Below are 57,671 nucleotides of genomic sequence, written 5' to 3' on the forward strand. Positions count from 1 at the left end.
CTAAGCTATGAGTTTCTTAGCATCAAAACTAATAAAGCAATAAATCCAATTAACCCCATGGCCAATATACCCATGGTTAAAAAACTCTTGCTTAAATTTTCTTTACTGAATTGATCGGGTCTACCTTTTATCGCGCGATATAATACAAATACAATCATGATTGCGCCCAAAACACCCAAAATTTGATAGAAAGTATTCACTTGATTCCCCTTTTACTTGACTTGGTTTTTCTACTTGGATTCAAAGCTAAACGCATCTGAAAATAAATGGTTAGGTAACACCCCGTTAGCTACTAATATATCTCGCGTACTGTACACCATATCGAAAGGACCGCTGATTACCATTTGCCATTCAGTAAGATCTTCAGCATGATTTTTTAAGATATGAGATGCCAGTGTTTCTTTACTTTCATCAGCGAGAAGAGAAAAATAGTTAAACCGACTGACATGGGCTTCCCAGCTGCTTACCTTTTCATCCATGTACAGATCACTTTGGGATCTTGCTCCCCAATATAACTCAAAAGGTCTCCGATCCGCATTAGCCAATAATTGTTCTATCATTGCTTTAACCGGAGCAAATCCAGTTCCTCCGGCAATAAACATGATTGGTCTTTCTTCCGCTAAATGATTGATGCTGCACTCACCAAACGGTAAACGTAAAGTAACGGAACCTTGTTTTTTAATATGGGCAAATAAACGTTGATTATAGGGGTTATCAAGACTGTGTCTGATATGTAATTCATATTTATGAGATCCCAGGGGGGCGTTGGCAATTGAGTAACTAAACGCTTCTCCATCAAATAAAATTTGCAGGTACTGTCCCGCTTGATAATCAACAAACTCGTCCGGGGTTAAAATCAACTGAACGATACTATCAGTCAGTGGAGAAATTACCTCTACTTGAGCCTGAATTATTTGCCCGCTCATTCCTCTAACCCTAAAGAAGGCCAATAGCCATTCACTTTATCTAATATTTCTTTATCCATAACAATCGGCTTACCCCATTCTCTTTGCGTCTCTCCTGGCCATTTAGTGGTTGCATCCATACCCATTTTTGAGCCCAAACCGGAAACAGGTGATGCAAAGTCAAGATAATCTATAGGTGTATTTTCTATCATTACTGTATCACGGCAAGGATCCATACGTGTAGTCATTGCCCAGACAACATCGTGCCAATTACGCGCATCGACATCATCATCACAGACAATAACAAATTTTGTGTACATAAACTGACGCAGAAATGACCATACAGCCATCATGATTCGTTTTGCATGTCCGGGATATTGTTTTTTTATCGTCACTATTGCCAAACGATAAGAACATCCCTCTGGGGGTAAATAAAAATCAACAATCTCGGGGAATTGCTTTTGTAATAGGGGGATAAAGACTTCATTCAAGGCCACACCTAAAATAGCAGGTTCATCAGGTGGCCTTCCGGTATATGTACTATGATAAATTGGTTTTTCTCTATGAGTTACACGTTCCACAGTAAAGATTGGGAATGATTGTACTTCATTATAATAGCCAGTGTGATCTCCATACGGACCTTCCGGGGCTTCCACACCCGGTTCAAGATACCCTTCCAAAATAATTTCTCCACTGGCTGGCACATGTAATTCACTGCCGATGCACCGCGTCAACCGGGTACGTTGGCCTCGTAATAAACCAGCAAATGCATATTCAGATAGACTATCAGGCACGGGAGTCACTGCTGCCAGGATGGTTGCCGGGTCAGCTCCTAAAGTTACGGCAACGGGAAAACGCTCATCAGGATAAGCCTGTTGCCAGGCTTGATAATCCAAAGCACCTCCTCTATGGGATAACCAACGCATAATTAATTTATTTTTACTTAATAATTGCTGTCGATAAATTCCCATATTCTCACGAGTTTGCTGCGGTCCTTTAGTGGTCACCAGACCCCAGGTAATTAATGGAGCAACATCACCAGGCCAACAGGTTTGAATAGGCAAACGAGTTAAATCCACTTCATCATGTTCCCAAACATGGGTTTGACATTCTGCACCGTTAACATACTTTGGTGCCATGTTCAGCGCTTGTTTTAGAAGGGGCAGTTTGCCAAACGCATCTTTAAATCCTTTAGGAGGATCGGGTTCTTTTAAAGCGGCTAATAATTTACCCACCTCTCGTAATGCAGCGATGGTTTCTTCACCCATGCCCATGGCAACACGCTCAACTGTACCAAATAAATTAGTTAATACAGGCATATCGTGGTTTGGGGTGTTAGTAAAAAGAAGCGCAGGTCCACCGGCACGTAGAACACGTTCACTTACTGCTGTCATTTCAAGGTAAGGTGATACCGGGAAATTGATACGTTTTAATAATCCACGTAATTCCAGTTGAGCGATAAAGTCTCTAAGATCAGAGTATTTCATTGATGATGTATCTCTACAATTATGGGGATTTAAAGCAGTAACGCCGTCCTTTTTTCCTGAATCAAATGCTTATAAAGAAAAGACCATTCACATGTTCCGTATTATGCTTTGCTAATAAGGAACATGTGAATATAAACCACAAGACGAGACTTCTAAGCAGTCACTCCTACTCTTGTCGTTTCATTGCATCAAAGAATTCAGCGTTAGTCTTATGATTCTTCATTCGTTCTAACAAGAACTCAATTGCATCACATTCATCCATAGACTGGAGAATCTTGCGCAATATCCAGGTTCGTTGCAAATCTTCCGGGCTTAGCAACAGATCTTCTCGGCGGGTACCTGAACGATTGATATTAATTGCTGGGAAAACACGACGTTCAGCTATATTACGGCTCAAGTGAATTTCCATATTACCAGTTCCCTTGAATTCTTCGTAAATCACTTCATCCATTTTAGAACCAGTATCTACCAAAGCGGTAGCAATAATAGTCAAGCTACCTCCCTCTTCTATGTTTCGCGCAGCACCATATAAACGCTTAGGTCTTTGTAATGCGTTTGCATCAACCCCACCAGTAAGTACCTTACCTGATGAAGGAACTACAGTGTTATAAGCACGTGCTAAACGAGTGATGGAATCAAGCAAGATAACGACATCACGTTTATGCTCAACCAACCGTTTTGCTTTTTCAATCACCATTTCAGCGACTTGAACGTGACGGTTAGCAGGCTCATCAAACGTGCTGGCAACAACTTCCCCCTTAACAGAGCGTTGCATTTCAGTTACTTCCTCAGGACGTTCGTCAATCAATAAAACGATGAGGTAACATTCTGGATAATTTTTCTCTATCGAACGAGCAATGTTTTGCAGCATTAATGTTTTACCCGCTTTTGGTGGGGAAACAATCAAGCCACGTTGACCACGACCAAAGGGAGCGCATAAATCAACAACCCTGGCGGTCAAATCCTCAGTACTGCCATTACCTTGTTCCATAACCAAACGTTTTGAAGCAAACAATGGAGTTAAATTTTCAAATAAAATTTTACGCTTCGCACTGTCTGGAGTATCGTAGTTGATCTCATCCACTTTCAACAACGCAAAATAACGCTCACTGTCCTTGGGAGGACGAATTTTACCAGAGATGGTATCGCCAGACCGAAGACCAAAACGTCTGATCTGGCTAGGTGAGACATAAATGTCATCAGGACCGGCCAAATAAGAACCGTCTGCAGAACGCAAGAAACCAAAGCCATCCGTCAAAACTTCTAAAACGCCATCACCGTGGATGTCTTCACCCTTTAAAGCATGAGCCTTCAAAATGGCAAAAATAATGTCTTGCTTGCGCATACGGGAGGTATTTTCCACCCCCATTTCTTGTGCGATGTTAACGAGATCGGCAATAGGTAATTGCTTAAGTTCACTAAGATTCATACTTCTCACTTGATTTATTGTTTAAACGAATTGAATATCCGAGAAAATTTTTTTGTTAGGGAATAGCAGCTAAGGATTCTGCTGCCTATGAATCATACTTGCATTAAAGTATATTTCATATTTCACATAGGCTACCACAGCTTTACAACAAAATCTAATATTTTTGCAGTAAAAATAAAAAGTAATTTTCAAACGCTCATGCTTGATATTATTTTATTTCAATATCAATAGGTTAATAAATTATTGGAGCCACTTCTCAATAAGTCTTGATAACAGCTTGAACCGTGTATTCCACAAATCAGACATTCATATAATCACTTAGAAATCAATTGGCACTTAATGCTTAAGTACCGCGCCTAAAGCACGGTACCCAAGCAACAAGACAAATAATGATTCAATTGTATTTTATACGTGACTTTCGACAAAAGCACTTAATTGAGATTTAGATAGCAACCCCATTTTAACTGCTTCAACCTCGCCATTTTTAAACAAAATTAAAGTAGGAATACTCATTACACCAAACTTTGCTGGAGCTTGAGGATTCTCATCTATATTTATTTTAGCAAAAGTTACATCTTTACCATGTGTTGCAGCCACTTCTTCCAAAATTGGCGTCAACGCCCTGCAAGGACCACACCACTCAGCCCAAAAATCAACCAATACTGGTTTATTGGCATTTATAACGTCCTGGTCAAAGCTCGCATCTGTTACCGTTTTAATATGTTCACTCATGTCTAAACCCCAGTTATTTACCACTTTAAAAGTCTATTATAGATCACCACCCACAGCTTGCAACACACTTAATGCAGTAATTGCTGCAGTTTCTGTACGTAATATTCTTGGCCCTAAAGATAAAGGTAAAAATTCGTGGTGGCAAGCCAGATTAATCTCATCGTCAGTTAACCCCCCTTCGGGACCAATGATCAGGGCAATATCACAATATCCAACAGAGTAATCACGCCAGGTACTACTGCAATCAGGATTTAGAATGAACTTTAATTTGGCTTTAGCTGTTTTTAGATAATTATCCAGACTTATCGGTTGATGAACAGTTGGTACCTTATTACGACCAGACTGCTCACATGCCGCAATAACAATAGCCTGCCATTGATGAAGTTTTTTGGCCCATCGTTCTTTATCGAGTTTAACGGCACAACGCTCAGTGATTAATGGTGTGATGCTGGATACACCCAGCTCAACTGATTTTTGCATCACCAGCTCCATACGATCTCCTTTTGAAACGGCTTGAGCCAAATGAATATTCAGCGGTGACTCTCTGCTTTTTTCTTTTACCAAATCAATACGAACAATAACTTGCTTCTTTTTAACCGTCTCGATGGAAGTTGTAAATTCTTGGTTATCACCACAGAACAAAGTTAGTTTCTCGCCCGGTTGCATTCGTAACACCACAGCCACATGTTGTCCAGCTTCAGGAGATAGCTCTAGTAACTGACCACTATGATATTCTCCTGGCTGGTAAATGCGTATTTCTCTCACTTTTTTCACCATTATTTAGGGTAGAACTGGGTGCTGTTTTTTCGGTCTCCTCCATGGATTATTGAGAAGTTTAGCTTGCCTGTCCAGATTCCAAGAAAACAATTATAACCGCGCACAGTATCACAAAAATTACTTATTTTCGTCTGCTATGCTAAAATTTTCAATTTTACCATTTGAACGGAATATTTATGACCAAAACACGTACAGAATCGGACAGCATGGGTGAAATCAACGTCCCCGCTGATAAATATTGGGGGGCACAAACTGAACGCTCCTTACATCACTTTAATATCGGCAAGGATATCATGCCGCTTGAAGTGACCCATGCTTTTGGAATTTTAAAAAAAGCAGCGGCACTGACCAATCTGGATCTGGGAAAATTGCCTCAAGACAAAGCGGAGCTAATTGTCAAAGCGGCAGAAGAAGTAAGTAATGGCCTGCTAGATAATCATTTTCCCTTACATGTCTGGCAAACTGGAAGTGGTACTCAATCAAACATGAATGCCAACGAAGTCATTTCCAACCGTGCCATCGAACTTGCGGGGGGTACAATGGGTAGTAAATCCCCCATTCATCCCAATGATCATGTCAACATGTCTCAATCATCAAATGATACGTTCCCAACAGCCATGCATGTTGCAGCAGCCATGGCTTTTCATGAGAAACTACTACCTGCCGTACGCAATTTACGCAATGCTTTTGCAACTAAAATGACTGCCTTTAAAGATATAGTAAAAATTGGCCGTACTCATCTTCAAGATGCTGTTCCTATTACCCTGGGCCAGGAGTTTTCAGGCTATGTAGCCCAATTGGATGCATGTATTCACAGACTTGAGGAAGTATTACCTGAGTTATACGAGCTTGCCGCAGGAGGAACTGCAGTAGGAACCGGGTTAAATACCCATCCCCAATTTGCCAGTAAAGTTGCAGAACACATTGCCAAGATTACACAACTACCCTTTGTTACAGCGCCTAATAAATTTGCAGCTTTAGCCTCACATGAGCCGCTGGTTTTTGCCCACAGTGCCATGAAAACCCTGGCCTGTGCCTTAATGAAAATAGCTAATGACATTCGCTGGTTAGCCTCGGGACCTCGTTGTGGAATAGGAGAGTTACACATTCCGGAAAATGAACCAGGATCTTCTATTATGCCTGGTAAAGTAAACCCGACCCAGTGTGAGGCCATGACCATGGTTTGTGCCCAGGTTTTAGGCAATGATTCTACGGTAGGGATTGCAGATAGCCAGGGCAATTTCGAATTAAACGTTTTCAAACCAGTTATTATCTTTAATGTGCTTCACTCCCTGAATTTGCTAACGGATACCTGTCATTCATTTCAGGAGTTTTGTGCTGAAGGAATAGAGGCCAATCATACTGTAATTGATTACTACTTACATCACTCCTTAATGCTTGTAACCGCTCTTAATCAACACATAGGCTATGATAAAGCAGCAAAAATCGCAAAAACGGCTCATCATGACAACTCTTCGTTACAAGAAGCCGCTGTAAAATTGGGTTTTTTAACTGCTGAGCAATTTGCAGAATATGTTAAGCCGGAAGAAATGACTGCACCAAAGTAAATTGACATCTTTTATAAAAAAGGATAAAAGCTTCCGATTCTAAGGCGATTACCCCGGGTAATCGCCTTAGAATTTTGACACGATCAATAGCGACCATCAATTTTTGACCAAATGGAAAAATGAAAACCCTTATCGGAAACCAGGAAAATCAAGATGCAAAATCGCAGTTTCTCAATGCTAAAAAATCGAATAACTAATCCTCTTAAAACCTGCCTTATTAGAGTCCAGCAAGACCCCCTGGCCACAAAATATCTTTTCATTCTTATAGGTATCTCCTTATTAATCCATATGATATTTATCACATCGACCGTCTTGCTGGTGGAAGAGGCCTATTATTGGAATTATGCCCAACACCTTGATTTTAGCTATTTGGATCACCCGCCCATGGTGGCATTACTAATCAAAATATCTACATCAATCTTCGGCACTCATGAATTAGGTGTGCGCATGGTAAGCCTATTCTGCTGGATTTTTATGGCTTTTTTTAGCTATAAACTGGCTGAGTTAATCCATAATGGCTCCGGGCCATATGTTCTTATGTTGTTGGTCACATTACCCTTCTTTTTTATCCATTCGCTCTTTATTACACCTGATGTACCTCTTATTGTCTGCTGGTCAGCATCTCTTTACTGTCTTTATCGGGCACTTATTTTAAAGGAACCAAATTACTGGTACTTCGCCGGAATTGGGCTTGGTTTGGGAATGCTTTCAAAATACACCATTGCTCTATTAGGTATGACTACTCTTTTTTATATAATCATGGTACCAACAGCCAGGCAATGGTTCAGGCGGAAGGAACCTTATTTCTGTGCTCTGATTGCTGGGCTTATATTTACTCCTGTTATTTATTGGAATGCGACTCATCAATGGGTTTCTTTTCTATTTCAAAGCAGCCGTCGCTTTGCATCCACTTCATCCTTCCATCTACCTCAATTGATCGGACTATCCCTGTTTTTTCTAATGCCCATTGGTATTTACGGATTGGGCAAGCTGATGCAAAAAAACACCTTGGCGGTAGCGGATATAAGCGACCGAACTAAATATTTCATGCGTGTTTATACCCTAATTCCCTTAGGATTTTTTGCTCTGTTTAGCATCAACCACTCTGTTAAATTTAATTGGATAGGCCCTATTTTTTTAGCTCTCCTTCCCTGGCTGGCGGCCCTTATCGCAAACGCTCGTCAAAAGCGCCTTTGGCTAAAATCCTTTGTTTTTTTATTAGCATGTTATGGCACTGTTATATTGATTGGCTACTTTAATAAATCCGAAATGATGCAACAAAAGCTCCTCAGAGACGTCATTGCCTGGGATACACTAACCAAACAGTTTCTTGAGATTGCCAAACAAGTAGAAGCAACCACAAAGACAATACCAACCTTTGTTCCACTGGATAATTATCAAATTGGTAGTGAACTGTCTTTTTATCAAGCCAAGTTTCAGGCGCAAGAAGCAGTGGGCACTATTTACCCCATCGCGGGAGCACATTTTTTAGGCGGTGAAAGTTTAATGTATCGTTACTGGTCAAAAAAAGAGGATTATATAGGTAAGCCCTTAATTCTTATTGCTACCGATCTGCAGTCTTTTAACAACGCAGCACTTCGAAAACAACTTATTCAAATGTCAGAGACAAAAAAAATAGAAGCAATCAGCCAGGGGCAGGGTATAACAAGTAACCCTTACTACTACAAGGTGGTACAATTAAAGAAATAATCAATATCGTGGCTGGGTGTCCCTACCCGTTACACAGGGCTTTCTCATTGCGCGGGTTTCATACTATAATACCCACCTTTAGCCTGAGTTGAAATCTTTAATTTCTCTAAACCCTAAGCATCAAATCAATAAGATAATATGAGAAAATGCACTTGTTTAATACCAAATTCAAATGACTGAGTTATCTGAACCTTCTTCGGATCACATCCACATAGCCCCTCATACCCAGAGGTATCTCCTGGTTATTATTGGTATTTCTTTACTTATACATCTAGTGTGCATGACATCAGCTGATTTACTTGTTGAGGAAGCCTACTACTGGAATTATGCCCAACATCTTGATTTTAGCTACCTGGATCATCCCCCTATGGTTGCTCTGCTTATTAAATTCTCGACTTCAGTTTTTGGTACCAACGAATTCAGTGTGCGTATAACCAGCTTGATGTGTTGGTTGCTAACGGCTTTTTTTAGCTATAAATTAACCCACCTAATCAATCGTAAGGCTGCGATATACGCGTTGATGTTATTAGCTATATTACCCTTTTTTTTCATTCAGTCGCTGGTGATTACTCCCGACCTTCCCCTTCTCGTTTGTTGGTCTGCATCGCTTTATTGCCTTTATCGCTCCCTGATTTTAAATGAAGCATACTATTGGTATCTTACTGGTATTTGGCTTGGCTTAGGGATGCTGTCCAAATATACAATTGTGTTATTGGGCCTGGCAACTCTATATTACGTGATCACCGTGCCTACAGCTCGCCTCTGGCTCAAGCGGAAGGAGCCCTATGTATGCGCTCTTATTGCAGGAATACTGTTCACTCCTGTTATTTATTGGAATGCCACTCACCAATGGGCTTCTTTTTTATTTCAAAGCAAACGTCGATTCGCTTCAACATCGTCTATCGATCTACATTATCTTCTTGCCTTAATTTTTATCTTTATTACGCCGCTAGGCGTTTTGGGCTTATGGAGACTTTTGAAAAAAAATACCCTGGACACAAGTTGCAACATGATCAATGCGAAACGTTATCTACGTATTTTTATCTTGGTACCCTTGGGATTTTTTGCCTTATTTAGCTTGAATCATGAAATCAATTTAAACTGGATAGGTCCTCTGTTTTTAGCTCTTATCCCTTGGCTTGCTTTGCTTATTGCCAACAATTCCCGAAATCACTCCATATGGTTAGGAGCCGCGTTCTCCTTATTGCTATGTTATAGCTGTGCTTTTATGCTAGCCACTTTCAATAGCTCAAGGTTAGTGCAAGAAAAATTATTTATAAAAGTTGTTGCCTGGGAGTCTTTAATTAGAAAATTTCATCATATTGCCGAGCAAGTTGAAGTCCAAACCAAGAAAACACCCATTTTTATTCCTTTAGATAACTTCCCTATAAGTAGTGAGCTGGCATTTTATCAGAGTAAGTTTCTGGCTAAAGGCAGTGTACTAAAAAGTTACCCCATAGCCAGTTCCCATATTTTTGGGATAGAGAGCTTAATGTACCGTTACTGGTCAAAAGATATAGAGCTTGCAGGAAAACCAGTGATTTTAATTTCAAAAGAACTATGGCGTTTTGCTCTTCCGGAGATTAAAAAACAAGCCATTGAACAATCAACATTAAAGAAAATATGGTCAAAGGGCCAAGGACAGGGAGTAAGAAATATCCCTTTTTATTATCAAGTAATGCAGATGAAAGAATAACGCTACTGTAAAATAGCCTGCTGCCTTTTTTCTCGCCAAACCAGACGCGAATAAAAAAGATAATTTAATACAGAACCCAAGATTACGCCTGAAACCATGACTAGATTTTCTTTTAGATACCCTGTACCGAAGTAATTGATACCCAACTTCACCCAATTACCTTGAAAACCCACCATCAAAACAGAATACCCAACAAAAAAAGCAAAAGATTTAAACCGCTGACTTAAACTTCTTTTTTTAAACGTAAATTTATTGTTTAAAATAAAATTATTTACCATTGCGGCTACAACAGCTAATTGCACAGCAAAAAAAGGGGGGAAGTTTAAGCGCAGAACATTATAAACCAGACACTGGATGACTAAGCCTATGAGACCTACAGCACACATGCTGAAATAAGGTTTTAATTCATTTAAACGTAACGTGGCGAGAACCCGAAGGGAATCAAAAATACTGTTTGCAGGGAGCTTGCTTTGCCCTTTTTCTCTATCCACGAATTCAATAGGATATTCAGCAATTTTTGCTTTAGTTTTATGTAAGGCCCATAACAATTCTAATTTATATGCATAATTATTAGAAATAAAACGTTTGGGTAACGCTTTATTCAAAGCAAGGTAGTGAGTTGCTCTAAAGCCACTGGTAAAATCTTTATATTTGGGAGTAAGAGCGATACGTGCCACTATATTACCCAGTTTAGATAAAAGCTTACGATGCCAACCCCAATTGCGTGGGATGCTTCCCCCTTTAATATAGCGACTGCCCACAACAACGTCGTGATCATGCATTTTTTCAATCATCGGTAAAAGATAACACGGTTGATGCGATAAATCCGCATCAAACTCGACAATAATATCCGCACCTAAATGAGCTAATGCGTAATGCATCGCTTGTAAATAGGCTGAACCCAAGCCTGTTTTTTGTGGTTCTGTTATTACATGTAACTGGGGATACTGTTTTTGAAGGTGGGACACTATGTTCTGGGTATTATCTGTAGAGCTGCTGTCAAAGACCAACACATGAAAACTCATCGCAGCAGAAGATGTGGCTTTAAAAACCTGATGGATCGTTTCTTCAATTACAAGAGACTCATTATAAGTTGGAATGATAATTACAACATTTTTCATATTCATAAATAAAGCGAACTCCATTTTTCCCAAGGCACAACTGATACATCTAGAACAGACATATAAACTTTCTGAGTATAATGTAATTTGAACCCATATAGAAGAAGTGAACGCCAGAAATGAATCGCATCAAGCTCATTAGTATATTTTATAGTCATATTTTTAAATTAGAAACAATTAGTTAAGCGTTACGATCAACTTGCATTTCTTTTATTGTTATCACAAAATAAATTTTTAGTGTTTATTGAACATGACGATCACTAGCTTAGCACTAGCCGGGTACAAACAATGTATTCCCTCCCATCTGTTTATGGAGAGGGAATAAAGTGAAGGATAAGATTATTGAATCACTGGAAGTTGAGGCGCAGCTGTTTGTTTAGGTCCTGGTGTGGATCTTTGAGCTGGCTCTTTAGACGAAGAGCTTTTGACAGCCTCTTTGGTAGCACTGTTGGTGTTGGTTTTAGTAGCACCGGTATTTTGTTTCATCGTCTGGCGTGGTGTATATTCATCGGCTTGGGGATTGCGCCCGTCCATATAGCAACCGGATACGCCAAAAACCAGAGAAACAACTATCCCATAACCCCATTTTTTTAAATTCATCATAATTCGCTTCCTGCAAAAGTTAATAAAATAATTCTGATAATTTTTGAAAAATAATTTATCAATAACCCGAGAAAATTCATCATCCTACACATAGTGAAGGAAATCTCCCACCATATCGTATCCATGACGCTTCTCGAACTTATTGAGAAGTGACTTCAAAAGTCTTTAACTCGTTAATTAATATAAATTAAAAGACATCAAATAACCATAAATATTTTGCACGCTAAATATTTATTCTCCATTAGCCCATTCCACTAAGCTGAAAATTAATAGCTACCAGGTTATCATGATAGGTACTGCCACGAACAGAATGCGCATAAGATGGTATAATACGCAGCTGTTTGTAATGATAATCTATCCCGATACCATAACCATAGCCATATCGTCCCAAAAGAACTTCTGGGGTGGCAGAAAGAGCACCGAAATTAGCGGCCGTTATGGATCTGCTGAAATCTCGACTTACTATCTGGATAAATCCCCCGCTTACAAAGGGTGAAACGCGTTCATTTAGCTGATAATACAGGCGCGCATACTCCATTGTGGTCCCTATTTTTGTTTTCAGGGAGGGCACAAAAACATTTTGATTTGGGTAAATAACCGTGTAATTCTGTTGGCGAAAATTACTATAAAAATACGTTAAGTCACCCCGGAGATAAAAGGATCTATAGCTTTGACCAAAAAAAGTACGTGCACCTACCGTGCTGTCATTACCGTTATAGTTCGCAAAACCAGTTAATGGATTAGCCGTATCGCCATTTATAGTATTACTCAGGGTAAAATTATCCCGACCAAAACTTGCAAATATATCAATAAAAACAGGGGAAAACACGTGTTTCATCACATGCAGATACACTCCATTATCTACAAATGATTGACGGGCTTGGTTAAGGATGCTCGTCATTCGGGTAAGAGCGCTCGTGTTGGTAGTTATATTGTAAAAATTAAGCCCCCAATAGAAATTATATGTTTTAAAATTGTCGCCACCCACAGAAACAAAATTAGTGTGGCCGGAATATTGATTAAAAAATGCTCCCTGATTCGATGAAAATTTAAAGTCATCATAAAACGTAGTAACAATAGCTTTAGGTTGCAGATACTGTTGAATTAATTGCTCTACTTCTTGCTCACTCTTCATTTTGTTTTCGACAGAAAGAGACTGATTTTGAGCATCCACAGCGTTGGAGAGCAAAAGCAACAAAGAGAAAAAAATATTAGTTCTCATTATATTCCTTTATAAATGGTGCAATAAGTTAATACAGGCCATAAATTCAGCCCATTCCGTTTCCTAATGTGGAAGCAGCGATGGTGTTATTGTTTGTCCACACTCAGCTACTTGCAGGGTAGCCTGTGGCGGCATTATTAACGCCCCATTCGTGATAGTAGTTTGAGCTGTGTTTGTTTGGTTTTGCGTGTTCGCGGCCAGTCCAGCACTCTCAGGCATGTTTGCCGTTGAAGTATCAGTGCAACCAACAACCCAAACCAGTACAAATAACATAATCCAATGATACCATTTACCTGGCATAGCGCACATCCTGTATTTTTTTGATAGAAATCAAAATATAAATTAATCCCCATGATGAATCAATGGTTATTGATTCATTTACCATGGCTCAATCACTTATTGTCATTCAAGCTTTGTTCAACCCCCGACCTGAGCAGCTTTCCTACCAGTTTGTCATGAGTGTTACTCCCGAAGGCAACAAGTGTAATACTGTTGACCAGAGGGCCACAAAGTGCAATAATCACACAAAAATTTCCAGGGAAATACCTTTATGGGTTTCAAAAGAATCACGACTGTATTAATGCAAATCCTTGCTTTAATTTTGGTGTTAAAAGGAGCTTCTGCTGAAGATGTCACTGTTATTGGTTCAATAAAACATATCTTAAAGCAAGAAAAAGTGGATTCATCCCAAAAACTTATAGAATCCAGCAAGTTACCAAATAAAAAAATAATTCAATTATTGCAGATTCAGCTTTCTGATGAAGCAAACGATCTTCTTGCGAAGCGTGCACAAGATGCATTCACACACACCCATCAGTTTTCTCTAACATCTCAAAACGATGAAAGCACCTCCATAGCCCAGAAAGTACAGCTTGGAATGAATAATGTACCCGTCCTGGATCAAGGGATACATGGGACCTGTGTTACCTTTGCAGTTACCGGTGCCCTCGATGCAGTAATGGGTCAAAGTGATTATATTAGCCAGCTTTGTAACCTGCAATTAGGCAGCTATCTAGAAAAGCATGGTTATGGTATGAGTGGCTGGAATGGCAGCCATGCTATATCCGTGATAAATCAAATTGAACAGTTTGGCATTGTTACTAAGAAAAAACAAAAAAGTGTAGGCTGTGGGGGGATGACTCAATACCCAACCAATAAGTCTCACAGTCGAAACTCTTTTATGGAGCCCGAACAATATCGCGCAATAAGTGAACTGATTTTCGGTAAATTTGTCAGTTGGGCTGATGTATTTCAAAAATACGAGCCGGCTAAAACATTAAACGAAGTAAAACAAGCCCTCCATTCTGGAGATAGGCTGATATTTGCGGTCTTACTCCCTCGTACCGACCTGGGGTTTGTTGGAGCATTAGGTAAACACAAGACATGGATATACAAAGATAGCTGGGTGTTAACGCCTAAGATATTAGAAGGCATTGACAGTATCGAGGCGGCCCATGAAATGATCATTACAGGGTATGATGATAATGCCACTGCTACTGATGATAAGTGAACGAAACACAAGGGGCTGTTAACCTTGCGTAACTCATGGGGAAGCTCTGTTGGCGATTATGGCGACTTCTATATGTCTTATGATTATTTTAAATTACTGGCCTATGACGTCAAGCGATTCTCTTCTTATCCGATGTAGTTCCCAGCATCGGCCAAGCCCGAATTATATAGTGCCTCCTCCCTGCTTGCTGTCAGATGGAAAACATTTAATAATTCGCAGTACTGTTGTGTTACATAAGCAGGAAATGTAGGATAATTCGTATCCTGTCAGAATCGCCGGGTAAGTGTCTGCCACTGAGTCCGGATTAATCCGAGCCGCGCGCGTCAGCAAGCGGAATTCTTTAAAAATATTCAAAATACCTATTGACACGGTTTTTCTGTAAAACTGATGTTTTTCCATATCAAACGTAAGTCATGCAATATGCATGCCCTAAGATCCCCAAGATCACAATGTAGCCCCTTTCACTAATAAAACATCTCCCTCCTGAGGTCAGATTTTTTCTTAGCCCTTAGTGGCGTTAAAACTCGAAAAATGCGTTCAAAAAAAGTCATGTTATGATTGCCGTATCAGCATTAGTAACGCAGTGGTAGATGATGAAACGCCAAGAAATCAAACAAGTTTTAGATGAGTTAACAAAAGATATCGATAGTCTTGCCGACAAAAAGGCCGTGACTATCATTAAGGTATTGGTTAATTTGGTCGAAATGCTTGCCGAAGAAAATGCTTTGCTCAGAGAGGAAAACCAAGTATTACGTGATGAGATAAACCGCCTTAAGGGTGAACAGGGCAAACCTAATATTCGCGGTCAATCCAAAGGTAGCAATGGCGATAATACAGGCAATTCCAATCATTCATCTGAAGGAGATCGCAATAAACGTGGTAAAGGGAACAATAAAAACACAGGCAAAGACAAAAAAAACGTACGTATTGATAGACGTGTTACGATTGCTCTGGACAAAGCAACGCTGCCAGATGACGCCAAGTTCAAGGGTTTTGAGATTCGAATCATCCAGGATCTAAAAATCATCACGGATAATGTTGAATTCAAGCTGGAAACGTATTACTCACCATCTTTGAAAAAAACCTTTATTGCGCCGATTCCTGGCGAATATAAGGGCAGTGAATTTGGTCCTGGGGTTAAAGCGCTGGTCATCACATTATACCGTGATGCAGGGATGACGGAGAGCGCCATTGAGCGCTTTTTAAAAACATGTGGTATTCAAATATCACATGGTAAAATTGCTTCCATGCTGACAGAAGGCAATGATATTTTTCATCAGGAAAAAGAAGATATTGTCGATGCCGGTAGCAACGCAGGCTTGTACCAGCAGATGGATGACACAGGCAGTCGTGTTAACGGCAAAAATCACTACACCCATGTTTTATGTAATGACTTTTTTACAGCATACTTCACTCGTCGTAAAAAAGATCGCTTGACCTTATTGGAGTTGCTGTGTCGAGACCAATTAAAGTTTATGTTTAATCAGGAGGCTTATGAGTTAATGGATGAGTTTGGTCTCGCAAAAAAATGGTTGGATCAAATTAAACCAATGCTGCATGCACAACCCCTCACACGTGAATCAATCGATAGTTTGATGGGAACACTTTTTCCAAATCCAAAAAAACACAGCACGAATCGACGCATAATTCTTGAGTCAGCAGCTCTTGCCTATTATCAGCACTCGAAATACTTCATCCATTATTTAATGACAGATGATGCGCCTCAGTTTAATAAATTGGCCCTACATCATGCGCTGTGCTGGATCCATGAAGGTCGTCATTATAAAAAACTCACTCCATTCTCAGATATGAATCAGAATATATTGGCTGTATTTCTTGAGCAATTATGGGATTTCTACCATGCATTATTGACTTACAAGACGGCTCCATCTCAATCAATGGCCCAACAACTATCAATGCAATTTGATACTTTGTTCGCAACCACGACAGGCTATGATGTTTTAGATCAACGCATTGCAAAGACACGTGCTAAAAAACAAGCGTTATTATTGGTGTTAGACCATCCATTTCTGCCATTGCACAACAATGCCTCTGAATTAGGGACACGGTTTCAAGCAAGGATACGCGACATCAATCTCCAAACGGTCTCCCAAAATGGCACCAAATCAAAGGATACGTTTGCCACGATTGTACAGACGGCCAGAAAACTGAAAGTTAACGTTTATCAGTATATTTACGATAGGGTGACTAAAAAATTTGAAATGCCATCATTGGCTGAATTAATCTTACTTAAAGTGCGGCAGGTTCCATGCACCACATAAGCATCTCGAGATAATTCCGCTTGCTGACGCGCGCGGCTCGGATTAGTCCGGGCTCAGTGGCAGACACTTACCCGGCGATTCTGACAGGATACGATAATTCTTTATTAATTATCTCATTTTTGTCTGAATTAAAAAATTTTACGATTCAACTCAACTAAGGATGGAATGATGAAAAAAGTCCGTTTAAAAAGCGCCCTGTTCGCCACAATTTCTTTGGTACTTGGTGGAGCAGAAGCTGCTATCCATGCTAATTCTACAGGAAGTGCTACTTTAACAGTGGTAGCTGCATCCAAAAGCACCAAATCCACATTTACAACGTGTCGAAACACAATGCAGAACTGTCTTGTCACTCTAACTGTTATGCCCCCAAATGAGGGTTATGTGATTATTCAAAATACTTCTGATGTCGATGCCATAAACGTCCGAGCAACACTGCCTGTTGAGTTTAGTGATGTAAACCAGACATCCATCTGCGAGGTATTAAAAGCCCGCGAATCCTGCTCCCTGGCATTTGCACCAGGCTCAAACAGAACCCAACCCCACCCTCAAGCAACCATACCTGTAAAAGGAGATAATACTGGTACCGTGTTCTTCGATATGAGGGTCATAAATTAACTATTCCATTTCTGAAAGCGAATTTATTGGTTTACTTTAGGACTATAAGATGCCGCGAGCAGATCCTGAGAGTTCCTCAGAAAAAATGGTCGTAACTTATTGAAATAATTAATAATATAAAAATTGAATGTGCATGACGTTTATGATCAAATAGCGTTTCGAGACATTATGAGATCAACGTCATGCAACACATGAGATTATTACATAACCTATTCAAAAAGAATTACCTTTTGTGCATAAATCCCGACTTCAGAATCTATTTGATGCTAGTGAAATAGCGATTAAGAGTAACAACTTATATTTAACGGGTTTAGGAAGAGCATTATCAAATAAAAATAAAACGAGCAGCAATATCCAAAAAATTGACCGATTGTTAGGCAATAAATATCTACAAGAGGAGCACAATGATTTACATCACGTGATGTTTACCTATTTAATCCATGAGAATTCAACGCCTTGGCTGCATATTGATTGGACCTGTATTAACTCTACAACCAACCTTTATGCTTTACGAGCCAGTCTATCTATCTATGTCGGGTCGCTCGATTGTTATTTATGAAGAGTGCCATCTTAAAAAGAGTGAAAATAATCATGCGACTCACCAAGGGTTTTTAAATCAACTAAAAAAGTTATTACCTCAATCCGTTAGGCCTATTATCGTTACTGATGCAGGATTTCGCGTCCCTTGGTTTCAACATATACTGGACCCTGGGTGGGATTTTGTCGGGCGATTACGTAATAAAAATTTAGTGCTCTTAGACACGTCACCAACCGGGGAATTTAGTCACACTTTTTTTTGCAAGCTACAACAAAACCTCGGGATTTTAACTGAAAAAGGAAAAGTTCCATCGAACTTTATAGTGTATAAAGGCGCAAGTAAAAATAGGCACAAGCTTAATAAAAACAAAAAAACAGTTGCTCTGGAAAAAGCAAACTGCATTCAAGGGCCAATAAAGAACCGTGGGTTGTTGTCTCATCTCTTCATTTAAATTCAGACAACGCATGAGAATAGAAGAAAACATAAGAGATACTAAATATTCTCATTACGGCTTAGGACTTAAGAACAGCCTCTCTAAGTCACCAGCAAGATTAGCTATTTTACTACTTATTGTAGCTATCGCTACTTTTGCTGCTTGGCTTGCTGGAATAGAGACAAAATGTAGAGGAGTAGTCGCTGATTTCCAGGCTCATTCTTCCAAATTTACTCGTGTTTTATCATTAGTGTTTTTAGGGAGATAAGCTTTAAAAAAAGGCTTTAAAATTACAAAAAAACAATTAAATGTTGCACTCAAAATATTACATCAAATAAATAGGGAGGCTCAATTGGAGGCTCCCATATGAAAAAAGTGAAGACCGTTCAGGAGCAGATTGCGGCATGCGGGATGTTTAGAAGAGCAACACAACCTTCCTCGTATCCATTTTTAACAGGCCCACGTTTTCTTTTTCAACCTATATGCTTATAATCAAGCATTCAATCACCCTAAAGGACTACTATGATTTACCCCAATATACTGACAACAATAGGACATACTCCTGTTGTCAAGATTAATCGTCTGGGCAATGACCTGGATTGCGAGCTCTATGCCAAATGTGAGTTCCTCAACCCTGGTGGCTCGATAAAAGATCGTATTGGTTATGAGATGGTAATTAATGCAGAGCGCGATGGAAAAATCAAACCTGGCTATACACTTATTGAGCCCACGTCTGGTAATACAGGAATAGGTATTGCTCTGGCCGCTGCCGTTTTAGGCTACAAAGCGATTATTACCATGCCAGAAAAAATGAGTCAGGAAAAACAAAGCGTACTCGAACGTCTGGGTGCAAAAATCTATAGAACCCGAACCGAAGCTGCATCGCATGATCCGGACAGCCATATTTCCTTAGCTAAAAAATTACAGGCAGAAATACCGAATTCCTATATTCTGGACCAATATGCAAATCCTAATAATCCAAACGCTCATTACTGTGGAACAGCTCAAGAAATCATTGATGATTTCGGCAAAGATTTACACATGGTCGTAGTAGGTGTTGGCACTGGCGGAACCATTACCGGTATAGCAAAACGTCTTAAAGAATATAATCCGGCAATTAAGATTATAGGGGTGGATCCTGAAGGTTCAATTCTTGGTGGCGGTAGTGAAATCAAACCCTACCAGGTAGAGGGCATAGGCTATGATTTTTTTCCTGATGTACTGAATAATAGCTTGATTGATGCTTACATTAAAACGAATGATGCTGATTCGTTTCGTACAGCAAGACAGTTGATTCGCGATGAAGGATTATTAGTAGGCGGCTCCTGTGGTGCGGCCATGTGGGGTGCTTTACAGGCAGCAAAATCTCTAGGCAAAGGGAAGAAATGCCTGGTGATTTTACCCGACTCTATTCGGAATTACCTGTCTAAATTTGCTAACGATGAATGGATGAAAGTTCAGGGTTTTCTCTAAATATTTCTTTAACCCACCCTCTTTTTAGCGGATAGGTTAATTGTCGCACTTTATGCAGCAGGAGTTGATGACTGGCTGGACTGGGCTTCTATACGCTCAAATAATTGATCAACCTCAATTTTATTTGTACTAATCCATCCAGCCAACGAAGTTGCCAAAAGCTCATTGATCTGTTTATTTGGACCACTAAATGATTCGATGGTCACAGGAGTTTCAGCTGCATGAGTCAATTTGGAAAAAAATGCATTTGTATCGTCAATAACACCCCTCATGGCAGGTAAGAATTCAATATAAAAATCTATCATCTTTGCAGTGGTTAATTCTTTGCCCTTTAACATAGTCAAAAAATTCTCTCGCCATTGCAAGAAGGATTGTACCATTCGTTTATTATCTGCATCTATCAAAGTAACCATAGGAGCTATGGTACCAGTACTCTCATTACCATCGACGACTGGTTCGGGTGGACTTATAGCCAGTTGACCTACATAAGCAAAATCGACTTTATTCTCTACTCCAGGGAAATAATGTTCTCCCTGGACCTGAAGTACTAAATCAAGTTGGGAGGCTCTAACTGAGCCATCTGTAAAAACGTCCCGCTTTCTTATCTCTTTTCCATGCTCAGTAAAAGATAACGTAATCGTTATTCCCAATGATTGAGCAAGAGCACCAAACACACAATGGGAGAGTAGTGTAGTTGGCTTCCTCAAATATCCTTTTGACGTCATGGCATTCAGTCCGTCAAAGGCCTCGCGATAGTTTAAAGGATGAGCATAAATCTCATCAACTGCAAGTTGGCGCAACACAAAGGCCATGCATTCAACTTTTTCAGATTTCCGCGGCCCATTGATCAGCATACCCATTCGTTCGGCTGGAGTCAGATCGGGTAGTTGCGCTTTAAATTTTGGATAATAGTCAAAAAAACGATCCAGTAACACCTTCAAAGTTGTATCATCTACACGCGGCGCATTTCGTAAACTATCGATTAATGACACAGCTAACGCATGAAACGCCTCTCCACCCACATTAATAAAACTGAGTTCGGGTGTTACCTGCGTACTATTTTGATTCGCAGGAGTTCTAGTAAAAAAACCAGTATGTCCCCCAGTACGTGTCATTGATGCTCTCCTACCTTGAGACTATATTTCTATTCTAATGAATCAAGATTAAGGGAATATTAACAACCTGTTTATTATTTGGCGTATTTTGGGGACTACCCTCAGCGAATTTATCGCCTGAACCCAGGGAATAACCTTCAAATGAGGCACCGTGCACTTTCTATAGTTCTCTCAATCTATTAAAAATGGTGTTTGCTTTAATTATTAGGTAACTACCTGCTCGCAATCAGATTTAGGCATTACTGTTTTTTACTCTTGATTAAAAGACTAATTTAAGTCGGGAAATATAATAGTCGCGTTCTCAAAATAAGGCTATAGTTAAAGAACGCTTTTGAAGCTAACAAAAGGCTAGGAAGTGTAATTCGGGGTAAATATGGATATTTTACAGAGAGCCATTTTCAAGACTGAACAGCTCTAATAAAAGTAGGGAGAGCGTATGGAACATTCTCACGAAGATGATTTAATTCGTCTCAAAGAATTACTACGGCATACCGGTGAATTTGTTGCTTATTTTGAACTTGCAGAAACTAAAATGATTGAATGGCGCGAGGAAATCGAGCAAAAAGCCACTTTGCTCAGCCAGCATTCGCAAAGGCTCCAAAATGAATTCGCATCCTTAGAAAACCTTTTATCACAAGCAGGCACTACCCGTTTTAGGGTGATTGCAGAAAAAGCTTTGTCCCAAGGAGAAATCCAACTCCAAATCATGGAAAATAGCTGCAATCAATTTGCTGAAAATTTTCAAGACCAACAAGAGCAACTTGAATTACTTACCGCCCAATGCATCACCAAAATCGAACAACACTGCTCAAAAGCAACTGATGTTATTGTTGGTCAGTTAGCTAAGTATGATGCGCATCAATTTCACCGTATTGCTAATGAAAGTTGCGATCATGTAGAGCGTGTTGCTAGTGATGCCGTGAGTAAAAGCAATAAACTGCTCCATTTATTCCAAATGCGATTTGGCCTCTTTGCGGTATTTACTACAGTGCTTACTGCCTTTGTAATTGTACTCTATCTAAACGGTGAACTACCTTGGGAAATGCACCATAAGGCCGTGAATGAACGTCATGCAGGCAAAGTATTGCTCCAAGCCTGGCCGAATTTAACCCTTGAAGAAAGAACAAAGATATTAAACGATGATAACCTACAACATGGTGGATAATGTCTTGGCTTTAATAGACTCAAGAATTGGTCTGGTTTACCTGGTTATCCTGGTTATCCTAATGGCGTTGTTTTTTTTCTTTATGCGACAAAGGAGAAGAATATTACGAATTAAGCGCTGGCAGAAAATACTTAATTTACAGGATCATCAGCACGTTTTTCAACAATTATATCAACCGATCGATGGATTTATACTTTCCAATCTGGCACGCCAAAAGCAGAATGCAATAGAGTATACATATGGAGAAATAGAATTCTTACCCTTTATAGCACTTTTGTCTCTGGTAAAACCTGACCGCGAAACAGTTTTTTATGATCTGGGTAGCGGGATTGGCAAAGCAGTTATTGCCTGTGCCATGGTATACCCAGTCCTTAAAAGTGTGGGAGTAGAACTGTTACCGGAATTATATCTGGGGGCCTTGGATCAGGCTAAAAAATTGGCAACGAATCTGGACTATGCTGAGAAGACAAAAAAAATTGAGTTTGTCCTGGGTAATTTTCTTGAGGTCGACCTGAAAGAGGCCACATTAATTTTTATCAATTCAACAACAATATTCGGTTCAGTATGGGAGAGTCTTTGCATACTTCTCGATAATTTACCCCAACTAAACCATGTAATTACTACCAGCAAAACGCTAATGTCCACTCATTTTTTAGTCACAAATCACACTAAAATAGAGATGAGCTGGGGGATAGTAGAGGCCTATATCCACACTCGAAAAACAAATTTGCACTAACTGGCTTGAAAAGATTGAATAATTTTTTACCCAGTCTATACTTATAAAACAAAGGATAAATTGTCAGCACCTGATCTGTTTTGGTAGCAGACTATTGCAAAACACGCGACAAAACGAGGTGGGTATGATTAAATCGGAACTCATTGAACACATCGCTGCTCGAATGACACATCTTACCGAGAAACAAGTAGCGGATGGAATAAATAGAATATTGGAATTAATGAGCGAAGCGCTCGTTAATGGGCAACGAATAGAAATTCGCGGTTTTGGTAGCTTCTCACTGCACTACAGGCCGCCGCGGAATGCTCACAACCCTAAAACAGGCGAAAAAGTAGTGACTGAAGCCAAGCACAGTCCCCACTTTAAACCGGGAAAAGAACTGCGCGAACGGGTGGATGCGTCACGCATGAATTGCCCTCTGCCACGTGATGAATAAAGCGAAACTATTCGCTCTTGTTTGATTGAGCGTCAGTTTAGAGAGGAATGGACTCCCGTTTTTCATGGTCAGCTCAATTGCTGGAATTGCGATGCCAATCCGCTCAAATTTGGCAAACGCAGCCAATGCCCAAAATGATCATTTCTATATTCAAACAGTTCAATACCCCGCTTGACGCGCTTACCACACCAATCGAGTTCAGTATTCATGGAATGGTGAAATTTTGCAGATATCGCCTTTCTTGCGTCACTAAGGCTGGTGAATGACCGGTTTAGATACTTACAATCAGGTTCTGGGCAAAGTAACCCCTGTTTGCCCCTGATACTTCCCACCACGGTCCCGATAAGAAATGGCACATACCTCGCTGGCTTCGAGAAAAAGCATCTGCGCGACACCTTCATTGGCGTAAATTTTAGCAGGAAGCGTTGTTGTGTTGGAGAATTCAAGGGTTACATGTCCTTCCCACTCTGGTTCTAAAGGGGTAACATTCACTATTATGCCGCATCGTGCGTAGGTAGATTTCCCAAGACAAATAGTCAATACATTTCGAGGAATACGAAAATATTCTACTGTTCGCGCTAACGCAAATGAATTAGGCGGAATAATACATACGTCTGAATGCACATCGACAAAACTATTCTCATCAAAGGCTTTGGGATCTACAATAGCTGAGTTAATGTTGGTGAAAATCTTGAACTCATTGGAACAACGTACATCATACCCGTAACTGGAAACACCATAAGAAATAATGCGTCCACCATCATTCTCGCGCACTTGACCTGATTGAAATGGGCTTATCATCCCATGTTCAAGAGCCATTTTTTCTATCCATCGATCTGATTTGATTGACATGGTTAAACCTCATTAATTCTTCAAAAAATAGAGTTCTATCATAAAACTCACCCAAACGAAAGATTGGGTTAAAATTTTTCGGAGGAACCCGGATTCAATGAGCTTAATGGGCAGCTGCATAATCATGCTGAAAGACGGTAGGCTACTCATATTTCGACCAAGCAGCACTCCGGTTGTTTCCCTCTTATTTTTTCTTTGAAGCCATATTTGCTAATATTTCTCCTAACTCCATAGGCATGGGAAATATTATGGTTGAATTATTGGTGCCGGCAATTGCAGCTAGAGTCTGTAGATATCTTAATTGCATGGCCTGGGGTTGTTGGGCTAGAACCTGGGAGGCTTGCAATAGCTTTTCCGATGCTTGAAGCTCACCCTCGGCATGAATAATTTTGGCTCTTTTATCCCGCTCTGCCTCCGCTTGTTTTGCAATCGCTCGAATCATGCTTTCATCCAGATCCACATGTTTAATTTCAACATTGGATACTTTAATGCCCCAGCTATCTGTCTGAGCGTCTAATATTTTTTGCACGTCACTATTCAACCGCTCCCGCTCGGATAACATTTCATCTAACTCATGCTGGCCAAGCACTGAGCGCAACGTGGTTTGAGCTAGTTGACTGGTTGCTTCATAATAATTTTCTACTTGTATTATTGCATTCTCTGGAACCACAACCCGAAAGTATACTACTGCGTTAACTCTTACGGAGACGTTGTCTCTCGAGATTACATCCTGGCTAGGGACGTCCATCACGATGGTTCTTAAATCAACCCGAACCACCTGTTGAATGATTGGAATAATAATGACTAAACCTGGTCCTTTAACCCGCCAAAATCGCCCCAGCATAAAAACCACACCACGCTCATACTCTCGGAATACCTTGAACATGGACACAAAAAGTAACCCCAATATAACTATTAATACTCCGAAAAAAGTAGCCATCATTTTCTCCTTGAACTATCCCACTCGACTTTAGCCAATTATGCAGCCAAAGCCAGTTGATAAATCAATAAGTTAGCAGTTTTTTCGGTTATTTTTAAAGAATCCGTATTATTTTCGTAATTTTTAGACATTGAAAAATACATCTTCACCCAGATTGATCTTCTTATGGCTGTAATAATGTCGACTAAGGTGAGCTCGCCCTTTTTGTCATACCATGATGTAGTTTCTTGCACTAACAATTTTTTAGTTTCATGCATTTTAATGGCAACCAGTACCAATATCGAAAGTAGTCCCATAAGCAGAGGGGTAGTTCTTGCAATAGCCTTATCTGACCACTGACGCTGTGTTTCAATGCCTAAGTGGGCACGGGTTTCTTCAAAGGTAACTTCAATGTTCCAGCGTAAAACAAACCACTCAATAATTTGTGTCGGTGAATTTTCCGTATTGGTGCTGAAAAATGTCTCCGCCTCATTCTTACCATCGGGTGTTTTAACAAGCACTATGCGTAGCCTTATTGGTGGAACGCCTGCATGATACCATAGGCATTCAAAGGTTAAGCACTCAATAGTTTTTTGTTCACCACCATACCACTTTACCTGAAGTGTATCCCATGTCTTAGTATCTACTAGTAATTCCTTGAGCCGGATACGCTGTCCTTTAATTTGATTTCTTCCACGCTTTCCCGCTGGCTTGACCTCAGGAAATTCAAATAACTGCGCATCCATTCGTACTCTGGATATGAGTGTTGCACCATTTTTTATACAGACTTTTGCAAGGGCCATACAAGCATAGGCGCCATCACCAACCAAAATCCAAGGGGTACGGTGCAACCATCGGCTGACACAACGCACCATTTGTATGGTCCAGTCTATCGATGTTTTGTGTCTTTTTCCTGAGGCCTCATCTGACTTTTTTGATGGTGAAAGGATAACCATAAAAGGCAAAGCCCATGGTCTTTTACACCAAGGAAGCGGTACTATCAAGGTCATGCATTCCCATTTCAAACCAAAACAAATAACCACCCGTGATTGGCTGGACGCAACAGCATCACGGTATGCTCCTTTGGCTTTGATGTTCTTTCCGCGTCGGCGCTCCAGTGTTTCATCAACAGCAACAATCTTGGGCCATGATTCAGGAAGCAGTGTGATTAAAAGACCAAATAAAATTTTGCTGGCAGTTAAACCACTCCATTGTGTACGACTCAATACACGATGATATTTTGAGAAATTTTTAACCTCGCTTAAGCCCATAACACGTAAAATACTCGTAATACGCCTTGCCCCTCGACAAAGGATGGCACCAATGAAAAGCGTATTGATATTGTTCCAGGTAGGACGTGTAAATAAAGGTGCAAAAGCAGCTAAAACGGATATAATCTCGGGTGTCATTGTTGAGCAACTCCTTGTACCTTATTGTTTTTGCGAACATCAAGATACTCGCTTTATCCGCTTTAGCAATTTTTTTAAATAGGAGTCATCCCGCTCTTGGCCTCACACCACGAACATACAGAACAAAAATCAACATGAAACGATGGAGTATTGCCGACATGGTGAATATTGGCCGCAAGTTGTTCGCCAAAATTCACAAACAAAAACATCATGCAAACCCTAATCACGACGTGCATTTCATGGCACGAGAAATAGATGATTGGCTGGTGCGGGGTGTTGAATCCATGGTGAATGGCAGCTATACACCGCGCCATCTTAAGCGCCATTATTTTCCAGATGAAATGGTTGATCAGCTGCATTTATCGGACAGGATTTTCCAAAATATTTTGCTCAAACAAATAAAACCTACCTTCCCTTACGTGATGAACCCCAATTGCTACCATCTTCATGGACCAAGTGGTGTACGGCTTGCCACGCGGCGTATCCGGCAAGTGCTTTTGGAAAAAAAACCACAATACATCATCCGCGCTGACATCAAATCGTTTTACAAGTCCATCCCGCATCACCAATTGATTCAAGATATCAAAAAGCACTATAACGATCTCAATGTCCAATCCATGCTAGAACAAATTATTATCAATCCCATTGAAACCCCTCGCGGATATAAAAATCCCGATCAGGGAATTGCGCTACGTGGGCCGCTGTCTCAGTTTTTTAGTGGCATTTATTTAAAGCCATTGGATGATGCCTTCAATTCGATGGATGTAACCTATATCCGGTATCAGGATGACATTCTTATTCTGTGCCAAACCAGCCGTCAGCTTAACCGTTGCAAACAGCGCATGATGGAGGTGTTGCATGAAAGACGGCTCAGTTTATCGCGCAAAAAGACACGCATAGGCAACATTGAGAAAGGATTCCACTTTCTCGGAATACACTATCCTGGGACGCAAACCCAGGATAACACCCATGTGATACAGGCAAATGATAGAGCAGTTATCCCGGCGGGTACTGCGCAAAATCTAACCTCATTGTGGGGGGGGGTACAGAGATTGCAATTAATCATCAAACGCCTGGGCTTGACACTATTGTCCCGCACGCAAGGACGTTACGAAAAGCACGAGAGCAGATTAATCTTATGGTCAAAGATGGGGTGTCTCCCAAAAAGATCAGAAGGTACCTACATCTCTGGGTCATGTGGTGGGTAAGAACAACAGAAAGTTGGCAGTACCAGGAGCTACTTGAATGGTTTTTAAATGTGTGCTGGGATTTTAGCCCGGCGGCCTATGCCGCCGGTCTGCTCACGCACGCCATTAAAAAATACGGTTATCAATCTCAAGCCCAGGTTTTGTCGGCTCCAGGTTTTTACGCGACTGCGTGAGATCTAATGTTCTTACTTCATCAAGGCGGATTATAGCCGCCAAATCATCCGGCGCCGCCGAAAGCGTCCAACCCCCACGGCCCCGCCGCGCCCACCCCACGCCCCGCCCTAATTAATGCAAAATCAACCGCAAGCCCGGAAGAATCAGAAATAACCAAGGGGAACCACGATTCGCCTTTGTTTGTATTATAATTGTGGAACGCTAACTTACGGGGTAATTTGTCCTCATTAAACTGAGGTGTTGGGTCAAACGAGCGGTCTTTACGGCAATATTCATTAGCCACATGGACTGGAACATCGCGCTGCTCTTTTCCAACCTCCATCCATGCCGCCTTCATGGCGTCACAATTCTGGGAGCTCTCCCAGTTATCATAACCATCAATATAATTGTTCAGTGCTGTTTTGAGTGGGGTTAAGTCAAAATGCTTTGAATTCTTAACCTCGACCCCATGTTGCTTATAGGTTAACCCATTGCTCTCTATCGCTTCGCAGCGCTTTAGCATCGCCGCTTTTGTATTCTCGTCCATATGCGATTCAAGCATCCGGCACATATGCTTGTCCTTTGCCCAATAAGCGTATTCATACGCTGAAATATTGGTAAAGGTTCGACCTGAATAGTCGGTCACTGTGCCTCGTTCAAGTAATAACTCCTGGAGCTGGTGGGGATTTTTTTTCCTTATTGTAAATATTTTTTCTGCATGGTCTTGCTTTCCATGAGCCACAAACTCCAGGAATTTGGATAAAATGGCAGGGGGTTGAAATAAGGTTCGGGTATGTTTATCTAATATAGCATTCGTTTTGGCTTTTATCGAAGGTAGGTGACCCGAAATTTCCTTTCCTATCTCTGAAGGTAAATCGTAGATTGATTTTTTCATACCCATTCTCTCTTAATAATAATTCACATATTATAACCAGTATCACAAAAAAAGTACATAGTGAATTTATATTTATCATTTCGAATTCCATGCTATGGTTGAGGCGAGGTGAGTAGAATTGGGTTCGATATATTGCTTGAGGTTTTAAATTATCTCATAGCAGGTTTTGGAAAATGGCCAAAGTCCAGTCCCAATAACTCTTATTTTCCCAAACCCTCTTCTTCTACCTCAAGTACAAGTCCTGATGTTGAAATGACCTTGATATTTTTATCCGCTGCAATTGAGGTCCTGGCAGAAACACTCCATATCTCACCTCGAATTACTGCCTGCCCCTGTAAATTAATGTCACCTAATGCCCGGCCTGTAGCGCCAACGAGCATATTAAGTCCATTTCTAACATTTTGATTTCTTGATTTAAGTACCATTCCCATTAGAAGTATCAAAAACACAACATTAGCTACAGCCATTGCCCAAATGGCTGACCACGCGATTTGGTATGCCTCATTCGTTGTATTTATTAACAAAATGGAACCAAGGATAAAAGCGACCGTACCTCCTAGACCCAAAGCGCCAAAACTTGGTGTAAATCCTTCAGCTACAATAAAAGCAAGGCCTAAAATAATTAAGCCAAGTCCAGCATAATTTATGGGCAATAATTGTAACGCATAGAGAGCAATGATCATTGCTACTGCCCCAACTACTCCGGGGAATACGACACCTGGATTCATTAACTCGAAAAAAATGCCGTATATACCCAACAACAGTAAAAGGTAGGCAACCGTGGGATTGGTGATGGTCGACAAAAAACGGGTACGCCAATCCGGCTCCACCACCTCAATTGCCGCATTGAGTGTATTTAAGGTTATTTTTTGATTATTTTGCATGACGGTCACGTTATTAAGCTGAGACAATAAATCCGCCACATCCGTTGCAATATAATTTATTACTCCTGATTTTAAAGCCTCTGAAGCAGTTATAGAGATCGCATCCGTTACCGCCTTTTGAGCAAAAATCGGGTCGCGTCCTCTTAGTTGGGCTAATGAGCGAATAGTAGCTACCGCATCACTTCGCACCTTTTTCTCCATTGTGGTCGGTGCTTCATTACTCTTGAATCCGCCTCCAATACTAACAGGACTCGCCGCCCCTAATTGAGTTCCTGGTGCCATCGCAGCTAAAGTGCTTGCATATAGAAGGTAGGTTCCTGCACTTGCGGCTCTTGCCCCATTTGGACTCACATAGGTTACAACGGGAACTTTTGAAATTAAGAATTTTTGAATAATAATTCTCATTGCTTCGTCAAGTCCGCCTGGCGTATCCAGGATAACCAGAATTAAATCCGCATTTTGGGCATTTGTTATTCCTCGATCCATATAATCTGCCGTAGCGGGACCAATTGGACCCTTTATACTGAGCTCCACTATTTTTGCAGCATAAACAGGGAAAGAACCCAGCAGAATCAACATAATTATGAAGAGCAGATATTTGATTAAAAGAGATAAAAGTCTTTCGGGCCTGCAAGAGAAATTAACCACTTCCCGCATGGAGTAGGATTTAAACATGCACAGATCCTTTGAGTGGTTAATATAAGATATAAGATAGCACAATTTGCGTAAAACCGGTTGAGCATGATGGAACTATCACAATTTTATAGTCTACAATCCATTATCTATTTACAGGCTTTTACATAAGAGTTAGTTAACACTTATCTTTGACAAGTCCGTCACCCTGGCGACTGATTTGCAGGATATTAATGAGCAATTGTTATCAAACCGTTATTATTTGTTTTAGAAATACACCCCTATTTGGGCTGATACCGTATCTGCTGAGCGGCCTGTACCAAAAGATGTAGCATTCACAGCGCCATCAGGAGCTGCTCCATTTGCAAATTGATAAATATTATAATCGACATCATGCCTGTACTCTAAACTTTCTACAGTATCTTTCCACATGGATATGTTAAATACACTAATGAAACGATGTTGGGGTAAATTCAAGGCCAGAGCACCTTTCGACCATTGATATCCTATGCCTATGGATGATGGTCTATCGAAAGCCCTAAATGTCATACCCAACTCAGTCTGCACGGCTTGTGGTTTTGCTCCCAAACCATTAAAACTCAGATCCTGGGGTCTAAAGCGTTGGACAGCCCCCACCCATTCCGCTGCAAGGTTGTAACGGTCGAAATTCAGATTAGCGTGCACATCTGCAGCTTGAGTTTTGCGAACCGCTTCATTTCCATTGGTGAACGAACCAAACCCACCGAAGGTTGTACCAATATTAGCACCTGTACTCTGCATTCCGGCTGCATCAGCAATAGAACTGATATAACTGGCTCCTATTTCGCCACTTATACCCTTATATTCGTAGTTATAACCCCAATTCACCCCGCCAACCCCAGATTTACCTAAGATAGTATCACTTCGATAAACATATACGGCGGCAAATGGTCCAGTATCTGTCTGAGATTTATACCCTAAAATAAAAGGCCGTGTTTTAGTTCGAGCTAAATTCATGGTGAGAGAGGGACTGATCATTGAGCTTGCATACCGTCCAAAGGGTACATACAGTTGCCCCGCGGTAAAATAAACAGGGCTCTTATCCAGATTCCCTATATTTACAAATCCCATGTTCAAATTGAAAGCCGAATTATTAATCCTTGGTCCAATTGCCGGGGGGGTTTCGTCATAGGCTATGGACATATACGCTTCTACGTTCTGATTTAAAGCTGCAGCAACATCTAATTCGCTCGAACCTAAGGTAATATCTCCACTAATATTTCCACGGAAAGGACTATTTGTCACACCCACAGGTTCCGATTTTCCACTGAGCGCTATGATGGGCATGTGCGGAACAGGATAGCCTATACGTTTATACGCCTCGTATAAACGGCGACGTTGCTGCATTAAACGAATATCGCGGTTAATACTTGAAATGTTTACAATATAATCTGAGCCATCAAAAGCTGGCCTATCACCCAAATACGGGGAAGTTACGACTGGTGTACCGGCAATATAAGTTACCACACGATTTTCAGCAACTAAAGCTGTAGGATAAAAACCGATAGACTCTGGATGTAATTCAGGAGCATGTACGGTTACTCGACTTGAATGATAGTGATTTGTTTTGTCTGAAGAAGTGGTAATGGCTGCTTTTTTTTCTTTATTCTTCATCTTGTTCTCTTCATGATGGGCATGATGAGATACCATTTTTTTTTGCAGTTTATTTAGCTGTGTCTGCAGCACTTGTGTTTGTTTTTGTAATCGTTGAATTTCCTGAAGCAGCTGCTGATCATTTTCGGCAAACAATGGCGAGGATATACAGGCCAGAGCCAATATGATTTTTCTAAACTGCATGCGGATACTCCTGCGTTTTATTTTTCTTCTTATCGAATAGGCGGTGGATTATATCGCGTCAAATTCTGGAAGGCTAGGCCTAAATTTAATCTAACTCACCATATAATATAATGTATGTTAAATTTATAGTTTCTTGTGTTAAGCGCAAAGAAGCATCATATTGAGCATAGTGATCGCTCTGCTATGGCTTAGTTCCTTTTTTTGTAATTCTTCACTGTGCAGATTCTCTTTTCTTTTATTAAAGAGGTTGGGTGGGCGTTATGACTTGTTGATGAAGACTTTTTTTGGAAAAAAAAACCCATCATTGCGATGGGTTTTTTGATTTAATTCTCAATTATACGTTGCCTAGATATTTAAAACCAAAGTAGGGACCATAGAGTCCATAGTTCGCATTAACCACAGGGTTGAGTATATTTTGAAGAGGTTGGGCTTGTAATACATTAAAATAATTTATTACTTGATAGCCACCTTCAAAATTGAGTGTTCCTTGCGGCATATTGTACGCATAGTTCAAGCCAAGCTTCGCTTCAAAAGCAGGGACCACTTTCTTTATGGTTCTATATCTTGATGCAAGCACCAAGCCAACACTCGAAGCAACATAACCCGCATCATAGCGGCTGGTTCCATAAAGAATTGAAGCGGCGCTGTTGGCCGTTACGCTTAAGGCAGATGTCAGGGCATAAGAATAATCAATTCCTATCACCGGGCCAAATCCTTTGAAATCAGTGTTATCAAACAAGCTAATTGGAGATGTTAACAAAGCTGAAATTACCGCACTTGGGTAATAATTAGTTGCTTCTGCCTGGATGATTGCGTATTGCATTCCCCCGTAGAAACGCATTTTTTTTACCAGTCCCACATCAACATGCTGACCCGCGACTACGTTTATCTGATCCAATCTATTCTGATTCGCTTGGGCAAATGGACTTACAAATGGAGGCACTGGAACAAGCCCAATAAATCCTGTCTGATCGGTATGACTGCTGTAATGGGTCCAATTGACACTGATATCGCTGCCCGTATTATAATGATATGAACCTTCTGCTCTAAACCCCCAATTCCAGTCATTTTCTGCTTGATTGAATTGATTGACTGCAGCCTTCTCTTTACTAGCACCATAAATTGCTTGTAAATACAGCGCCTGGATACCTATATCCCATTGGTTTGCTTCACAAGGAACAGTCACATTTCCTGGGGTACAAACTGGCCCCATAGTACCGGCGCAGACAAAACTACTTGCTGACAATCCAATTACAGCTAAAGTTGTCTTTTTCAACATATGAACTCCATTCCTAAAAAAAAGAGCCCATCATTTATATGATGAGCTCTATTATAAATCTTAATTAATTTATTAATTAATTAATAAATTAAGAAATTAAGAAATTATACATTACCAACATACTTCAGACCAAGATATGGACCAGATGCAGCGAAGTCACTAGTTTGGTTAACACCAGCGCCAAATCCACCCAAGCCATTGTTCACAGCATTGAAGTAGTTAAACCACATGTAACCAGCATCTATAGTCAAATCACCTTGTGCCATAGCATAAGTGTAATCAGCACCTAACTTAGCTTCAACTTCTGGAACAATAGCATTCAATGAATCGAATACAAATCCAGCTGGAGCTACGTTATTCAGTTGGTTGTTCTGAGTACCTACTAAAATTGCAGTAGCTGCTTTAGCATATACACCAAAACCATTACCGAACACATAGTTCATGTCGATACCAGTACGTGGACCAAATCCGTTGAATGTTGAGTGAAGAGGATTGAATACAACAAAGTTGTTATTGTTGTTATCACCAGTTGTAACTCGTGCCCATTGGAAACCACCGTGGAAACGGATTTTCTTGTTAGCACTGAAATCAACAAACTGACCTAACTCACCATTAACAGCATCCCATCTGGCACGGTTGATGTTAAAACCGAAGACGTCGTTAAAGTGGTCGTTGTTATCAACATCCAAATGGTACCAGTTGATGTTCACATCGTTACCAGTATTGAAGTGATAAGAAGCTTCTAATTTAAAGCCCCAATTCCAGTTGTTGTTGTCGTTATTGTAGTAACCGTTAACAGCGCCAAAAGTAAGAAAATCATCTAAATTAGCGAAATTATTGTTACTTCCAGCATAAACTGGTTGCAGATACAATGCTTGACCACCGATATCCCATGCAGTTCTTTCGCAAGGAACGGTTACGTTTCCTGGTGTGCAAACTGGGCCCATGGTACCAGCAAATACTGCACTGCTACCTAAAGCAAGAACAGCTACCGCTGTTTTTTTCAAATTTAACATGCTTATCTCCACTTTTTTATTATTAATTTCCGTTCGTTACCAATTTAAACTAATCAGCAACAGTACGCATTTTTCGCTCTAATCGAGAGCGTACCTGGATAAATTATCCAGCTGGACTTTGATAAAGTCAACAGTATTGCTGAAATTTCTTAAAAAGTTAACAAATTATACATTACCAACATACTTCAGGCCAAGGTATGGACCAGATGCAGCGAAGTCACTAGTTTGGTTAACACCAGCGCCAAATCCAGCCAAGCCATTGTTCACAGCATTGAAGTAGTTAAACCACATGTAACCAGCATCTATAGTCAAATCACCTTGTGCCATAGCATAAGTGTAATCAGCACCTAACTTAGCTTCAACTTCTGGAACAATAGCATTCAATGAATCGAATACAAATCCAGCTGGAGCTACGTTATTCAGTTGGTTGTTCTGAGTACCTATTAAAATTGCAGTAGCTGCTTTAGCATATACACCAAAACCATTACCGAACACATAGTTCATGTCGATACCAGTACGTGGACCAAATCCGTTGAATGTTGAGTGAAGAGGATTGAATACAACAAAGTTGTTATTGTTGTTATCACCAGTTGTAACTCGTGCCCATTGGAAACCACCGTGGAAACGGATTTTCTTGTTAGCACTGAAATCAACAAACTGACCTAACTCACCATTAACAGCATCCCATCTGGCACGGTTGATGTTAAAACCGAAGACGTCGTTAAAGTGGTCGTTGTTATCAACATCCAAATGGTACCAGTTGATGTTCACATCGTTACCAGTATTGAAGTGATAAGAAGCTTCTAATTTAAAGCCCCAATTCCAGTTGTTGTTGTCGTTATTGTAGTAACCGTTAACAGCGCCAAAAGTAAGAAAATCATCTAAATTAGCGAAATTATTGTTACTTCCAGCATAAACTGGTTGCAGATACAATGCTTGACCACCGATATCCCATGCAGTTCTTTCGCAAGGAACGGTTACGTTTCCTGGTGTGCAAACTGGGCCCATGGTACCAGCAAATACTGCACTGCTTCCTAAAGCGAGTACTGCTACTGCTGTTTTTTTCAAACTAAACATGCTTTGTCTCCACTAGATTATTATTGAGTTCCCATTTCATTGATAACTCACCGTTGGAGTTGTCAATAGCACGCATTCGTCGCTTAGGTTCGAAGCATGCAACGATACCAGTATCTGCAGGGATTTTACATAAGTCAAGAATTTAGTGCAAAAAAAATCAATAATTTCATAGGGATATATTGTTATTGCTCACTCACGCTATTTTTTGAGCACATTGACAACAACACGTCTGTTTGCAGCTCGCCCCTCGTCCGTATCATTTCGGGCAATAGGTTTCAGGGCACCATACCAAGTAACCGATAATTTCCTTTTAGGTACTCCAAGCCACAATAAATAATGCTTTACTGCCTCAGCGCGAAATTGCGACACGGCGTTATTATAGCCCTTTCGGCCACTTTCATCAGCATAGCCAACTATTCTAATTACTTCAATCTGTACATCGGCTGCCGCATATTGAGCAATCCGTCTTAACTGATCTTTATCAGCATCAGTTAACTGGCTACTGTCCACATCAAAGTGAAACACACTTTCCTTTACCTGGTCGTAATTAAACGACAATAAATTTCCCAGACAACGTTGATAACGTGAGTATACCTTTTGAAATCGTATTGGAGAAAGAGCGACGGTAATAGCAAATCCCTCCTCGGACTGATAGTTAAAATTTGCCTGGTAACCCTGGGATAAATAAGTTAGCAACTTTAAAGTCGGCTCACGGGGTAAAAAAATTCCATACGCCCCGGGTTTGATAAATGTTCGAGTCACCACAAAGGATTGTCCAAAGGGTTTCCAAACAGGGGGTCTCGCCAGAACCTGGGCAGGCAAGGCGCGCTGAACTTGATCCCACTTGCGTAAAATAAAATGTGGTGGCCTGGTTGCATACTGTTCAAAATAGCCAATGCCATAATTAGGAATCATCAGTGATAAACCACAGCGAATAGGATTGCCGCTCATTCGCCATTTCTCATCGCCCATCGGGCTTAAAAAATCAACATGAGGAACTGCAAAAGAGGTGCTAACGGCGAGTACATAACTCATCATGCCTCTCTTTATAAATTTGCTGGTATTATGTCCAAACGCCATTTTTTGCTCATCCCAATGACCTAATTCATGTTATCCTTGTTTATCGGCAATAGTTCAGGAATCTTTATTATGCAAACTGTGATTATCAATCGTCCTGATGATTGGCATGTGCACCTCCGGGATGGAGATCAGTTACTTCACACAGTTCCGGCCACAGCAAAACATTTTGCCCGCGCTTTAATCATGCCTAACCTAAAGCCCGCCTTGACCACTTTGCCAGCCCTTGAAAATTATAGAAATAGAATTATTTCCGCAATTCCCAAAACGGCGTCATTCAATCCTTATATGACTTTTTATCTCAATGAGTCAGTGACCGCTGACGAGCTACACCAGGCAGCTTCAATTCCCTATATTTTAGGAGCAAAATTCTATCCTGCAGGAGCTACCACTAATTCCGAAGCTGGAGCAAAATCATTAACCGCTCTTTACCCTCTTTTTGAAATATTACAAAATAAAAATTTGGCCCTGCAAATCCATGGCGAAGTTACTCACGGTGATATTTTCGAGCGTGAGGCATTATTTATCGAAGAATATTTAAAACCATTAACGGCTAATTTCCCTAAATTGAGAATAGTGCTGGAACACATTTCAACACTGGCAGCTGTTAACTTTGTCACCCAAGCTCCGGCAACAGTTGCAGCCACCATAACGCCACATCATTTGTTATATAATCGTAATAGACTACTGGCGGGGGGACTCAGACCCCATTATTATTGCCTGCCTGTTTTAAAGCATGAAAAAGATCAAAAAGCCCTGCAAATTGCCGCCAGCAGTGGCAACCCCAAGTTTTTTGCTGGAACTGACAGCGCACCACACGCAGTGAACACTAAGGAAAATGCCTGTGGTTGCGCAGGCATTTACTCAGCCCCATTTGCATTGGCACTTTATGCCCAAATATTTGATGAACTCAATCAGCTGGAAAAACTCAATTATTTTACCAGTCGCTTTGGTGCTGAATTTTATCAACTGCCCCTTAATCGGGAAGAAATAGAGCTTATTAAATCACCCCGGCAAATACCCGATTCAATGCCTTTCGGCCCAAACCAAGTGGTTCCTATAGCCGCCGGAGAAACCATACAGTGGGGCATAAATGAACCCACTTGATAGTATCTTAAGTCATCGTATCAAGGAACGATTTCGTGGCTTTTTACCGGTAGTTGTCGATGTGGAAACAGCTGGAATAGAACCTCAGAAAAATGCTCTTTTGGAAATGTGCATTGTTTTGCTTGAAATGGATGATCAAGGCCTTCTTCATCGAGGTGAAAGCCATTTTGAGCATATTTTACCTTTTTCAGGAGCTGAGCTTGACCCAAAATCGTTGGCCTTTAATCAAATTGATCCCTTTCAACCTCTTCGTTTTGCCGTTGATGAAAAAACAGCTCTTGAGCATCTTTTTAAACCAATTAATATGGCGCTTAAAAAAGCGCGCTGCCAAAGAGCCGTTTTAGTCGGTCATAACGCCTGGTTTGATTTGTTATTTGTGAAGGAAGCCATTAAAAGAACCGGCCTAAAATGCCCGTTTCATGCGTTTACCTGTTTCGATACAGCAACCCTTGGAGGGATGGTTTATGGCCAAACTGTCTTAGCCAAAGCAGCTCAGGCTGCAAAAATCCCGTTCGATACAAACGAAGCACACTCAGCAATTTATGATGCAGAAAAAACAGCAGACTTATTTTGTGAAATGATTAACCAATGGCGCAAGATGAAACAGGAATAGACAGTAATAAAGTTTAGAAGTGACAGGATGAAACCCGCCAGGGGCTTATTTCTGGCGGTTCAAGAGTTAATTTTTATAAAGAATCTGCATGCTCTGACAGATAAGCTGCAACTCCTTTTGGAGAAGCTTTCATGCCTGCATCGCCTTTTTTCCATCCGGCAGGGCATACTTCACCATGCTCTTCAAAGTATTGTACGGCGTCTATGGTGCGTATAATTTCGTCTATATTTCGACCTATAGGTAAATCATTAACGATTTGAGAACGGACCATACCATTAGTATCGATAATAAATGCAGCACGGAAAGCAATGCCGGCAACTGGATGTTCTATGCCATAAGACTGACAAATACTATGATTCATATCAGCAGCCATAGTATAACGAACCGGACCAATGCCGCCGTCTTTTACGGGTGTATTTCTGTAAGCATTGTGAGTAAAGTGAGAGTCAATAGAAACAGAAACCACTTCGACGTTACGATTTTTGAACTCTTCGATACGATGATCGAGAGCAATTAATTCGGAAGGACATACAAAAGTAAAATCTAAAGGGTAGAAAAATACTAATCCATATTGACCTTTTAAATGCTCATGTAAATTAAATTTATCTACAATTTCACCGTTGCCCATCACTGCGGCTACGGTAAAGTCAGGAGCTTTACGTCCTACTAATACACTCATTCTATGATCTCCATTGCAAAACACAGGACTTCCTGTGCTTATTATTATAATTATGCAGCAATCGCATCACGTAACATAGGCTCTAACTCACCTTGCTGAAACATTTCAGCAATAATATCAGACCCACCAACCAGCTCACCTTTGACATACAACTGGGGAAAGGTAGGCCAATCTGATACTTGAGGCAGTGTTTGGCGAATATCAGGATTGGCGAGAATGTCCACATAGGCAAAATCCACCCCACAGGCCTCTACGCATTGTACTGCTCGGGCTGAAAATCCACACTGTGGCATCTTAGGTGTGCCTTTCATATAAAGCATGATTGCATTCTCGGCAATTTGCTTTTTAATTTTATCTAAAGTATCCACTTATGCACCTTTTAATAAATAACATAGAACTAATTATGGCGAAAACCGGCTAAGCCCGCAACTAATCATTTGCCACGATTAAGAATACTACAAACGGCATCACAACAAAAAAGTTTTTCGAGTAGCTGCATTATATTATGAGTTCATTTTTTGCGCAACAATCTGTTTGTTACTTTTCACTAATTGATTAATTTTTTTTCTGGACCATCGCTACAACTCAGTTATTCTTCATGAAATACCGGGTGAAGGAGTAATAAATAGAACGTCACTGCATTGAATATCACGCCCATCCTGCTACACTAACTCCTTATAACTTTCAGGAGATTACAATGACATTTACTTTACCGCCTCTGCCTTATGCCAAGAATGCGCTGACACCTCATATTTCCGAGGAAACACTTGAGTATCATTACGGGAAACATCATCAGGCTTATGTCACCAATTTAAATAAACTGGTAGCTGGTACTGAATTTGAATCAATGAAATTGGAGGATGTCATTCTAAAAGCCAAAGGAGGTATCTTTAATAACGCAGCTCAAGTTTGGAACCATACATTTTATTGGCATTGTCTTAGCCCCAACGGCGGGGACGAACCTACCGGTAAATTAGCTGAAGCAATCAATAAAAATTTTGATTCTTTTGCTTCATTCAAAGAAAAATTTACTCAAACAGCAATATCTACATTTGGTTCAGGTTGGGCATGGTTAGTTCAAGATTCTGCAGGAACTCTGAAAATCATCAGTACCAGTAATGCAGGCACTCCCATGACTGATGGATTGACCGCTCTGTTAACATGCGATGTGTGGGAACATGCTTATTATATTGATTATCGAAATGCAAGACCTGATTACATCAATGGCTTCTGGTCATTAGCCAATTGGGAATTTGTTACCAAAAATTTGAAATAAAAGATAACCGGGAGAGATCATGGCTTTAATTACTTGCTATAACCCCATGCCGATTACCTTCACTCACGGTGAAGGGGTTTGGCTATATGATGAACAGGGCAAGGCATATCTTGATGGCTTAAGCGGAATAGCGGTTTGCGGATTAGGTCATGCTCACCCCGATGTCACTCGTACCATACAACAACAGGCATCCAAATTACTGCATACTTCTAATGCCTTTCACATTAAAGAACAAGAACTCCTCGCTGCTAAGCTCACGACGATGGCGGGGATGGAGCAAGTTTTTTTCGCCAATTCGGGAGCGGAAGCTAATGAGGCAGCCATTAAACTAACTCGTCTTTTTGGGCATAACAAAGGAGTTGAAACACCCTCAATTATTGTTATGGAACGAGCCTTTCATGGTCGAACCATGGCAACCCTAACCGCTTCAGGAAGCCGCAAAGTTCAAGCCGGTTTTGAACCACTTGTGCCAGGCTTCATTCGGGCTCCATTCAATGATCTGGAGGCCATTCATAAGATTGCGGCCAATAGAGAGGATGTAGTGGCGGTCATGATTGAGCCCATCCAAGGGGAAGGAGGGATTTATGCAGCAGAAGAGGGGTACCTGCGTGCTCTGGCACAACTTTGTGAACAACATGACTGGATGCTTATTTTAGATGAAATTCAAACAGGAAATGGTCGTACAGGAAAACTCTATTCCTGTATGCATTACAATATCCAGCCTGACATTCTCACCACAGCTAAAGGGCTTGGGAACGGATTGCCCATCGGTGCCTGTTTAATGAGCAAAAAAGCGGTTAATTTATTTAAACCAGGAAATCATGGTTCAACTTTTGGCGGCAACCCTCTGGCATGTGCAACTGCCTTAACGGTTTTGGAAGTCATAGAACGTGATAAGCTGTGTGAAAAAGTAACTAAAAACAGTGCCATTTTAATGGATAAATTAATACGCAACCTTGGGGAGCATCCTCACGTAAAAGCCATACGCGGCAAAGGCTATATGATAGGCATAGAATTGGACAGACCAGCAACCGACATCAGGGCGGTGGGTTTGGCTAACGGCGTAATCTTTAATATTACAGCCGAAACGGTAATAAGACTTCTACCCCCATTGATAATTAATGAAGACGAAATAGAGGAACTGGTAAAACGTCTGACTCTGACTATCAGTCAATTTACTACATAATTAATAAACCTCACCCCGAGCGATAAAAGAGAGCCCAAAATAAACGCGGTGTCATAGGAGCTGTATCGCTCAAGAGGAAGGGCGCGCAGCATTAACTCACCCAAAATTCTGCGATTCACTTCCCAATGTAGCAGCTTCTTTTATGCTGTCCAAAATTGCAAACCATTGATTTTTTTCCATCTATATTGGGATTTCAATCTTTTAAGAACCCTTGCTTTTGAACTTGATTGCCACCTAAATCTTTATCTATGAAAACATGGGGTGTATAGAAATTAAATGTTTTCCCCGTATTGAAAATATAAAAGATCGGTAAGCTCACAATCTCGCATCTTGATGGTGGTGAGAGGAGAATGAATTCAGAGGGTTAGAGTATCAAGGTTCGGGTAATATTATGATTCATTACCCTTTAGTGATGTCGTAATTGATGCAAATAGCGAGCGAGAACTACCGCTTGATTTGTAAATATCCATTTTATATCTCTATTTAATTCCCTGAGTAAACTGTTTTTCGAATTCACAAAACCTACCCCTGAAAGCTGCTGTGCTTTATTTAATTGGTTTAGTCGTTTCCTGGTTAGTAATAAGTAATTTCCCATCACCCCACCGTAATTGTTTTTAATACTTAAATCGCAAAATGCCTTAACGTTGTTATGAATGGGAACCAGCAATAACGACTTTTTTGGAAATTGTAATAAAGAACTAAAAATCATGGGATCCAGAGAAAGTAGATGATAATCCCTACATGGTTTTAGATTTTTCAGTTCCTGTGCCAAAACATTCTCATCGTGGAAATGAGCCTTTAATTCAATAAACAAATGCACTCTCCCCCCGAACTCGGCGATTACTTCTGCAAGAGAGGGTATTTCAGGAACAAGGGAACGCAAGGAGTTGAACGTTAAATGAGCAATGGCAGCATCTTGACCCCACAAGCGATTTAAGGTGGGATCGTGATTGACCACTAAAATGTTATCTTCTGTCGCATGCACATCAAGCTCTATCGCCCAACAACCGGCCTTTTCTGCTAATCTAAACGCTTCTCGAGTATTTTCGACAATAGTCTGATTATCGTGAGCTCCTCTATGAGCAATTAACCGAGCGTTATTAATATTCTCAGGATAAGGTTTTTTCCTGGGGATAACAGCAAAATAAGTATCTACTATTTTTTCTATCAATTTAAGTAACACTAAAACTTCCCTATTTCTTATAGTACGAACATTCTATGCTTGTAAAGATTAAAAGGCAAAAGAGACCGAGATGAAGTATTTCTTTATCATAATGGCTCTTAATGCTTGTTAAATACTGATTTTTTATCTTCTCCTATTCCATTAATAGCCCGAATTGTGTAAAAATAATATAGGCCAATATTTTTTAATCCATGCTAATCGGTAGATTCATCTTGTTAGCTAATTTACTACTTGAGACCTCTTTATGCCTTTAATTACCACCAATCTAGAGCTGGCTGTTTTGGATTTACAAGCAGGAAAACCTGTGGCAATACCTACGGAAACTGTCTATGGATTAGCAGCAATGATCAATAAGCCAAATGCAATTAAAGCCGTTTTTGCAATGAAAAAAAGACCCCTTAATCATCCTCTGATTGTTCATGTGGCGCATGATTATGACCTAAGTGAACTTGTTGAAGAAATTCCTGAGTATGCTCAACAGTTAATTGAAAAATTTTGGCCAGGGCCTCTGACTTTAGTATTACAAGCTAAACAAGACCAAATTAACCCGTTAATTACCGGTGGCCAAACTTCTGTGGCCATAAGATGTCCAGCCCACCCCTTTGCTCAGAGCTTACTACAAAAACTCGATGCCCCTGTTGTTGCACCCTCAGCAAATCCCTTCGGCAAAATCAGTCCAACAACTGCATTACATGTAAAACAAGCGTTTCACGATCACGAATTAACGATTTTAGATGGAGGGCGATGCCAGGTAGGGATAGAATCAACAATAGTCAATGTGACCCAGCATAATCAGTATCAAATTTTACGTCATGGACTTATTGACGAAAAAGCAATAGCAGCAGTAGTTTCTACTGACTATTCTACTAATGAAAATGAGATTCGCGTACCTGGAAAATTAGAAAGCCACTATCAACCACAAAAAAAACTTTACTATTTTGATCAATATGAAATTCTGACCCAATTTTGCAAAAAAAGAGTGGGCGATGTATACGTCCTTGCGATTAAGCAACCTGAAACTGTAGAAAGCAAACACTTTCATCTTTTGGTGGATAATCCTAAAGTTGTAGCTTTCGATTTGTATTATCAACTAAGAAAAGCTGATGCTTCAAATGCCATATGTATTGCTATAGAGCTTCCACCGGAAACCAGTGAATGGCAAGGAGTCAGAGAGCGTATTTTAAAAGCCGGCTATCCCTATTCTTTAACTTGAATTTCCCAATTTAATTCAGATTGAAATCCAGTATGAAAATACAGGCCTTTTTAAGCCATTTCTTTTTCCGATGAGCTTTTGATAAATATCGGACGCAAAGTCTATTGACAGAAGAGAAAAATGTGCGTACCTTAGCGCCCAATGCCGAGGTGGTGGAATTGGTAGACACGCTAGCTTCAGGTGCTAGTGGGGGCAACCCCGTGGAGGTTCAAGTCCTCTTCTCGGTACCATTATAATATTAGATAATATTCCCAATTGCCTGGCCCAAACAAATCGTATTTCCTGCTTTTAAACTTTCGCCCCAGTGCAGCTTATGACCCTTGGCAAACAACAACACTACTGTAGAGCCTAATTTAAAAAAACCCATTTCCTTCCCTTTAGCCAGAATTTTGTGCATGGGATTGTCAGCATAATCAAAAACAACCTTTTTTTTGGCTCGCTTTAAATCACCATGCCAACTTGTTCCTATAGCACCCACTATAGTTGCACCAACCAGAACCATCACCATAGGGCCTACTCTGGTCTCAAAAAATACTGCAAGCCGCTCATTACGAGCAAATAATTTGGGCACAACCCGTGCTGTAGTCGGCTGCACAGAAAATAAGGCGCCTGGGATATAAATCATCGATTTAAGCTCGGCCTCCATGGGCATATGAACGCGATGGTAGTCTTTAGGTGACAAATATAAGGTAGCGAATTTCCCGTCAACAAATTGCTTGGCCATGACTTTATCGCAAGCCAGAAAATCTTCTACAGAATAGGACCGTCCTTTAGCTTGAATTAATTGCCCTTCTTTTATTGAGCCAATTTCACTGATACAACCATCTACTGGAGAAACAATGTCTGCTTGAGACAAAGGTCTGCACTCAGGTTTTAAATGACGAATAAAAAAATCATTAAAACAAGCATAGGCACTGGGATCTTCGATTAACGCCTCTCTCATATTAACTTGATATTTTCTGATGAAACGCTCAATAATATAATTTTTTACTTTTGGGTTTTTGACATTGGCCACACAACCAGCAAAAGTAGTAAGTCCGTGTTGTGGAATGACATATTGTGGAAAAGTTTTTAATAAATCAAAAAACATACAATGTACTCACAGTTCCTGAAAAAAAAAGATCATAACCTAAAGCACCCTCTATTGTCACAAGAAGAACACGCTTACAGGATTAATAACTAGATTATTTTAATGGACCAGGGAAGAGGTGGTTGTCACCGATCCTTGTTTGTGGGATGGGCCTATTGCATAAGTTTTTAGTACTTCGTAAATAGTTACATCTTCTGCGGGATTAAATTGCATAATAAGTCTGTTGCCTGGTAATTTTTGCTTCTTTTCATCCCTATTGATTTCTGATTTCATCCCTGCAATTATTTTCTGAAATAATTTCTCATTTAAGGTAGATGTTTTTTCTCCTTTAAGAAAAATCATGGCAAGAATTTGGGCTTGGCTTGTAGATGTTTTAAAATAGCCCTCTACCTCCGATCTCCTTGAAGTACCCCACCATAACTTTTCTTCATAATCATGAAGAGCCGAATTTATTATCCCTTTAAATTTTTTTTGTGGCAAAGAATCCACCCAATCATATACAGACTTGTAAAATAACTTTACCCCTTCATCGCAATAAAGATGGACAAAACGTTTATCATTTTTGGCAAAGGATACCGTTGCTGCGGTATAGAGCAATACGTCCTTCTTAAAAGCCCCCTCTCTTATAGCATTACACACGCTAGGCAAAGGATAGCTTTGAAGCATATGGCGGGTAAGGTGTTGAATAAGCAGTTGATTTAGCTCTCCTGTTTCTACCGTACCCGAACTGAAAATATGGGCCAATCGGTTATCACCACTCTCATCTTGGCTGGCGAGCAGATAATCTTTAACTGGCTGAGTACGCTGCCGCTTGGAAAGAGCAGAGACATAGGGCGCGTAATGAGCATCAATAATGTCATTAATATAACCACTGAACTCTTCTGGTTTTAGTCCCTTTGCCCATAAAAATAAAGAGTCATTATACTGTTTTATTACGCTGTCATCAGTATGTGGCAACACCTCTTTAGGAGCGGTTGAGTTTATAACAGCCTTCATTTGCTCGTCGGTAGTAGTTAGATGAAGTTGGAAGTTTACCTGTTCTGTAAATTGTTTCAGAAGAATGGAAATTCGATTAAACTCAGCAGCATGAGTTGTGGTATGGAATAAACTTTTACGCAGCGGCAAGTCGAATTTATCGTATAATTGCTTTAGTTGGGTGGCAAAACTAAGATTATCTTCTTCAGTTAAGTCTTTACGCTCTTTTTCATAATAGTTCTTGGTCAGAGCATGGAATGTGTTGGCAAACTCAACAAGCAACAGTAACCCCTCGCGAAACTTACTTTCTTTATCTACAAGAATCAAGGGCTCAATTTTAGATTTTGATAACTCGGGCATTGCATTTATCATTTCCCAAGCGCTGGTTAAATTATCATCGGTTGGTTTTTTTCCCTCTACTTCTGCCACGACCACTTGCGAAGATACCTGAAACAAGACCTTGTTAGTTAATTGATAACAGCTATGTAATAATTCCTTTACTGTGGGCGCATGAGCATCACGCCAGATCTGATGATAGCGCTTTTGCAGTTCTGGCAAATCGTATTTGATACTTGAATCATCCTTGCTGTACAGTGTTTCATTTTGTGTTTTTACCCACTCCTCTATTTTTCTATAAAACGAGGGTTTGCGGTAAAGAGCAGTGCACGTGGCCGGTAGTGAAACGCCATATCCATTATTTTCACATCCCATATAAAAAACAACCACACGATATAAATTATCATAATGCTTTTGATACATATTCAACAAAAACTCAACAAAAGGCTTGCTATTAGTCGTCTCATTACACAATTCGGGATATGCTTTCTCATAAGCTAACCGTAAACCAAGATCGGTCTCATCTAAAGAGGTGTAATTTAAGGTCATGTCGCCAAAAAGCTCGGTTAAACGCTTTCGCGTTGCTTCGGGCTGATAAGTTAATAGCGCTCTCATGGCAACTGCGAATTTTTGCTCATGAGCTTCCGACTCATGTGCCAGTTGCTCAAACTGTGTGGGATCAGCATAATTTTTGGGGAGAATTCGAGTTAAAAGGGTGGATTGCAGCGGTAAGCTTTCTTGTCCTGGATGTAAAAAAGTAAACCAATGATAAGGTTTAGAATCTTTAACATTGGGAAAACCTTCCCAATCACGGACAGATAAAGCAATACTCTTTTTAGGAACACCAACAACAGGTCTCGGCTCTTTCATCAAAATGGTGAACCAATAAAAAAACATATCGAAATCCAGGATAACTGAGGCATCCCCTGCAAAACCATTATTATGGGGATGTCCATCATCATTATCACCAAACCAAAAAGCAAAAGCCGCTTCCACATGCTTTTTTTCAAGCAAAGTTTTTGTACTGGGCACAACCTGTTCTTTAACAGAAGGATCAAGGGGCGCCGCTTCACTACTGTAATTAAAGGGCCTGAAACCATCAATAGCTATTGATAAAGTTCCAACTAATTCATCATTATCATTGAATACCAACCGCTCTTCAGCACAGTTTTTTCCGAGAAATAGTCGCTGTAAATGAGAAGTGCCTACGCTTATTTTAGCGAGGAGTTCAGGATAATGATTTTTAGGCTCTAGTTCTTTAAAATAGCCGATTTTAGCATTTCCATCGTCTATGAATTTAACCCGAATAATTGGATGAGAACCGTCAATAGCCTGACCAGCAGTTAAATCTTGTAAGTGATTTCGCCTGAGTCCTTTTTTGGGTATCCCCATATATCCAATCCCTTTTTCGATTCCATCCGTACATGCATCATATTAAGCAGAAATAATCAGGAAGTTCAAGAGTGATTTTCATACAACTCGTTATTAATAAGGGGGGTTCTGAAATTATAATGAACATTTTTTCTTTTGCTTGATTAAAGATATAAAAAAACAACTTATAAAATAGCCCGTATTAGATTCAGCCAGAGGGAGCAGGGCCCTTTCCCTCATCCAGTTAAGCACTTAGAACGGGGTCTGGCCTGGGTAAATCAATCACCCCGATAACCTCTCTATCCAAAGCACGTATTTGTTCCCCCAATCGAGTTTGATTAAAAAACCAATAGTTTCCCGTAGATGACATCTTAATGCTATTGGCTATACCCAAAGTTAATGCAGTAATTACTATGTTGGCAATTACGATAAACGCTTTCTTTAAAAATGAAGTAACTTCTGGATCTAATATATCTAATACTTTTCGTTCTTCCTGAGCAATTCTGCCCCGTACATCCACATCCAGTTGAGTAAGACCATCATAAGCGATACAATACAACATGATTCTATAATTTTTCTCTGCGCGTTGCCATTGGCGAACCATATTCTGATCTGCAACAGAAACACGTAATCTTTCGTGGACAAATTTACATTTCTCCTCGACTTGCAGGATGATTTTTCTTAAACGACGCCCTTTTATTCCTGAATCTTCAGCAGCCAAAGCAACTATTTCTTTTTTGAAATTCAACTCTTGTATTTGTTTTGCACAAATAAAACGTTCATGCAAATTTTTGGCTAAAGCCAATAAGTTGCGGTCTGTTATATTTTTAATTATCATACCTTGCCGCACCGGACCATAGATAACTCCTGTATAAAGAACATTTATTAATTCCTTGCGATAAGAAATATTATCGACTTTTTCTAAGTTAGGTAAAAATAAGCGTAACAATTGTCCCTTCCGGTTATTCCTTAAAGCTAGAGTATATTTATCGCTAACAGGCACGCCTGTTTTTTTGAGGACAAAGAATGATTTAATCAATTCTGCTAACTCTTCAACATTCAGTTTCTTTAAATAAGATTTTACTGAATCCAACTTGGCAATCTGGGCTGAGAAATGGTGTAAAAATGATTGTTGCTGATGTTCTAAGGGATTGAGTGCCAGTTTTTTCAAAGTTTCAACAGGAATTACTTCTCCTTGATCTAAAGCGACTAAAGTTTCGGCAAGCAAAGGAAAGGCTACAGTTTCCGCCACTATTTTCTTATAACCTTCGATCTTTAAATTGCTTTTAGCCCAAAAAATAAGACATAGTTTTTTGGCATCAACATGTTCTAAACGATGAATGTATTCCAATTCTTTGCACTTTTCTGGAGCAGCAAAAAATAATCGGATATCAGCTGCATAACACTTAGATTCTTATAGACTGACACATAGCGATCTTGCCGATTAATTTTGGATTAAGTGTCAGTCTATAAGATTTGTTGAGCTAAACTGCCGATTTTGTGGTAAAGAACTATGGGGTTTGTATTAAATTTATCATGGGCAGTTGTGTTAAACGAGATGTACTTATGTTGGCATTTCCACCTAGGTCATACTTTTTTAAATAGATTCTTGCGTTGGTTCTTCCTTGATTAATGAGGGAAGACGATTTTTTTACGAAAACTGCCATAGTTAGCCATGCTCCTTCATTAATATTATAAGCTATTAAATGTACACTATTTATCTTCATATAACTCCCAACTCGATTGGAGGATCTCCAGAATGAGTGACCCACTTAGCTAAAAACGATTCAACTATATTTAATCGTCCAGAACCACAGCGTGGACAATTAGTTATGTCTATTCCTGTCAGTCGTAGCATTAAGTCATGGATTTTTTCTTTTCTCTTTGGCTTCATTTCAGGGTGATTAAGTGCTATTCGTGCTTGTTTTAGGTTTATGGATTTATAACGATTTGCTAAAATCCCATAGTGTCGTAAGCGTTGAAATCCCTTTGGTAAGACATGCAACAGGTAACGTCGAGTAAATTCATTGACGTTTAATTTCATTATTTTTGGTTGACTGTTGTCTGCGTAATCACGCCATTTAAATGAGACTGTATTATTTTGAAAAGCGACTAATCGCTGATTTCCAATAGCAATTCGATGGGTGTAGCGTCCAAGGTATTTCAGAACGTGTTCTGGTCCTGCAAAGGGAGGTTTAGCATAAACAATCCAATCCTTTTCGTACAGTAATGAGATAAGTTGTTGAATGGTTTCTTTATTAGTAGAGCCATTAGGTAAACATACTTCGCGATTGTTTAATAAGACCTTAAGTTGTTCCAGGTATTTTCCTCTAAAAACTTTAGATAGTGCACGAATCGGGAAAAGAAATGCTCTTTTAGCATGGTTCCATTGCTTATTTTTTGTTAATCCACCACCACTTATAATGCAATGCACATGGATATGTTGCTCCAGGTTTTGTCCCCAAGTATGAAGAACCATAGTAATACTTGGTTTAGCACCTAACCATTTGGGATTTGCACTAAATTGTAATAATGTGTCACGTGCCGTTTGAAATAATAAATTGTAAATGAGTTCCGGTGTTCCTTGAGCAAGAGGATTAATGTGGTGAGGTAGGGTAAAAACAACATGAAAATATCCTGTGGGTAATAATTCTTCTGTACGTGCATCAATCCAACGTTCCTTTTGCATTGCCTGGCATTTTGGACAATGGCGGTTACGGCATGAATTATAACTTATTGATTCGTAGTAACATTTATCGCATCGGGAGAGATGACCTCCTAAACAAGCAGTACGACAAGCAACAATAGCCCGTATCGCTTTATACTGTTGGCTGCACAGTTTATGATTACTCCTATAGGTTTGGCTATAATTGCGGAAAATATCAGCAAGTTCCAAGTGTGGTTTTAAGCCCCTATGTTGTTTTGGCTGGTGCATGATTTAAGATTTTGGTACTTGGGTTAAAAGGAGCGAGTCGAGCGGTGATGGAGTCTCTGCCAAACGCAGTTTGGTTAAACGAAGATAGCGTGTAGTGGTGCGGATGGAAGAATGGCCTAAAAGTTGTTTAATGGTATATAAATCGACCCCATCTTCTAGCATGTGCGTTGCAAAAGCATGCCTGAGCCCATGAATACCTCCGCAGTGGTGGAGGTTTGCTTTTTCCTTTATCTGTTGCCATATACGGCGAATAGAAGGCGTTGTAATTGGCTCAGTACCATCTGTAAGAGAAAATAGCCATGTTTTAGGATGATAAGCTTTCCAGTATTGGCGTAACTCTATTAATAAACAGGGTGGTAGTACCGTGTATCGATCTTTTTGGCCTTTCCCCTGTTCTATTTTAAGGCACATTTGTTCGCTATCGATGTCTTTAATTTTTAAATTAGCGATCTCACTAATTCGTAAACCAGAACCATAGGCTAACATCAATATAACTCGGTATTTAACGTCATGAGCGACAGAAAAAAGCTGTTGAATCTCTTGACGGCTAGGAACCTCCGGTAATTTTTGTGGTTGTTTTACTATAGGGATACAAAAAGAAGTGTTTGGATGACCTAAGGTTTTTTCATAAAAAAATTTTAAAGCAGACACTAGGCAATTACAGGTTGAATAGGAGAATTTTTTATCTTTTAAAAGATGTAAGAGGTATTGTTCAATTTCATCATTGCTTATTTTATCAGGAGATCGATTATAGTAATTAGCCATACGACGAATACTTGTAATATATGACTTTCTTGTATTAAAACTAAAGCCATGTAAAAGCATATCATTATTCATTTTGTTACTTAACTTACTCATAGTAGTTCCTTCTATAATGAATCAAAGACACTATAAGTTTGGCACTTAAAAGAACAAATATAGATTCGCGGGTTGTTTAGAACTGGAACAATACTTTGAGGCCTATGTGTACAAGGGTTTAGAGGTTGCCACCGCCGCTAGGCGGTTTAGTTCAACCTAGCTTAACAAGCATCTGGATAGAACTATAATATGTTTCCTCAGCTAAAATTAACTGCAATAGCTTTTCATCATAGTGTTCTCTGAGCATAAATGGAATCAACTGGACTTGCTCACTGTTCCACAATGCACCATTCATAGTTTTTGCAAACACATTTTTTTGTAAGAAAACTCTGTTTTCGTTCAGTACTTGCTCTTCATAAAATAAAACTACCATTTGCAATATACTTCTATTGATTCGTGCATCATCACTTAAGAGAGTGTTTTCAATTTCCTTTCGTAATCCGCCATGTTCTGATAAGCAATCGTTTAACATGGCGGCAGATAAAATAATCTTATATTCAGCTAATAAGTCCAGAATGGGGTTCTCTGCAAGTAGTGTTTCAAGTCCAAATTCATTAAAATTTATAGGCTCCACACCCTTTGCTGCTTGATCAGTAACTGGCATCAAACGTGTCAGGTGAGCCAACCTGAACGCCTTGGTATCAATTTCTCCCGTCTCCTTTTTGATTATATTTTGCAGCCAATTATAGATAAACGGAAAGTCAATTTGATTCATTAATGGATTTTGTAAAGGATCTGTTGAAGAGACTGCAACATCTTGTGCTGTCGTTCTTTGGACATAGGGTGTCAAATCACAACCGGATAAAAGTATAACTGTTCTTGCTTCTGGGGCAAGATGATTATTTTTAACCAGACCCAACATCCATTGTTTTGGTTCATCTTGCCTGTACATTAACATTAAACCACAAGGTTCTTGTTTATCATTTACATAAGCAAAATGTAGATGAACAAAATTTTCTTGATACTCCTTTAGGGTTTCATTATCCTTTATTAAAGGGTTAGCCTCGCCCATAAACCAATACAAATTACCAGCAGACATATTTCCACTTAAATAAGAACTTTGCGCTTCGGCACCCCAGGATTTGATAAAATAACTTGCCTGGACATTGGTACCAAGAAATCTGGTCTGGAGCATATCTCCTGTCGTTAGATAGTGCTCAGCACTTGTTCCCAGCATCCACTCCTGATTGCAAGCATGAAATAATTGTGGCGCCTTGCCTTGTAATAAATAAACCATAATCAGGTATCTCTAGCTCTAAATTACAGACATTATAAACAATAATGATGCATAATAGTGATGTTTATTTGCAGATATTTGAATAAATTGTGTTTTTTTAATATTTTATGCCTTTTTTATGGTCGATCTATTGATATTATTGCATCCGTTTATCGAAATAAATAAAATGGGAACTACATTTAAGGCAATAAAACATATAGTCCAGGAAAAAGAGTTTAACTCAAAACAAATAAAACATTAGACGTGGGAATTAGAGTTGGTACATGAAAAAAAGCATGGGGCTCTCTTAATTATAGAAAATAAAGTTTCACCTTAACTTATCATAAACCATACTCTTTTTATTATAAGAGGCTCACCTTGTATAAACTATTAACCTCTTTTCCAAATTATTTAGATATTCTAATAGGAACATATGAAATTTAATATTATCGGTGCAGGAAGACTGGGTAAAAATGTTGCCCTGTCACTTTCAACAGCTCACATTGCCTCATTGCAATCAGTGTATAATCGCACATTCAAAAGTGGCGAGAGGGCATGTCTCCAACTTGGTTCAGGCAATCCAGTAAATAAAATCAGCGATTTGTCTCGTGCAGATATTACCTGGATTACTTGTAATGATGACTCAATTAAATCAACAGTCGCCAATCTGGAGAACCATTCATTATTAAAAGAAGGCAGTCTGGTTTTCCACTGTAGTGGTGTATTAAATTCAACGCTGCTAACACCTCTGAAAAAACGAAAATGCCTGGTTGCGAGTTTCCATCCTATAAAGGCATTTAAGGCAGACTATTTAGATGCAAATGCTTTTAATCTTATCGACTGTGTTGTAGAAGGAGATGAGCAGGCCTGTGCATGGTTGCACCGCACCTTTACCAGTCTGGGGGCCAATATCATCACCCTTAAACCTGAAACTAAAACCGTATACCATGCTGCTGCGTGCATGGCATCAAATTATTTAATTACTCTAGCCTCTTGTAGTGAACACTTATTTCTTCAGTCCGGCATAGACAAAAAGCACGCCCGACACATCATGTGCAAATTAATGCAGGGAAATTTAAATAACATACAAGAGACAAGGTTACTATCCGAGGCGCTCACTGGACCAATAATGCGCGGTGATTATGAAACACTTGCTCTGCATCTGAGGGCAATAAAGGACCCGATTATAGAGCAATTATATAAAGCAGCCGGATTAGCTACTCTTCAACTAACTCAGCTACCAGAAGATCAGAAGCGACTCATGTCTCACTTGCTACAACTTGAATCTGAAAGTTAAATCAGTAACCAAACCCTTACTGCACCAAGCGAATGACGCGAACAAGTCACGACATGTAGATAACAGAGTCCTCCCATCAACACGTGATGTTTCACGGGAAACTTTTCTTTATCACCTTATTGCCTGGTAAGGGAGAATAAGGGCACCAAAACTGAAGCCTCCCAAGTTGCACGGAGACCTCTAATAGAAGTTCCATATTAGCTCGATCCTGCTTCTGTAACCTGCAAATGAGTTACATTCTGCAATCCTCTGGGAAGATGGTTACCTCTTCGTCCCCGCTCACCTTTGTAATGAATAAGATCCCCACCTTTGAGAGTAAAATGCCGCTTTCCTGCATGAACAGTTAGTGAATCTGCAATCGATAAAACCTGTACATCAACTATATATTCCTCTCTAGAGATTGCTTTAGCGGAAGGAATACTAATTAATTTATTCCCTTTTCCACGCGACAATGCCGGTAGCTCGTTAATCGAAAAAATAAGCAAGCGCCCTACGCTGGTAGCGCAAGCAACAAATACTTCATTGTGATTTGGCAAAAGTCTTGGTGGTAATATCCGACTATTTTTGGGTAATTTAATACATGCTTTACCATTACGATTTTTTACATAGAGATCACTTACTTTTGCAATAAACCCATACCCAGCATCACTTGCTAAGAGAACTTTTTGATCAGGCTCTCCCCCAACTATGGCTTCAAATACCATCCCTTCAGCAGGATTTAATTTACCTGTTAATGGTTCACCTTGTCCCCTTGCAGAAGGAAGTACATGTCCGGGCAAAGAATAAACTTTGCCTTCACTATCAAAAAATACAATTTGTTGATTGGAGCGAGCTAAAGTCTGCGCTTTAAATTCATCTCCTGCTTTGTAATTAAGATCCTTTCCATCAACATCATGCCCTTTTCCAGCTCTTATCCAACCATTTTTAGACAGGACAACGGTAATAGGTTCATTAGGGAGAATATCCTCTTCTTTTAACGCCTGAGATTCTTGTCTGACAATAATTGGTGAACGGCGACCATCACCGTACTCATTCCTGTCTTTAATAATCTCTTCTTTAACTAATTTCTTCAAAAGGGTTTCACTGGCTAGAGTAGTTTGTAAGTTATCCCGCTCCGCACTGAGTGCATCCAATTCCCCATGTAATTTTACTTCTTCCAATTTAGCTAAATGACGCAGTTTCATTTCCAGAATAGCTTCTGCTTGTCGTTCACTCAGACTAAAACGAGCAATTAATCCTTGTTTAGGATGATCATGCTCACGAATAATGGCTATTACTTCATCAATATTCAAGTAGGCAATCAGTAATCCCTCAAGAACATGGATACGCTCAAGAACTTTCTCCAACCTGTATTGCAAACGTCTTTTTACCGTAGCCAAACGATAAATCAACCATTCATTAAGAATTTGGACCAATCCTTTGACCCGTGGCTTGCCATCAAGGCCTATCATATTAAAGTTAACGCGGTAACTGCGCTCCAGATCCGTAGTGGCGAATAGATGAGACATCAATCCTTCGGTATCAACACGATTGGATTTAGGAATGATTACCAATCGTGTGGGATGTTCGTGATCGGACTCATCGCGTAAGTCGTCGACCATCGGGATTTTTTTCTGCTGCATTTGCAGAGCAATTTGCTCAATTATCTTTGCGCCCGAGACCTGGTAGGGCAGTTCGGTAATGACGATATTATGTTTTTCTTGTATGTAAACTGCCCTCATTTTAATTGAACCACTTCCTGTTTCATACATGGCAGTAATTGATTCGCTGGGGGTAATTATTTCCGCCTGTGTTGGAAAATCGGGGCCTTGAATATGTTCGCGAATAGCAGTTAAACCCGCCTGAGGGTGATCCAGCAAATGAATACAAGCATTAGCCACCTCAGTTAGATTATGGGGTAAGATATCCGAGGCCATTCCCACTGCAATCCCAGTGGCTCCATTTAATAAAATATTGGGTAGTCGAGCGGGAAGCAAAGAAGGCTCTTGCAAAGTGCCATCAAAGTTATCTACCCAATTCACTGTTCCCTGTAATAACTCACCAAGTAAAACTTCTGCATAGGGAGATAAACGAGCTTCTGTATATCGCATTGCTGCAAATGATTTCGGATCATCGGGCGATCCCCAGTTTCCCTGTCCATCCACAAAGGGATACCGATAGGAAAACGGTTGTGCCATTAAAACCATTGCTTCATAGCAGGCACTATCACCATGCGGGTGAAATTTACCTAATACATCCCCTACAGTTCGTGCTGATTTCTTATATTTAGCTGTAGCTTTTAATCCCAGTTCAGACATGGCGTAAACGATGCGACGTTGGACTGGTTTTAAGCCATCAGCTATATTGGGTAAAGCTCTGTCCAAAATGACATACATTGAGTAATCAAGGTAGGCTTTTTCTGTAAATTCGGTCAGAGGTTTTCTTTCAGTCACTTGGTTCATATTATTTATTGTCATTTAAGTTATTAATCACTATTCAATCATCGTAGTGCAATCATGCTGAGTATTGCAAAGCTATTTTAACAGAATATTCATGATGTTAGAAATGTAAACAGGATGTTAATTGTGCATAACTTTGTCCCTAATTTCAGGCAACTGCAACCGTCTAATGTAACTTGTTGATATATCTATAAATATTTTAATAAAATTTTGTTGTGGATTATTTATTCTGTGGATAACCCTGTGTATGAATCATGAATAAGTAGTGTAACTCTTTGTTAAATACATTAATTTTCTTTTCAAGAATGATAAGGTATCGAACTAGAAAAATATCTTTGTTTCTAAGCAGATATCATTAAATATATATAATTAAAAAGCGTAAGCCTCTTAATTAAAAAGATTTTGAAATGGTCCTTTCTGCATGATGGTGTGAAATCAATTTTCGAGTTTGCTGTATCAGGTCGTCCATTTTTGTAAATAATTTGCAACCATACCCCTTTCTGTTTAATCAATGCCAAAAACGTCCTAAACAGATTTTTTAGTATGAATGTGATGAATCAAGACTTACACAGAAGAAGAAATAAGATAAAGTCGGTAACCATGTCCGACCTTATCTATTTAAAAAACATTACTTGATGATTTTTCTGAATTTTTGAATAGCACGAATCTGGGCAACTGCACGAGCTAATTCCACAGCAGCAACTGAATAATCTATATCGCCATTTTTATTTGCCATTGCAGCTTCAGCTTGTGACTTGGCAGTAAGTGCTGCAGCCTCATCTAAATAATCTGCACGTTCAACAGCATCGGCAAGCACGGTAACACAGTTAGGTTGCACCTCGAGCATGCCGCCCTGTACGTAATAAATTTCCTGCGCGCCACCTGGCAAGGTAAGTCGTACCTCGCCTGGTTTTAATACAGTAAGCAATGGAGCATGACCCGGTGTAATGCCAACCTCACCCAATTCTCCACTAGCAACTACCATCTCTACCAAACCGGAGAAGATTTCATGTTCTGCACTGACAATATCCAGGTGCGTTGTAATCGTCATATCTGCTTGCCTCATAAGGTTTTAGCTTTAGCAACAGCTTCCTCTATGCTTCCGAC

General features: G+C 39.9%; 53 protein-coding genes and 1 tRNA gene (1 of these 54 running past the window's edge). 21 read left to right on the top strand and 33 right to left on the bottom strand.

Going from position 1 to position 57,671, the window contains the following annotated elements:
- Window positions 1–5 precede the first annotated feature (5 nt).
- The 6 genes from HRS36_RS17245 to HRS36_RS17270 form a co-directional block, all read right to left on the bottom strand.
- Window positions 6–200: a hypothetical protein gene (locus tag HRS36_RS17245; protein ID WP_173238314.1), complete on the bottom strand. Its 195-nt coding sequence runs from the start codon at window positions 198–200 to the stop codon at window positions 6–8.
- 30 nt (window positions 201–230) lie between these two features.
- Complete coding sequence (locus HRS36_RS17250) at window positions 231–926, bottom strand: NAD(P)H-flavin reductase (RefSeq protein WP_173238315.1); 696 nt, start codon at window positions 924–926, stop codon at window positions 231–233.
- The gene (gene ubiD / locus HRS36_RS17255; protein ID WP_173238316.1) at window positions 923–2,392 is read right to left on the bottom strand and encodes a 4-hydroxy-3-polyprenylbenzoate decarboxylase; all 1,470 of its coding nucleotides are present in this window, start codon (window positions 2,390–2,392) and stop codon (window positions 923–925) included. Before ubiD ends, HRS36_RS17250 begins: the two co-directional genes overlap by 4 nt.
- Window positions 2,393–2,558: 166 nt before the next feature.
- Window positions 2,559–3,821: a transcription termination factor Rho gene (rho, locus tag HRS36_RS17260; protein ID WP_173238317.1), complete on the bottom strand. Its 1,263-nt coding sequence runs from the start codon at window positions 3,819–3,821 to the stop codon at window positions 2,559–2,561.
- A gap of 405 nt (window positions 3,822–4,226) precedes the next feature.
- Complete coding sequence (gene trxA / locus HRS36_RS17265; RefSeq protein ID WP_173238318.1) at window positions 4,227–4,553, bottom strand: thioredoxin; 327 nt, start codon at window positions 4,551–4,553, stop codon at window positions 4,227–4,229.
- A 36-nt stretch (window positions 4,554–4,589) separates the two neighbouring features.
- Complete coding sequence (locus HRS36_RS17270) at window positions 4,590–5,318, bottom strand: 16S rRNA (uracil(1498)-N(3))-methyltransferase (RefSeq protein ID WP_226905516.1); 729 nt, start codon at window positions 5,316–5,318, stop codon at window positions 4,590–4,592.
- Window positions 5,319–5,506: 188 nt separating this feature from the next.
- Here HRS36_RS17270 and fumC point away from each other — a divergent pair, with 188 nt between their 5' ends.
- From fumC to HRS36_RS17285, 3 genes are all read left to right on the top strand, one after another.
- A complete protein-coding gene (gene fumC / locus HRS36_RS17275; RefSeq protein ID WP_173238320.1) occupies window positions 5,507–6,898 on the top strand; it encodes a class II fumarate hydratase in 1,392 nt (463 codons plus the stop codon).
- 174 nt (window positions 6,899–7,072) lie between these two features.
- Window positions 7,073–8,608: a glycosyltransferase family 39 protein gene (locus HRS36_RS17280; protein ID WP_173238321.1), complete on the top strand. Its 1,536-nt coding sequence runs from the start codon at window positions 7,073–7,075 to the stop codon at window positions 8,606–8,608.
- A gap of 280 nt (window positions 8,609–8,888) precedes the next feature.
- Window positions 8,889–10,304, top strand: coding sequence for a glycosyltransferase family 39 protein (locus HRS36_RS17285; RefSeq protein WP_173238322.1), 1,416 nt, complete (start codon window positions 8,889–8,891; stop codon window positions 10,302–10,304).
- A 2-nt stretch (window positions 10,305–10,306) separates the two neighbouring features.
- On the opposite strand, the gene HRS36_RS17290 is transcribed toward HRS36_RS17285, so the two are convergent.
- From HRS36_RS17290 to HRS36_RS17305, 4 genes are all read right to left on the bottom strand, one after another.
- The gene (locus tag HRS36_RS17290) at window positions 10,307–11,431 is read right to left on the bottom strand and encodes a glycosyltransferase (RefSeq protein ID WP_173238323.1); all 1,125 of its coding nucleotides are present in this window, start codon (window positions 11,429–11,431) and stop codon (window positions 10,307–10,309) included.
- Window positions 11,432–11,764: 333 nt separating this feature from the next.
- Entirely contained in the window at window positions 11,765–12,028 is a 264-nt protein-coding gene (locus HRS36_RS17295) for a hypothetical protein (protein ID WP_173238324.1), read from the bottom strand.
- A 241-nt stretch (window positions 12,029–12,269) separates the two neighbouring features.
- Window positions 12,270–13,250 carry a hypothetical protein gene (locus tag HRS36_RS17300; protein WP_173238325.1) on the bottom strand — a complete coding sequence of 327 codons (981 nt, stop codon included), beginning with the start codon at window positions 13,248–13,250 and terminating at the stop codon, window positions 12,270–12,272.
- A 63-nt stretch (window positions 13,251–13,313) separates the two neighbouring features.
- Window positions 13,314–13,550: a hypothetical protein gene (locus tag HRS36_RS17305; protein ID WP_173238326.1), complete on the bottom strand. Its 237-nt coding sequence runs from the start codon at window positions 13,548–13,550 to the stop codon at window positions 13,314–13,316.
- Window positions 13,551–13,800: 250 nt separating this feature from the next.
- Here HRS36_RS17305 and HRS36_RS17310 point away from each other — a divergent pair, with 250 nt between their 5' ends.
- The 6 genes from HRS36_RS17310 (at window position 13,801) to HRS36_RS17335 (ending at window position 20,101) form a co-directional block, all read left to right on the top strand.
- On the top strand, window positions 13,801–14,760 hold the full coding sequence (locus HRS36_RS17310; RefSeq protein WP_226905517.1) for a C1 family peptidase: 960 nt from the start codon (window positions 13,801–13,803) through the stop codon (window positions 14,758–14,760).
- A gap of 590 nt (window positions 14,761–15,350) precedes the next feature.
- Complete coding sequence (locus HRS36_RS17315) at window positions 15,351–17,042, top strand: IS66 family transposase (RefSeq protein ID WP_173235423.1); 1,692 nt, start codon at window positions 15,351–15,353, stop codon at window positions 17,040–17,042.
- A 165-nt stretch (window positions 17,043–17,207) separates the two neighbouring features.
- Window positions 17,208–17,657: a hypothetical protein gene (locus HRS36_RS17320; protein ID WP_173238327.1), complete on the top strand. Its 450-nt coding sequence runs from the start codon at window positions 17,208–17,210 to the stop codon at window positions 17,655–17,657.
- A 503-nt stretch (window positions 17,658–18,160) separates the two neighbouring features.
- The gene (locus HRS36_RS17325) at window positions 18,161–18,646 is read left to right on the top strand and encodes a transposase (RefSeq protein ID WP_173238328.1); all 486 of its coding nucleotides are present in this window, start codon (window positions 18,161–18,163) and stop codon (window positions 18,644–18,646) included.
- A gap of 13 nt (window positions 18,647–18,659) precedes the next feature.
- The gene (locus HRS36_RS17330; protein WP_173238329.1) at window positions 18,660–18,896 is read left to right on the top strand and encodes a hypothetical protein; all 237 of its coding nucleotides are present in this window, start codon (window positions 18,660–18,662) and stop codon (window positions 18,894–18,896) included.
- 254 nt (window positions 18,897–19,150) lie between these two features.
- Window positions 19,151–20,101 (top strand): pyridoxal-phosphate dependent enzyme, encoded by a 951-nt coding sequence (locus tag HRS36_RS17335; protein WP_173238330.1) that lies wholly within the window; start codon window positions 19,151–19,153, stop codon window positions 20,099–20,101.
- Between the two features lie 50 nt (window positions 20,102–20,151).
- On the opposite strand, the gene HRS36_RS17340 is transcribed toward HRS36_RS17335, so the two are convergent.
- Entirely contained in the window at window positions 20,152–21,216 is a 1,065-nt protein-coding gene (locus HRS36_RS17340) for a hypothetical protein (RefSeq protein ID WP_173238331.1), read from the bottom strand.
- A 436-nt stretch (window positions 21,217–21,652) separates the two neighbouring features.
- Here HRS36_RS17340 and HRS36_RS17345 point away from each other — a divergent pair, with 436 nt between their 5' ends.
- The 3 genes from HRS36_RS17345 to HRS36_RS17355 all read left to right on the top strand — a co-directional run bounded on the left by HRS36_RS17345 (window position 21,653) and on the right by HRS36_RS17355 (window position 23,553).
- Window positions 21,653–22,381 (top strand): hypothetical protein, encoded by a 729-nt coding sequence (locus HRS36_RS17345; protein ID WP_173238333.1) that lies wholly within the window; start codon window positions 21,653–21,655, stop codon window positions 22,379–22,381.
- Entirely contained in the window at window positions 22,356–23,117 is a 762-nt protein-coding gene (locus HRS36_RS17350) for a class I SAM-dependent methyltransferase (RefSeq protein WP_267313914.1), read from the top strand. The genes HRS36_RS17345 and HRS36_RS17350 overlap by 26 nt, the downstream gene beginning before the upstream one ends.
- Before the next feature lie 124 nt (window positions 23,118–23,241).
- Window positions 23,242–23,553 (top strand): integration host factor subunit beta, encoded by a 312-nt coding sequence (locus HRS36_RS17355; RefSeq protein ID WP_173238335.1) that lies wholly within the window; start codon window positions 23,242–23,244, stop codon window positions 23,551–23,553.
- Window positions 23,554–23,838: 285 nt separating this feature from the next.
- Here HRS36_RS17355 and dcd read toward each other — a convergent pair whose 3' ends face one another.
- From dcd to HRS36_RS17370, 3 genes are all read right to left on the bottom strand, one after another.
- Window positions 23,839–24,405 (bottom strand): dCTP deaminase, encoded by a 567-nt coding sequence (dcd, locus tag HRS36_RS17360; protein ID WP_173238337.1) that lies wholly within the window; start codon window positions 24,403–24,405, stop codon window positions 23,839–23,841.
- 184 nt (window positions 24,406–24,589) lie between these two features.
- Window positions 24,590–25,345 carry a slipin family protein gene (locus tag HRS36_RS17365; protein WP_173238339.1) on the bottom strand — a complete coding sequence of 252 codons (756 nt, stop codon included), beginning with the start codon at window positions 25,343–25,345 and terminating at the stop codon, window positions 24,590–24,592.
- A 38-nt stretch (window positions 25,346–25,383) separates the two neighbouring features.
- Window positions 25,384–26,733, bottom strand: a complete 1,350-nt coding sequence (locus HRS36_RS17370) for an IS701 family transposase (RefSeq protein ID WP_173235460.1) — start codon at window positions 26,731–26,733, stop codon at window positions 25,384–25,386.
- Between the two features lie 134 nt (window positions 26,734–26,867).
- Between HRS36_RS17370 and HRS36_RS17375 the strand changes: the two genes are divergently transcribed.
- Both HRS36_RS17375 and HRS36_RS17380 read left to right on the top strand, forming a co-directional pair.
- Window positions 26,868–27,941 (top strand): reverse transcriptase/maturase family protein, encoded by a 1,074-nt coding sequence (locus HRS36_RS17375; protein WP_173235461.1) that lies wholly within the window; start codon window positions 26,868–26,870, stop codon window positions 27,939–27,941.
- Complete coding sequence (locus HRS36_RS17380; RefSeq protein ID WP_173235382.1) at window positions 27,929–28,114, top strand: hypothetical protein; 186 nt, start codon at window positions 27,929–27,931, stop codon at window positions 28,112–28,114. Before HRS36_RS17375 ends, HRS36_RS17380 begins: the two co-directional genes overlap by 13 nt.
- Window positions 28,115–28,158: 44 nt before the next feature.
- Here HRS36_RS17380 and HRS36_RS17385 read toward each other — a convergent pair whose 3' ends face one another.
- The 7 genes from HRS36_RS17385 to HRS36_RS17415 all read right to left on the bottom strand — a co-directional run bounded on the left by HRS36_RS17385 (window position 28,159) and on the right by HRS36_RS17415 (window position 36,752).
- Window positions 28,159–28,989: a hypothetical protein gene (locus HRS36_RS17385; protein ID WP_173235463.1), complete on the bottom strand. Its 831-nt coding sequence runs from the start codon at window positions 28,987–28,989 to the stop codon at window positions 28,159–28,161.
- A gap of 200 nt (window positions 28,990–29,189) precedes the next feature.
- On the bottom strand, window positions 29,190–30,452 hold the full coding sequence (locus tag HRS36_RS17390; RefSeq protein ID WP_420814340.1) for an NfeD family protein: 1,263 nt from the start codon (window positions 30,450–30,452) through the stop codon (window positions 29,190–29,192).
- 321 nt (window positions 30,453–30,773) lie between these two features.
- Window positions 30,774–32,342: an LbtU family siderophore porin gene (locus HRS36_RS17395; RefSeq protein WP_173238343.1), complete on the bottom strand. Its 1,569-nt coding sequence runs from the start codon at window positions 32,340–32,342 to the stop codon at window positions 30,774–30,776.
- Window positions 32,343–32,676: 334 nt separating this feature from the next.
- Window positions 32,677–33,621: an Lpg1974 family pore-forming outer membrane protein gene (locus tag HRS36_RS17400; RefSeq protein ID WP_173238345.1), complete on the bottom strand. Its 945-nt coding sequence runs from the start codon at window positions 33,619–33,621 to the stop codon at window positions 32,677–32,679.
- A 104-nt stretch (window positions 33,622–33,725) separates the two neighbouring features.
- Entirely contained in the window at window positions 33,726–34,637 is a 912-nt protein-coding gene (locus tag HRS36_RS17405; RefSeq protein ID WP_173238347.1) for an Lpg1974 family pore-forming outer membrane protein, read from the bottom strand.
- A 165-nt stretch (window positions 34,638–34,802) separates the two neighbouring features.
- Entirely contained in the window at window positions 34,803–35,714 is a 912-nt protein-coding gene (locus HRS36_RS17410; protein WP_173238349.1) for an Lpg1974 family pore-forming outer membrane protein, read from the bottom strand.
- A gap of 198 nt (window positions 35,715–35,912) precedes the next feature.
- A complete protein-coding gene (locus tag HRS36_RS17415; RefSeq protein ID WP_226905518.1) occupies window positions 35,913–36,752 on the bottom strand; it encodes a flagellar protein MotY in 840 nt (279 codons plus the stop codon).
- A 111-nt stretch (window positions 36,753–36,863) separates the two neighbouring features.
- Between HRS36_RS17415 and pyrC the strand changes: the two genes are divergently transcribed.
- Together pyrC and rnt are read left to right on the top strand one after the other, a co-directional pair.
- Window positions 36,864–37,898: a dihydroorotase gene (gene pyrC, locus HRS36_RS17420; protein ID WP_173238353.1), complete on the top strand. Its 1,035-nt coding sequence runs from the start codon at window positions 36,864–36,866 to the stop codon at window positions 37,896–37,898.
- On the top strand, window positions 37,885–38,511 hold the full coding sequence (rnt, locus tag HRS36_RS17425; RefSeq protein WP_173238355.1) for a ribonuclease T: 627 nt from the start codon (window positions 37,885–37,887) through the stop codon (window positions 38,509–38,511). The genes pyrC and rnt overlap by 14 nt, the downstream gene beginning before the upstream one ends.
- A 73-nt stretch (window positions 38,512–38,584) precedes the next feature.
- Here the strand turns inward: rnt and HRS36_RS17430 are convergent, their stop codons facing one another.
- The gene (locus tag HRS36_RS17430; RefSeq protein ID WP_173238357.1) at window positions 38,585–39,190 is read right to left on the bottom strand and encodes a peroxiredoxin; all 606 of its coding nucleotides are present in this window, start codon (window positions 39,188–39,190) and stop codon (window positions 38,585–38,587) included.
- Between the two features lie 50 nt (window positions 39,191–39,240).
- Window positions 39,241–39,510, bottom strand: a complete 270-nt coding sequence (grxD, locus tag HRS36_RS17435; RefSeq protein WP_267313972.1) for a Grx4 family monothiol glutaredoxin — start codon at window positions 39,508–39,510, stop codon at window positions 39,241–39,243.
- 377 nt (window positions 39,511–39,887) lie between these two features.
- Between grxD and HRS36_RS17440 the strand changes: the two genes are divergently transcribed.
- Entirely contained in the window at window positions 39,888–40,466 is a 579-nt protein-coding gene (locus tag HRS36_RS17440; protein ID WP_173238361.1) for a superoxide dismutase, read from the top strand.
- A 19-nt stretch (window positions 40,467–40,485) separates the two neighbouring features.
- Window positions 40,486–41,652, top strand: coding sequence for an aspartate aminotransferase family protein (locus HRS36_RS17445; RefSeq protein WP_173238363.1), 1,167 nt, complete (start codon window positions 40,486–40,488; stop codon window positions 41,650–41,652).
- Between the two features lie 406 nt (window positions 41,653–42,058).
- Here HRS36_RS17445 and HRS36_RS17450 read toward each other — a convergent pair whose 3' ends face one another.
- Window positions 42,059–42,835, bottom strand: a complete 777-nt coding sequence (locus HRS36_RS17450) for a glycerophosphodiester phosphodiesterase (RefSeq protein ID WP_173238365.1) — start codon at window positions 42,833–42,835, stop codon at window positions 42,059–42,061.
- A gap of 244 nt (window positions 42,836–43,079) precedes the next feature.
- On the opposite strand from HRS36_RS17450, the gene HRS36_RS17455 reads away from it, so the two are divergent.
- Both HRS36_RS17455 and HRS36_RS17460 read left to right on the top strand, forming a co-directional pair.
- Window positions 43,080–44,048 carry an L-threonylcarbamoyladenylate synthase gene (locus HRS36_RS17455; RefSeq protein WP_173238366.1) on the top strand — a complete coding sequence of 323 codons (969 nt, stop codon included), beginning with the start codon at window positions 43,080–43,082 and terminating at the stop codon, window positions 44,046–44,048.
- A gap of 143 nt (window positions 44,049–44,191) precedes the next feature.
- Window positions 44,192–44,278, top strand: a tRNA-Leu gene (locus tag HRS36_RS17460).
- Window positions 44,279–44,286: 8 nt separating this feature from the next.
- On the opposite strand, the gene asd is transcribed toward HRS36_RS17460, so the two are convergent.
- The 6 genes from asd to HRS36_RS17490 form a co-directional block, all read right to left on the bottom strand.
- Window positions 44,287–45,138 (bottom strand): archaetidylserine decarboxylase, encoded by an 852-nt coding sequence (gene asd / locus HRS36_RS17465; protein ID WP_173238367.1) that lies wholly within the window; start codon window positions 45,136–45,138, stop codon window positions 44,287–44,289.
- Between the two features lie 99 nt (window positions 45,139–45,237).
- Entirely contained in the window at window positions 45,238–47,841 is a 2,604-nt protein-coding gene (locus HRS36_RS17470; RefSeq protein WP_173238368.1) for a hypothetical protein, read from the bottom strand.
- A gap of 223 nt (window positions 47,842–48,064) precedes the next feature.
- Window positions 48,065–49,171 (bottom strand): hypothetical protein, encoded by a 1,107-nt coding sequence (locus HRS36_RS17475; RefSeq protein WP_173238369.1) that lies wholly within the window; start codon window positions 49,169–49,171, stop codon window positions 48,065–48,067.
- 372 nt (window positions 49,172–49,543) lie between these two features.
- On the bottom strand, window positions 49,544–50,755 hold the full coding sequence (locus HRS36_RS17480) for an IS91 family transposase (RefSeq protein ID WP_197933200.1): 1,212 nt from the start codon (window positions 50,753–50,755) through the stop codon (window positions 49,544–49,546).
- Between the two features lie 3 nt (window positions 50,756–50,758).
- Entirely contained in the window at window positions 50,759–51,613 is an 855-nt protein-coding gene (locus HRS36_RS17485) for a tyrosine-type recombinase/integrase (protein ID WP_173238370.1), read from the bottom strand.
- Window positions 51,614–51,764: 151 nt separating this feature from the next.
- Window positions 51,765–52,850: a hypothetical protein gene (locus HRS36_RS17490; protein ID WP_173238371.1), complete on the bottom strand. Its 1,086-nt coding sequence runs from the start codon at window positions 52,848–52,850 to the stop codon at window positions 51,765–51,767.
- A gap of 412 nt (window positions 52,851–53,262) precedes the next feature.
- On the opposite strand from HRS36_RS17490, the gene HRS36_RS17495 reads away from it, so the two are divergent.
- A complete protein-coding gene (locus tag HRS36_RS17495) occupies window positions 53,263–54,126 on the top strand; it encodes a Rossmann-like and DUF2520 domain-containing protein (RefSeq protein ID WP_173238372.1) in 864 nt (287 codons plus the stop codon).
- A 197-nt stretch (window positions 54,127–54,323) separates the two neighbouring features.
- Here the strand turns inward: HRS36_RS17495 and parC are convergent, their stop codons facing one another.
- The 3 genes from parC to atpD all read right to left on the bottom strand — a co-directional run.
- A complete protein-coding gene (parC, locus tag HRS36_RS17500; protein ID WP_173238586.1) occupies window positions 54,324–56,567 on the bottom strand; it encodes a DNA topoisomerase IV subunit A in 2,244 nt (747 codons plus the stop codon).
- 625 nt (window positions 56,568–57,192) lie between these two features.
- A complete protein-coding gene (locus HRS36_RS17505; RefSeq protein ID WP_173238373.1) occupies window positions 57,193–57,615 on the bottom strand; it encodes a F0F1 ATP synthase subunit epsilon in 423 nt (140 codons plus the stop codon).
- 11 nt (window positions 57,616–57,626) lie between these two features.
- Window positions 57,627–57,671 carry the 3' portion of a F0F1 ATP synthase subunit beta gene (gene atpD / locus HRS36_RS17510; RefSeq protein WP_173238374.1) on the bottom strand. The gene runs 1,332 nt beyond the window's last position, so the window shows 45 of its 1,377 coding nt (coding positions 1,333–1,377); its start codon lies off the right edge, out of view; its stop codon occupies window positions 57,627–57,629.

Origin of the sequence: Legionella antarctica (assembly GCF_011764505.1) — a bacterium.
GTDB lineage: Bacteria > Pseudomonadota > Gammaproteobacteria > Legionellales > Legionellaceae > Legionella > Legionella antarctica.

Coding starts and splice junctions, on each gene's coding strand:
- HRS36_RS17250 (WP_173238315.1), bottom strand. CDS start 926: ATGAGCGGGCAAATAATTCAGGCTCAAGTAGAGGTAATTTCTCCACTG.
- ubiD (WP_173238316.1), bottom strand. CDS start 2,392: ATGAAATACTCTGATCTTAGAGACTTTATCGCTCAACTGGAATTACGT.
- rho (WP_173238317.1), bottom strand. CDS start 3,821: ATGAATCTTAGTGAACTTAAGCAATTACCTATTGCCGATCTCGTTAAC.
- trxA (WP_173238318.1), bottom strand. CDS start 4,553: ATGAGTGAACATATTAAAACGGTAACAGATGCGAGCTTTGACCAGGAC.
- fumC (WP_173238320.1), top strand. CDS start 5,507: ATGACCAAAACACGTACAGAATCGGACAGCATGGGTGAAATCAACGTC.
- HRS36_RS17280 (WP_173238321.1), top strand. CDS start 7,073: ATGCTAAAAAATCGAATAACTAATCCTCTTAAAACCTGCCTTATTAGA.
- HRS36_RS17285 (WP_173238322.1), top strand. CDS start 8,889: ATGACATCAGCTGATTTACTTGTTGAGGAAGCCTACTACTGGAATTAT.
- HRS36_RS17290 (WP_173238323.1), bottom strand. CDS start 11,431: ATGAATATGAAAAATGTTGTAATTATCATTCCAACTTATAATGAGTCT.
- HRS36_RS17295 (WP_173238324.1), bottom strand. CDS start 12,028: ATGATGAATTTAAAAAAATGGGGTTATGGGATAGTTGTTTCTCTGGTT.
- HRS36_RS17300 (WP_173238325.1), bottom strand. CDS start 13,250: ATGAGAACTAATATTTTTTTCTCTTTGTTGCTTTTGCTCTCCAACGCT.
- HRS36_RS17305 (WP_173238326.1), bottom strand. CDS start 13,550: ATGCCAGGTAAATGGTATCATTGGATTATGTTATTTGTACTGGTTTGG.
- HRS36_RS17310 (WP_226905517.1), top strand. CDS start 13,801: ATGGGTTTCAAAAGAATCACGACTGTATTAATGCAAATCCTTGCTTTA.
- HRS36_RS17315 (WP_173235423.1), top strand. CDS start 15,351: ATGATGAAACGCCAAGAAATCAAACAAGTTTTAGATGAGTTAACAAAA.
- HRS36_RS17320 (WP_173238327.1), top strand. CDS start 17,208: ATGATGAAAAAAGTCCGTTTAAAAAGCGCCCTGTTCGCCACAATTTCT.
- HRS36_RS17325 (WP_173238328.1), top strand. CDS start 18,161: ATGCTTTACGAGCCAGTCTATCTATCTATGTCGGGTCGCTCGATTGTT.
- HRS36_RS17330 (WP_173238329.1), top strand. CDS start 18,660: ATGAGAATAGAAGAAAACATAAGAGATACTAAATATTCTCATTACGGC.
- HRS36_RS17335 (WP_173238330.1), top strand. CDS start 19,151: ATGATTTACCCCAATATACTGACAACAATAGGACATACTCCTGTTGTC.
- HRS36_RS17340 (WP_173238331.1), bottom strand. CDS start 21,216: ATGACACGTACTGGGGGACATACTGGTTTTTTTACTAGAACTCCTGCG.
- HRS36_RS17345 (WP_173238333.1), top strand. CDS start 21,653: ATGGAACATTCTCACGAAGATGATTTAATTCGTCTCAAAGAATTACTA.
- HRS36_RS17350 (WP_267313914.1), top strand. CDS start 22,356: ATGATAACCTACAACATGGTGGATAATGTCTTGGCTTTAATAGACTCA.
- HRS36_RS17355 (WP_173238335.1), top strand. CDS start 23,242: ATGATTAAATCGGAACTCATTGAACACATCGCTGCTCGAATGACACAT.
- dcd (WP_173238337.1), bottom strand. CDS start 24,405: ATGTCAATCAAATCAGATCGATGGATAGAAAAAATGGCTCTTGAACAT.
- HRS36_RS17365 (WP_173238339.1), bottom strand. CDS start 25,345: ATGGCTACTTTTTTCGGAGTATTAATAGTTATATTGGGGTTACTTTTT.
- HRS36_RS17370 (WP_173235460.1), bottom strand. CDS start 26,733: ATGACACCCGAGATTATATCCGTTTTAGCTGCTTTTGCACCTTTATTT.
- HRS36_RS17375 (WP_173235461.1), top strand. CDS start 26,868: ATGAAACGATGGAGTATTGCCGACATGGTGAATATTGGCCGCAAGTTG.
- HRS36_RS17380 (WP_173235382.1), top strand. CDS start 27,929: ATGTGGTGGGTAAGAACAACAGAAAGTTGGCAGTACCAGGAGCTACTT.
- HRS36_RS17385 (WP_173235463.1), bottom strand. CDS start 28,989: ATGAAAAAATCAATCTACGATTTACCTTCAGAGATAGGAAAGGAAATT.
- HRS36_RS17390 (WP_420814340.1), bottom strand. CDS start 30,452: ATGTTGATTCTGCTGGGTTCTTTCCCTGTTTATGCTGCAAAAATAGTG.
- HRS36_RS17395 (WP_173238343.1), bottom strand. CDS start 32,342: ATGCAGTTTAGAAAAATCATATTGGCTCTGGCCTGTATATCCTCGCCA.
- HRS36_RS17400 (WP_173238345.1), bottom strand. CDS start 33,621: ATGTTGAAAAAGACAACTTTAGCTGTAATTGGATTGTCAGCAAGTAGT.
- HRS36_RS17405 (WP_173238347.1), bottom strand. CDS start 34,637: ATGTTAAATTTGAAAAAAACAGCGGTAGCTGTTCTTGCTTTAGGTAGC.
- HRS36_RS17410 (WP_173238349.1), bottom strand. CDS start 35,714: ATGTTTAGTTTGAAAAAAACAGCAGTAGCAGTACTCGCTTTAGGAAGC.
- HRS36_RS17415 (WP_226905518.1), bottom strand. CDS start 36,752: ATGATGAGTTATGTACTCGCCGTTAGCACCTCTTTTGCAGTTCCTCAT.
- pyrC (WP_173238353.1), top strand. CDS start 36,864: ATGCAAACTGTGATTATCAATCGTCCTGATGATTGGCATGTGCACCTC.
- rnt (WP_173238355.1), top strand. CDS start 37,885: ATGAACCCACTTGATAGTATCTTAAGTCATCGTATCAAGGAACGATTT.
- HRS36_RS17430 (WP_173238357.1), bottom strand. CDS start 39,190: ATGAGTGTATTAGTAGGACGTAAAGCTCCTGACTTTACCGTAGCCGCA.
- grxD (WP_267313972.1), bottom strand. CDS start 39,510: ATGCTTTATATGAAAGGCACACCTAAGATGCCACAGTGTGGATTTTCA.
- HRS36_RS17440 (WP_173238361.1), top strand. CDS start 39,888: ATGACATTTACTTTACCGCCTCTGCCTTATGCCAAGAATGCGCTGACA.
- HRS36_RS17445 (WP_173238363.1), top strand. CDS start 40,486: ATGGCTTTAATTACTTGCTATAACCCCATGCCGATTACCTTCACTCAC.
- HRS36_RS17455 (WP_173238366.1), top strand. CDS start 43,080: ATGCCTTTAATTACCACCAATCTAGAGCTGGCTGTTTTGGATTTACAA.
- asd (WP_173238367.1), bottom strand. CDS start 45,138: ATGTTTTTTGATTTATTAAAAACTTTTCCACAATATGTCATTCCACAA.
- HRS36_RS17470 (WP_173238368.1), bottom strand. CDS start 47,841: ATGGGGATACCCAAAAAAGGACTCAGGCGAAATCACTTACAAGATTTA.
- HRS36_RS17480 (WP_197933200.1), bottom strand. CDS start 50,755: ATGCACCAGCCAAAACAACATAGGGGCTTAAAACCACACTTGGAACTT.
- HRS36_RS17485 (WP_173238370.1), bottom strand. CDS start 51,613: ATGAGTAAGTTAAGTAACAAAATGAATAATGATATGCTTTTACATGGC.
- HRS36_RS17490 (WP_173238371.1), bottom strand. CDS start 52,850: ATGGTTTATTTATTACAAGGCAAGGCGCCACAATTATTTCATGCTTGC.
- HRS36_RS17495 (WP_173238372.1), top strand. CDS start 53,263: ATGAAATTTAATATTATCGGTGCAGGAAGACTGGGTAAAAATGTTGCC.
- parC (WP_173238586.1), bottom strand. CDS start 56,567: ATGAACCAAGTGACTGAAAGAAAACCTCTGACCGAATTTACAGAAAAA.
- HRS36_RS17505 (WP_173238373.1), bottom strand. CDS start 57,615: ATGACGATTACAACGCACCTGGATATTGTCAGTGCAGAACATGAAATC.